Here is a 56,398-nt window from a genome sequence, read left to right as displayed (position 1 = left end):
ACCCGGCCGCGGTGGCCATGGCGACGGCGGCAGGGACAACGCCCAGCACGATAAGGACGCTCGATCGGAAGAGCGCCGACAAGTTCGCAGCGGTCCAGGCGTCGACGAAGTTGTTCCATTGCGGATCCTCGGGCCAGGCGAGCCCGGGCGGGGTGCTGTTCTGCGGTGCGAGCGCCGCGGTCAGCATGCTGAGCAGGGGCAGGACCGCGAACAGCATGAGCGCCACGAGGATGACGGCGCGGGAGATGCCTTGGTGCACGGTCGACGAGCCGGCGCTCATTCGTGCCTCCCGATTCGTTGAATGGGCCAGATGACGAGCAGTACGAGTGCCGCGAGGAATACGGCGAGCGCTGAGGCTTGCCCGATCCGCTGTTCCAGGAAGGTGAGCCGGTAGATCTCCACACCCGGCACCATCGTCTGATAGCCCGGGCCGCCCTGGGTCGCGATCTGGACCACATCGAAGCTGGCCAGGGCCGCTATCGTGGTGATGGTTGCGCAGACGGCGATCTCTTGACGGAGCCCTGGAAGGGTGACCGCGAAGAACTCGGCGATGCGGCCGGCTCCGTCCAGGCGGGCCGCCTCATAGAGCGACGGGTCGATCTTGCCGATGCCGGACAGCAGTAGGACCGTGCAGAATCCGAGCGACAGCCAGAAGCCGATGACGCCGACGGCCGGCAGCGCGAACGTGAAATCTCCGAGCCACGCGCGCGTCAGGGACTCCAGGCCAACCGCTCGGAGGGCCTGGTTTACGAGACCTTCGGTGGAGAACATCCAGGTCCACGCGATGCCGGCCGCCACAGGCGGCAGCACTTGCGGGATGAACAACACGACCCGTGCCGCGGTGTTGAATGTTCCGACCCGGAGCTCTCGGATGAGGCTTGCTGTGACAAGCCCGAGGCTGACCGGAAGGGCGGTGTAGAAGATGATGAGGATGAATGCGTTGATGACCGATCCGAACAGCTCGGGTTCGGTGAAGATTGCCCTCCAGTTGTCCAGTCCCGCAGGCGTCGCGGGCCCGATGCCGTCCCATTTGTAGAACGAGAACTGCACTGACTGGCCCAGTGGGTAAAGCACGAACACGGAATACATGATCAGCGCAGGCGCTACCCACACCAGTCCAATCCACCGATGTGTTGGACGCCGTCGCCGAGCGGGAAGTGGGGGAGGTGGCGGCTCCTCCGAATTGAGGCTCGGCCTCACGGGAATCGACTTCATTGTCATGGTTTCACCTATTGCTCTGCGTCATTCTCGTAGCCGTCCTGGATGGCTGTGGAGAACTCAGCGGGGGTCGTCTTCCCACCCACGAGAAGCTGCGTCTGCGGGACCAGTGTGTTCGCGTGCATCGACGCGGTCGAGTTCGACATGAAGTCGACGAGGCCGTCGCTGTCCAGCAGCGCCTGAAAGGACTCGACGGTGCTGGCGACCAGGGATCCGGGCTCGGAGTCCGGCATGGGCGCGTCGGAGGGCCCGGCGGGTGGGAGGCCGAGAAGGTCCAGGGTGCTTTGGCGGGCGTCGGTATCCGTCTGGATGAAGTTCAGGAATGCGGCCGCCGCATCGCGTTGCTCGGACTTGGCGGGAATGGCCAGGACGCCGGCGGCGGTCATCGCGGTGAATGGGTCGCCGACCTCCTCGGGCGGGAAGAGGAAGAACCCGAACTCATCCTTGCCTGCGCCCTGAAGGGTTGGTGCCTGCCAGTTCCCGCTCGGGAAGAAGACACCCTCGCCTTCGGCGAACCTGGCGGGAGCCTGTGTCTGATCGATGCTGTTCACGTCCTCCGGCAGATATCCGTCCTCGCTCCAGCCCTTGAGCGTCGCGGCGGCGTCTACCAGTGCGGACGTGTCGATGGAGGCGCCCTGCTTGTTGTAGTTCCAGTCCTGGACCACCTGGGTGCTGCCCGCATAGTTCATCTGGAGGTTCTGGAGCGGATACGCCAGTCCTCCGTCCTTGCCGTTGACCATGATCGGCAGGAGACCAGCGTTCTTCGCCTTTTCCAGGCTGCTTTCAAAGGCGCTGAGCGTGGCCGGCGGCTCAGTCATTCCGATCTGAGCCGCGAGCGACTTGTTGTAGTACACGCCCGTCAGCCCGAATCCTGGCCCGGCGCCGTACAAGTGCCCGGTGCCACGCTGCCGTCCGTCATCAGCGACGCGAGTGGATGCGAACTGGGACTGCGGCCACTCGGTCCATCCGTACGCTTCGGCGTACGGATCGAGATTGGTGAGGAGGTGGTCCTTGACCAGGTTTCCGAAGGATGCGAGCCGGACCAGGTCGGGCACCTCGGTGCCGGATATCAGGCGAGGTACGTTCGTCGTCAGGTTGTTGAAGTCTTCGCCGGTCACCTGCACGGTGACATTGGGATGCTTGGTCTGGAAGGCGGCGCCGAGCTCCTCGTAGAGCGGTACATCGGGTGTTGACACAAGCACCTTGAGGGTGACCGGCGCATCACCGATGCTCGTGCTCACGGTTTCTGGCGTGTCGGAAAGGGGGCTCTGTGCGCCCGGGGCACCACAGGATGCCAGCAGGGCAGCAAGGATTGCTGGCAGCGCGATCCGATAGCTCGTTCGCCTGCTTGGCCGGGACGGAGTCTTGCTGGTACGCATGATGTCTCCTCAGGAGTGGTTCTCGGACGGCGTACGCAACGCCGTTCCGTGGTTGGTGAATGCTCGCCGTAATGCCGTGCCGGTCTTGTTCACGGCGTCTATCGCGTCTGCCATGACACCGAGCTTCTCGAAGAATCCGTGGATCTGACCGGCGTAGTCGTGGAGCTCGACGGGAACCTGATCCCGGCGCAGCCGGCTGGCATACTCGATGGCTTCCCCACGAAGAATGTCGTGCTCGGCGGTGATGATGATCGCCGGTGAAACGCTCGACAACGTCTTGGCGCGCGATGGCGAGACTGCGGGGGATCGCCGCATCAGCTCGTCAGGAACGTATGCGCCCCACAAGTACCCGATCCGTTCATGCGTGGTTCTGCCGTAGTCGCCCCACCCTGCGAAGTTCGAATACGACTCGACGAATCGCCGCTTGGCCGTGGTGTCCATGGTGCTGTCCAGTACCGGGTACACCAGTAGTTGCAGCGCCAGATCGACCTGAGAGTCTCTCGCTCTGAGGGCGGCTGCTGCCGCGAGATTGCCACCGGCGCTGTCGCCCCCAACCGCGACCCTGGAAAAGTTCCGTCGGGCCCAGTCGATCGCGCTCCATGTGTCGTCGAATGCCGCCGGAAACGGGTGCTCGGGTGCGAGCCTGTAGTCGATCGCGAGGACGGCGCATCCGGCACGGTTCGCGAGTGCTCGCGCGATGCCTTCGCAACTGTCCAGGTCGCCGAGCATCCAGCCGCCGCCATGGATCCAGACCAGAACGTCCTCTTCGTTGCCGCGCGGTCGGTAGAGCCTCGAGGGAACCCCTCCGGCGTCGACCGTCTCCACCGAGGCCACCTGTTCCAGCGGACCCTGAAATGCCAGTGCGTGCTCGCGGACCTGCTTCCGCAGCGCGGAGAGGTCGCGACCCCAGTAGTTCACCTGGGGTGCGAGGGACTCGATGTACCTGCGCACCTGCGCGCTTGGCACCGGGCCAATCGATGTTGTCGTCATAGAGCTCCTCCTTGAGCTTTTGGCCAGCAGCGTTGCCCGGCATCGGGCACGAGCGAACCACCCCTTCGTGGGCACTTTGGGCATGGCTGCGGAGCCTGCGGTCGTTCCAGCTGGCCGTTGACCAGGCAGCACGTGAGTGACGCGAACCCTTTTGCCATGCGATCGACAGGGTCCGTGCCGAGGTCGCTGGGTGAGCGGGCTGCGGCCGCTTCCGTCCGTTCGGGAGATGTTGCGACCCCAGTAGTTCGTACGGGGCGCGAGGGGCTCGAACTACCCGCGCACTTGCGTGCCGGGCACTGAGCCAATCGGTGTCTTCATGGAGCTCCTCCTTGAGCCCGATGCTGCGGGTTGCAGCACCACCATCAAAACCGACTGAGTGGTCAGTCTGTGCGTTGGAATTTACCTCGCCGCTGGCCAGGTGTCCAAGTCTCAGCGAGTGGTGTAACCGTTTCGTGATCCCGCTGGCTGGTTAGAAGGGGATTTCGCCAGTTCGTGCCAGTTGTCGACGCTCAGGTCGACGACTCCCAGCGGGAGCAGCACGGTGTACACCACGTTGCCTGATGCGATGCGACAGCTCACTGACCCCACCGGAACCAAGACACGGCGGAGCGGGCGCATGGCACAGTAGGCGAATGCCCGCGCCACGCATCGTGATCACCTACTGCACCCAGTGCCGCTGGCAGTTGCGTGCCCAGTGGTACGCCGGGGAACTGTTGCAGACGTTCTCGGACGAGATCGGCGAGGTGGCGATCGTGCCGGCCTCGGGTGGTGTGTTCCGGATCGAGGTCGGGGACGAGCGGGTGTGGAACCGCAAGCGCGACGGCGGGTTTCCTGAGATCACGGAGCTCAAGCGCCGCGTGCGGGACATCATCGCTCCGGGCAGATCCCTGGGGCACTCCGACAAGACGGACTGATCCGGCCGGGCGAGTGCAGCCGCCGAAGGTCCGCGAGATGGAAGCTCGCCTGGCCCAGCAGCGGATGATCACGCCGAGGAGTGGACCCGAACGGTCGGTGGCCGACAGGAAACCCCCTGTTCGGATCACGGTACGGACTTGGTCTCAACCTGCGACGGGTCCGGCGCGTGGATAGGAGCATGGAGACACTCTTGGGAAGACGGGTCGAGGTCCGCGTGGGCGGCCGGTCGCGGGACGAGGAGTTCGTCGAGTTCGTGGAGGCGGACGGCCCGTACCTGTTTCGGACGGCGTTCTTCCTGGTCGGCGAGCGTGCCCTGGCCGAGGACCTGGTCCAGGGCACCTTCGAGCGTGTCTATCGACGCTGGGACACGGCTCGGGCCGGCACCCCTCGCGCGTACGCGCGCAAGGTGCTGGTCAACCTCAGGACAGATGCGTGGCGTCGGACGCGGCTGACGGATGTCCCGGGTGACGACCAGCTTCCGGTTGCTCACGCGGAGGACCACGCCGCACAGGTCGCGCTCCGGGACGAGCTCGCCCGGGCGCTGGGGAGTCTCTCGCCGCAGCAGCGACGGGTCGTGGTGCTGCGGCACGTCCTCGATCTGCCGGAGGAGCAGGTCGCCCGCGAGATCGGGCGATCGGTCGGCACCGTCAAGGCCGCGAGCTCTCGGGGTCTCGAACGGCTTCGCTCGCTCCTGACCGCCGCTGCCCCGGAGACCGCGGACGAGCCGGTCTTCGACGGCCGCGAGACGCTGACCCGCAGCAAGGCCGCGGCAGCACGGCAGGCCCGTCGCAGCGCCGCGCTCAGCGCCGCCGCGGTCGCGGTGTGCGCGTTCATCGCCCTGGTCGTGCACGGTCCGGTCGGTGTCCCGGTGGTGGACGCCGTCACAGGTCCGGCACACCGCTGGCTGGTGGAGACCTTCCGCCTGCCCTCGGTCGACACCAGTCGTGATGACGGCCCGGTCCGGGACGACGACGCGGTGACCGGGCAGGACGACGCCGTCGGGCTGGGCGACCTCGCCATCCCGGAGATGGCGGTCTCCGACGCCGCCGCATGTGCCGGGCACGATCTCCCGACGCCGGACGCGACCAGGACCATCCCGGTCCCTGCGGACGCCCCGACCGGGGACTTCACCATCGTCCAGGCGCTTGACGCCGAAGACGCTCGCCCGGCTGTCGAGTGCGTCGACTACGTCCCCGAGCACAGGGTGAGCCTTGGCAGCCCTCCGGACGTGATGGTGGGGTCCGGGATCGGGTCGGACCCCAACGTTCCGTTCGCCGTCCGTCGCGACGGGACGCTGATCGCCGCACTGGCTCGGCCCGACGTCGGGCCCGGCTCCGCGCCGATCACCGCACTGGCGCGGCCCGCGGCCACCGGGTCGGCCGGCGAGTCCGCACTGGAGCACTGGCAGCTCACAGCAAGCTCGCCCGATTCCGACAGCGAGCCTCGCAGCTACGCCGGCGTCGGCAACCCTGTCCTCACCGACACGCATGCCGCCTGGACCGAGAGCTTCTCCGAGGGCGACCCGATAGTGGTCAAGACGCAGGGACCGGACGGCGAGGTCCGCGCCGTCGCGAGCTACCAGCCGGATCCCGCTCGGCAGGTCTGGAAGATCGCAGCAGGAGGGCGAACCCTGGCGATCTTGCACGTCACGGACGAAAATCTCACGGACCCGGACAGGTGCGCGGGGCGCGTCGACCTGGTCGACCTGGGCGCACCCGACACCGACGTCGTCCGCGACGTGGTCACGGACGTCTGCGCCATCTCAAACGGTGACGACGGAGTCGTCGTGTCTCGCAATCCTGCTGAGGGGCCCAGCACGATCGGACTGCTCTCGGCGGGCTCCGGCCTGCGCGACCTCGTGCGGCTCGACCAGAACACGGCGTGGAACCACTACGCGTACCTGTCCGGAGACACGCTGTTGTTCGAGTCGGGCCAGTGGATCGTGGCGCTCGACACGGACTCGCGCGACGCCACGGTAGTCCGTGAGGATGCCTCGTGGCCGGTCAGCGCGTTCGACGACGGCATCCTGTGGGCCGACGGCGAGAACATCTACTTCCTGCGGCTGGACCCACGAGACGGAGTCGCCGTGCCCGCCCTGACCAGGCTCGGGCCCGGACCAAACGAGGACGGGATCGCCTGGCTGGACGTCGCCGCTGCTGCGAACCGTGTCGTCTGGATCGAGCACGCCAGCGCCGAGCTGGAAGGTTTCCAGGAGCAGGACTCCTGGAGCTACGACGAGCTGCACCAGACGGTGATGTACGTACGGACGTCGTGGTGACGCCGGGAGCGGACACCCCGTCGGGTCAGCGCCGTCCTAACAGTCGTCTCAGGTTCGCTCGGTATGAAGTGAGACATGATCTCTGTGCTCGTGGTGGACGCCCAGCCGCTGCAGCGCTTCGGCTTTCGCATGCTGCTGGAGAGCAATCACGACACGGAGATCGTCGGCGAGGCCGAGAACGGCGCCGAGGCCGTTCGGTGGACCACCGAGCTGCATCCCGACGTGGTGTTGATGGGCATCCGCATGCCGGGCGTCGACGGGATCGAGGCCACCCGGCGCATCGTCGCCGCAGGTGGGCGTTCGCGGATCCTGGTGCTGACGACGTTCGACGTGGACCGGTATGCGCTCGCCGCACTGCGGGCCGGGGCGAACGGTTTCCTGCTGAAGGACACCCGCCCGGAGGAGCTGCTCGCCGGCATCCGGGCCGTCGCTTGGACAAGCGCTCGGCGAGGTGGACTTCGCGGCCGAGATCTACGAGTACTACGCCGACCACGCCGCGGGTCTCCTGGCCGACGAACCCATCGAGCTCTCCACGGGCACCGGGACCGCCGTGATCCGCAAGGCCGGCATCGGCGTACTGCTTGGCGTCATGCCCTGGAACTTTCCCTATTACCAGGTCGCGCGGTTCGCGGGACCGAACATCGTTGCGGGCAACACGATCGTGCTCAAGCACGCCCCGCAATGCCCCGAGTCGGCTGCGGCGATCGCGGAGATCTTCGACCTGGCGGCCGCCGAGTCCGCCGCCCCGGCCGGCATCTACCGCAACATCTACGCCACGAACGAGCAGATCGCGCAGGTGGTCGGTGACTCCCGGATCCAGGGCGTCTCGGTCACCGGCTCGGAGCGCGCCGGGTCGGCCGTGGCCGAGCTGGCGGGGCGCCACCTCAAGAAGGTCGTCCTGGAGCTCGGCGGCTCGGACCCGTTCATCCTGCTCTCGACCGACGACCTCGACGCCGCGGTCGCCGATGCCGTCGCGGCCCGCCTGGACAACAACGGGCAGTCCTGCAACGCCGCCAAGCGCTTCATCGTGATCGACGACCTCTACGACGAGTTCGCGGCACGGATCACGAGCAAGCTGGCCGCCGTCACCGTCGGCAGCCCTCTCGACGAGGCCACCGAGCTGGGTCCGCTCTCGTCCGCCGCGGCAGCCGACCGCCTCGATGCCCAGATCGAGCGCGCCGTCCAGCAGGGCGCGACGGCGTTGCTGCGATCGGGCGCCGCCTGCTCGCGCAGGCAGCCGACACGGTGCTGCGCACCTCGATGGAGCTCGGCGGAAACGCCCCGTTTCTCGTCTTCGACGACGCCGACCTCGACGCGGCAGTCGACGGCGCCATGCTCGCCAAGTTCCGCAACATGGGTCAGGCGTGCACGGCCGCGAACCGCTTCATCGTCCATGAGGACGTGGCCGACGACCTCACGGCCCAGGTCGTCGAACGGGTGCGTTCGCTCACCGTCGGACCCGGCACGGACCCGGAGTCGCGTATCGGGCCGCTCATCGACGAGCGCGCCGTGCTGAGAACGGCAGAACTCGTCACGGATGCGATCGATCGCGGGGCTCGGCTGCTGACGGGCGGATCACGGGTTGAGGGACCTGGCACCTTCTTCCTGCCGACGGTCCTGGCGGATGTGCCGGCCGATGCCCGCCTGTCCCGCGAGGAGATCTTCGCCCCCGTACTCGCCGTCACCACGGTCGCATCGGAACAGGATGCAGTCCGGGCGGCCAACGACACCGAGTACGGCCTGGTCGCCTATGCCTACACACGCGACCTAGACCGGGCCCATCGCCTCATGAAGGCCCTGGACACGGGCATGCTCGGCATCAACACCGGCCTCGTGTCCGATGCTGCCGCGCCGTTCGGCGGAGTCAAGCAGTCGGGTCTCGGCCGCGAGGGCTCGTTCGAGGGCATCTACGAGTACCTGGAGACGCGCTACGCACTCATCTCATGACGCGTTTCTCTACCCAAGCGGCCAGCGGCTACTAAGACCGCGTTATCGGGGCATCCACCTAGGCGCAACCATGAACCCGAACTCGCTTACCGGATAAATGCGTCCGTACCGCACCGGTTACAGGTCAGCGCGCGCCCTATTGGAAGAGTATGGTCGGGCTTGCCACGGAAATCCTTGGAGGAGCCATGAGCATTCTTGTCCGATTCACCCCCACCAACCTGACGAAAGAGAAGTACCAGGAGTCAGTCCGGCTGCTTGAGGAAGCGGGCTTGTGGCCTCATCCGGACGGCCTCGAGATCCACGTCTTCTTCGGATCGGAAGGAAGCCTGCGTGTTAGCGAAATCTGGGACTCCCAGGAACAGTTCGGCGCGTTTGGCGCGCAGCTGCTGCCGATCCTGAATGAGATCGGAATCGAGTTTTCGGGGGATCCGGAGATTTTCGAGGTTCACAATATCTCCAAGCGTTAAACCTCGGTCCCGATGGCCTGTATCACGCGCAACTCATCGAAGCGGAGTACGAATCGAACAGGTAGGTACTGTTCCCCCCGCCAGATCGTTTGGCATCAGCTCACCGACGCCAAGGTGATCAACGATGTGGGACAGTTGAGAACTGACTTGGAGCGCGATCTCCTCTTCGTGAGCCGCGAGATTGTCGAATCCTTCGGCGCCGGCGAGGAACTACGCCAAGGGCGACGGGCGCATGAAGGCCCCGACGTTCTCATACCCCCGCCACTCGCAGTGCGTACACGCGACAGCCTGCGAGATCCAGGAGTTCGTGCCATAAGCCATTAACTCGATTCCGAGCGCCGGATTGCCGCCATGCCACTCGTTGGGATCTGGTGCGTCAGGCTCATGCGAGCCACCGCCTTCTCCGTACGGACGGACCGGTTGTTCTCCCGGCGGTTATCCCTCGGACGCAAGTCGCGCAGAAGTGCGGGACCCGATACGTGCTCTTGAAAACATTCTGTGACCGGAACGTACCGTCCGCATCAAGAAGACGCGGCAGAGAGGGCGAACTCACGTTCCCTGGCACGGCGCGAGTCAGAGGATGTGGGATAGGCCCGGCACCTTCTTGATCAGGAACCAGGCCAGGGCGAACGAGCCGATGACCGATACCCTGTTGGCATGCGCCCGGCGACACAACGGCTCGCCGCGGTCGACGAGGCGAACCTTGTGCTCGACCACGCCGGCCAGGTCAACGTCTTCCTCGTCGCCGGCCTTCTCTCCCAGGGCGGGTTCATCAGTCCCGACGGCACCGCTGACCTTGCGACGCTGCGTTCCGCGCTCGGCAAGCGAATCACCGAGCTGCCACCGCTCCGCAAGGTCCCCGTCGCCACCGGTCGCGGGCATAGCTGGCAGGAGATGTCGCCGGACCTCGAACACCACATTCGGCTGACCGCGACCGTGGATGGCCTCAGGGGCCTCGAACGGCTGTGCGGTGAGCTGATGGGGGTGCCACTACGACTCGACCGTCCGCTCTGGGAGATCTTGGTCGTGCCCGGCGTCGGTCCCGGACAGATCGGGGTCGTGCTCCGCATCCACCACGCGGTTGCGGATGGAATGGCCGCGGTGGCGATCGCGCAGCAGCTTTTCGATGCCTCGGAGCCTGGACCGACCTTCGCGTGGAGGCTTGCGGCTTCACAGTCCGGGCCGAGCGTGGAACCGGGTCCACGCGACCTGCGGCGGTTCTTCCGGATGCTCGGCTACGCTCTGCGCCGCATCCGGAAGGCGCTCACCGGTCGTGAGGTGGGGTCCACGGTGCTGCTCGGCGAGCGCAGTCCGCGCCGCGGCGTCGCCTTCGTGGACGTGGACCTCGCAGCGCTCGAGGCGCGTGTGCGACCGTTCGGCGCGACCGTAAATGACGCGCTGCTCGCGTCGGTCGCTTCAGGCTACCGGGCGACGCTGCCAGCAGCCGGTGAGCAGGTCCCTGCACGTCTGCCCGTGTCGGTGCCGGTCGCGCTGCGGCGCCACGGCACATCGGCCAACCAGGTCGGGGTGATGCTCGTGCGGCTGCCACTCGACGTGTCGGCCCCCGACGATCGCCTTCGGCTGATCGCGGAGCAGACCCGAGCGGAGAAGGTCCAGGCGCGGGAGCAGGGCACGCTCGAGCTCATGCGCGGCCCGGTCGGGGCGCGGATCATGGACCGCATCGCGCGGCGGCAGCACCTCGTCGGCGGGTTCGTCACCAACGTGCCGGGTCCGGCGGGCATACTCCGCCTCGCGGGCGCTCCCGTCGTGGCGATCTGGCCGGTTGCGGTTCTCGCCGCGAACGTCCGGCTGGGCGTCGCGGCGGTCTCGTATGCCGGTCGGCTCTCCTGCAGCGTCCACTTCGACGCGGCGAATGTGCCCGGTGACGTCTTCGCGCGCACCATGAGCGAAGAGCTGGCGCGCCTCAGCGCGTGACGGGTGCGCGCTCGCCCGCTTGCGGATGCACCGCTGCACCTGCGCCGTCATGAGCCAGGCGTACGGAGGCTCATCGCGCCATCGAAGTGGCGCGGCGGCGCAACCCGCGGAGCATGCCGCGAGACATCACGAAGTCGGCGGGGATGATCACGAGGTTCGCGCCGGCCGTGAGCCACCAGGGGTGTGTTCGGGCGCGCCACCGGAACATCAACCGAGTGGCGCGTCCGTCGTCGACCGGCGTGAGCTGGAAGCTCCAGGTCCAGTGCAGCTGTGCCAGTCTGCGCTGTCGCCATGCGAGGGGCAGGTGCGTGGTCGACTCGAGGAGCAGCCGCCGACCTGGCTCGACCTCACGGACCACGAACCCGCACTCGGTCTCCGGCGCGCCGTCTGGGACGAAATCACCGACTTCGAGGGTCTGGTAGCTGTCGAGGATTCGCTGGGCGCTCAGCCAGTTGTCAGGGAACAGGAGCAGGTCGACCCATCGTGGTGTGTACCAGCCGCCACGATGCCACCCAACCTGCACCAACCACGGCCAGATGCTGTGGGGCGCCGCAGGAACGCTGGCCGCATGCGTGGCGCCGACCTGAGGATGTTGCACGAGTTCGTCGCCGGGCATCATCGCCCTGCGCTCCGCCGCGGTCGACCCGTACGTGCGACCGAGCCACTGCAGCGCCAGATAGCCGGCCACCAGCGACATGACGAGCGCCATCGTGCGGGAGCGATGTGCTGACATGCGCCGATCCTCGCTTCTTCCAGGTCGCGATCCAGAACCCTCGGAGCTCATCTCCGTAGCAAACCGCCGTGGCGAGGTCGCCGCAACCGAACGGTTGGGCGTCACACCGTGGGCCCTGGAGAAAGGTTCGGTGGGTGCGAATTGCGGCCACGGAGGGTCAGGGGCGCGCTGTCGAGCCTCGCGCGCCGGAGGGCTGACCTGGCCCGTCACGTCTGGGAAAGAACATGGTCCGGGCGACGCCGGCGGTCAGGGACGCGAAGGTGACGGCCATCAGGATCCCGGCCACGACATAGAGGGCCGCGACCAACGGAATCGGGCTGCGTTCGTCGATGAACGGCGACGGGGCGAATGTCCAGAGGATCGAGACCGCCCATGCACCAGCGTTCACCGGAACCCACCGGAACGTACGTGGCCGAGCGAGCACGAGCCACTGTGCGACCGGGATGCTCGCCAGGAGTGCGATCCCGCCGACCCCTGTCATGATCAGCGCCACGGGTGAGCCGAGGTCGAGGCCAACGGTGCTGGGCAGCATCCCGAGTGCCCAGGCGATCGCGGCTGCAAGCGCGGTAGCGGCAATCCACCGCCACGCGACCGGGCGCCCCTCGCGCATGCCGAGGTACTGCCCGAGCGCGAGTGCCGCGCCCTCGAATGCGCCGCCGACTATCACGAGCGCCAGCTGGCCCGGACCAACGATCCCGCCGACGATCGTGAGGACCGCCACGGTGGTGGCGATCGCGAAGCCGACTCCCTCGCCGGCCGAGACCGCCAAGATCCACCGGCCCCGATCCCATCGCTCCAACCGGCGCTGGTCCGCCCCGGATGGCTCGGCCGGTGCGCGCATGGCTCGCTCAGACCCCGGCCGGCGTCGGGCGCTCGGCGCGCTCCCGGATGCCGCGGAGCATTCGCTTCGACATGAAGAAGCTCACCATCTCGACAGGCTCGGCGAGCGCGGCCGAACGGCCCACGTGGCTGCGATCGCAGCCGCCCCAGCGACAGTGCCGAGCGCCGACCACTGTCCCGCAGTCATGTCGTCTGTCGCTTGATCACGGCCTGGCCGAGCGAGCGGCCCCACTCGCGAGCCCTGTCGAGCTCGCCGTCCACGAGTACGTTCTTCGTGGTCACGAGGAAGCACTCGGAGTCGGCAACCGGACGTGAATGGAGGCGGCGGATCCGCCGCTCGATCCCCGCCGACGCATCGCCGGCGAAGATGCGTGGGATGTCCACGCGTGTGCCGAAGGCGACCCAACCGGCCGGCGCGGTCGAGAGAGACTCGATCCACTCCCGCACCCCGGACTTGGACGCGTCGGGCTCGAGGTCCAGATGCTGTTCCGGATCAGCCGCCCACTTCGCCGCCTCCTCCCGAGAAGACGCCTGTGGCAGGGTGTGCGCGTGGGTGGGCGCACCGATCACCACCAGGTCGACCGCCAGATCGGGCCCCGCCGACGCCGGTTCCACGCGGACATCGGTGAAGTCCGAGAGGCCGTCGCCGATCGCCTGAGCGATCTGGCGGGTGTTCCCGAACATCGATTCATAGAGCACGATCGCAGTCATCACGTATCCCTTCCGATGCAGACCTTTTCACGCCGTTCCCGCCGCCCGGACCGGGTTCAGTCCTCGCTCGAGACGACAACCTTCAGCGCCTCCTCGTCCGCGGCGCGGGAGAAGGTGTCGTAGGCCTGGTCCCACTGGTCGAACGTGAACCGGTGAGTCACGAACTTCTCCGGCGCGATCCGCCCGGCCTGGATGTCCTCGAGCAGCCGCGGCGCGGTCGTGGCGTTCACGAGCCCCGTCGTGATCGTGATGTTGTTGATCCAGTCCCGGTCGATGGGGAGGGTCACCGGCTTGCCGTGCACGCCGACGTTGGCGACCCGCCCGCCGGGACGGATGGCGTCGAGACAGAGAGCGAAGGTCGCGGGGATGCCGACGGCCTCGATCGCTACGTCGACACCCTTCCCGCCTGGGCCGAAGGCCTTGAGCTGGTCGAGCGCGTCGGGGCCGGCCTCCACGGTGTCCGTGGCCCCGAAGTCGCGGGCGGCCATGAGGCGGAACGGGTTGCCGTCGACGGCGATCACTTTCGCGGCGCCGCTGGAGCGAGCGGTCATGACGGCCGCGAGGCCGACCGGCCCGACCCCCACGACGGCGACGATGTCACCGTCCTTGACCTCTCCGTACTGCACGCCGATCTCGAACCCGGTCGGCAGGATGTCGGAGAGCATCGCGCCCTGCTCGGCGGTGACGCCTTCGGGCAGCGGGATGAGCCCGTTGTCGGCGAACGGCACGCGGACGTACTCGGCCTGGGTGCCGTCGATGAGGTGGCCGAAGATCCAGCCGATGCCGCCCAGGGTCTCGCAGTGCGAGGTCAGGCCCCGCCTGCAGTAGTCGCAGTTCATGCACTTGCTGATGCAGGAGATGATCACGCGGTCGCCGACCTTGACCTTGGTACAGGCGTCGCCCACCTCGGTCACGACCCCGACGCCCTCGTGGCCGAGGATCCGGCCGTCGGTGACCGCGGGCACGTCGCCCTTGAGGATGTGCAGGTCGGTGCCGCAGATCGTGGTGGTGTCGACTTTGACGACCGCGTCCGGCGGGTCCCGCAGTGCCGGGTCCGGGACGTCCTCCCAGGACTTCTGGCCGGGTCCGTGGTACACAACAGCCTTCATGGCAGTCCCCTCCGTCATGGCGGCTCGACTGACGCCGGTGGAGGAGTCGGCGCTCAACGTCGTGAACCGCTCGTGATCCCGATTCTAGGCCGCGGCTGTCCCGGAATCAGGAGCTGCGGTAGTTGCGCGGCGAGGCTTGTCCGCGGGCCGAACGGGCCGCAGCCGGGGGCCGTGCACGTGATGGCCTCAGCGATCCGTGTGGTTCACCAAGTGGAGTCGCCGCGGATCATCGCGTCGGAACCGCCGTCGACGAAGATGACCTGGCCGCAGACGTGGGAGTTCTTCTCGCCGACCAGCCAGGCCAGGAGGTGGGCGGGGACCTCTGGTTGCATGAAGCCGTTCAGAGGCATCGGCACCATCGCGGAGATCGCTGCACGCTGGACCTTGGTCCCGATCATGCCCGCCACCATCGGCGTCTCGACGATGCCCGGTGCGATGGCATTGAGAGGGATTCCCGCGTCCGCCCACCGGGGTCCAGTGGCTTCCCGGCGGATCCAGCGGCATAGTGCAACCTTGCTGCTGGCGTAGATCAGGCCCGCCTGGTCTGCCTCTACGAGCTTGGTCACGCGGTCCAGGGCGGCGGGTTCGTCACCGGCCAAGCAGAGGTCGACCAGTTCGGCGTCGGACGGCAGGAGGCTGGCCATGGAGGCGGTAGCCACCGCGCGCGGCGCCTGCGAGCCGGCCAGCAAGGGCTGCAGCCCGTCCAGGGTGGCCACGGTGCCGAAGAAGTTCACCGCGACATCGCGCGGGGTCTGGTGGGCCACGCCGGCGTTGGCGACGACGCCGTCGACGTAGCGGCGACGCGACCGCACCCGGTCCACCATCTCCTCTCGACCACTCGGGGTGGACAGGTCGGCTTCAATCTCCGCGTCGTGGAGGTCCACGCCGATGACGCGATCCCCGCGCTGCTCCAGGAGCCGCAGGGTGGCCAGACCGATTCCGGAGGCGGAGCCGGTGACGACGATGGTGCGCATGATGTCCTCCGTGCCCTGTGTAGGTTGGCGCTCGGCACGATGCCGGGCAATTTCACGCTAGGCAGCGGGAGCGGGCCGGGCCATGTGCCGTCCGTCCTGAGGTGCCGGGGCCTTGGTCCCTGGTGCGGCGGCCCTCAGGAGCGGACGCTGAAAGTCACGCTCTCTACCGGAACCCGCGGGGGAGAGGACCGATCGACAGGAGCACCGCCATGACTCACACGTGGAACGTCACAATCCAGCTCTTCGACGCCGACGACATTGAGCGTGACGGCACGCTGACCGCCGCCCACGCCGTGCTGACCACGTCCAGCGGCACCTCGCTTGAGGGCCACGGGCGCGCCCGTCGCAACCCGAGCGACCCGGAGGTCCCCGAGATCGGTGAAGAGCTCGCCGCGGCCCGGGCACTGCGTGAGCTGGCCGACCGGCTGCTGCGGGCGACGTCGGACGACATAGCGGAGATCGAGCACGGTCCAGTTCACCTGCACCCGTGATTCGTGCGCGTGGCCGCGGTGTGAGACGTTCACCGCGTCTACGACCGGGCCGGGCCAGATCGAGTCCAGCGGGCTGTGCTACACCGACATCAGCCTCGTTCGACCAGGCCCTCGGCTTGCTGCGGCGTGGAGAACGGCGGGTACCGGTCGGTGCCCGCGGCGGAGTACGCGTAGAACGAGACTCGCCAGGTCCAGCGCAGCACGCCGACGTTGAAGTCGAACACAGGCCGCGGGTAGCGGCCGGTAAACAGGATCGCGAAGAACGCGAACACCGTCAGGACACCGAAGGCGGTCCAGAGGAACGCCAGGACGACGTAGTGCGGGATGGCCAGCAGCCACTTGACGAGCCAGAGCCACCTGTTCAGGCCGCTGTCGAGGGCGGCATCCACGCGCAGTGGGTAGGGTTCGTCACTCATAGGTCGAGCCTCACCCGTTCGTGCCGGACGCCGCATGAGGCGTTGGCCCCTATATGCCGGTGACTTCTGGCCCTGTCGAGGAGTGCCACGCGGATGCGAGGCTCGGCGCATGGCACGGAGCAGCGAGCACAGGACCAGCGGGTACACCGGCCGAACGAGGTCGGGGCGGCCGGCGTGGCGTCGCGGCCCGCTCGTGGCGGCCCTGACAGGGCTGGCGGGCGCGGTCGCGTACGTGCGATGGGTCAAGCCGGGTCACGACCGCTGGGGGGCGACCGACGAGGACGTCGCGGCGATGCTGCCCGGTGACGACCTCGTTCCGGAGCCGGCGACACAGGTCACCCGAGCGATCACGATCGATGCGCCACCGCAGGACGTGTGGCCGTGGGTGGTGCAGATCGGCGCGGACCGGGGAGGGTTCTACAGCTACACCTGGCTGGAGAACCTGTTCGGCCTGAAGGTCCGTAACGCTCAGAGGATCGTGCCGGAGTGGCAGGAGCTGCGGGTCGGCGATGTCGTGCGCGCGACCCGGGACCGCGGCGGCGGGTGGTACGTCATGGGCCTCGAGCCCGGCGAGGCGCTCGTGCTGCAGCTCGCCGACCTGGAGGCCGGGCGGCCCGCCCGCCGCGAAGACCCCGCCGGCTGGGAGTTTCTCTGGACCATCGCGCTCCGGGAGACCAAGGATGGACGCACCCGTCTGCTCCTGCGCGAGCGTGTCGCCTTCCGCAACCAGCTCGTGGGGCGCCTGACGGCGCCGGTCGGTGAGGTCAGCTACCTGATGTCGCGACGCATGCTGTTCGGGATCAAGGTCTGCGCCGAGGGCCGGGCCTCCGGTACCGGGGCGGCGCCGACAGAGGGCTCCTAGCGGCGGGTCCCGGCGTCCGCCTCGGGGGTGTCTCGCGCTCGTCACCGGCAGCTACTCGCCGTCGGGCGAGGTCACCAGTGGTGTGGACCTGCGGGGCGTGTGCTTCGGCATCGAGCTGTACCCCAGCCGCATGAGCATCTGCGGTGCCCCGTCCAGCGACAGGGCCCGGCGCAGGTCGTGCCGGGTGGTCGGGTTCTCCAGCACCGTGGTCGCGAACGACGCGTGGACGAAGTACGTCGTGGCGACCAGCAGCACGTGCTCCAGCGCCTCGCCCGCCGCGACCCAGTCGCGCGGGGCGTCACCGGTGGTGGTGAGGACGGCCAGGGTCGAGTGGTGTTCGAACAGCGCGCTGCCCGCGCTGGCCAGTCCGCGCGGGCCGCCGGGTGGCCTGCGCGATCGGCGATCTTTGCCCCGGACTCGCGGGACTTGCGCCCCTACGGACCGGGCGGCGGGGCTTCGAGACTCGAGCCATGAGCGAACGAGTAGTGATTCTCGGTCGGACCGGGGAGGGCCAGCGGCACCCGCCTGGAGTGGTGCGTACCGCTCGACGACGCGTGACGCCGTCCGGTCCGACCGGCGTCGGCAGGCGAGAGGTACTACTCGTGCACCACGATCACCGTGGCGGGCGACCGGCGGAGCACTCCGTCCGAGATCGAGTACCGGATGCGTCCGACCACCGGTGAGTGCGGCTGCCCGCCCACGACCACGAGATCCTCCGGGCCGACGTCGTCCAGGAGCGCTTCGACCGGGTTCGCGGTGCGGAATCTGACCGTGGCGGCGACGGCGGGGTACTTCCCGGACCACCGCGCCACCTGATGCTGAACACCCTCGCGCTCGGCGGTGCCCTGCTGTGGTTCCGGCCCGGTGAGGTCGACGTCCATGAGCGGGTCGGGTTTCAGGACGTGCACGACCTCGAGCGGGCACGACCGCTGCTGCGCCTCCGCGAACGCGACGTCGAGCTGAGGGTCGGCGTTGCCGCGGCTCACGCCGACCACCACACGGCGTGGGTCGCCGGCGCGGGCGCCGGCGGGGACCACGGCCACCGGGCCGTGCGCCGACGCCGCGAGCGCGCCGGACACAGAGCCGAGCACGGTGCGCCCCCGGGCAGCGAGACCGCGCCTGCCGACTACGACGAGGTCGCTCGACGTCGATCTTCGCGCCAGCATGTCCACGGGATCGCCCAGCACGACTCGCTGGTCGACCTGATATCCGCCGGGCCGCGCGCCGTCGAGCCGGGCGACGGCCTGCTCGACGGCGTCGCGCGCGTCCGCTGCCAGGTCCGTGCCGTCGATCCCCACGACCCCGTACCTGCTCGACGGCACGGTGGCGTAGGCGCCCAGCACGGTGAGCCGCGCCGAGTGCCGGTCCGCCGTGAGCGCCGCCCAGTCGACGGCGGCCATGCTCTCGGCGGATCCGTCGACCCCGACGACGATGCCGTCGTACCACTGGCTGCGCATGATGGTCTCCCTCGCTCCGCGGGCCTGAGGACAGCCCGCGATCCCAGCGGACCACGGCGCCCTGAGCGGACGACAGGGCGGGAGGACCTGGGTGATCTGCCGAAAGGCCCGCGCCCCGGGGTACGGAAGTCCCTGGCCTCGTCCCGGCGTTCGAGCGACGCTGGGAGGGATCGGAGGGACCTACGTCCGTCAGGAAGGGCGTATCGGGCTGGGCTCAGCGGGCGATGTAGCCACCGTCAACGTAGAGCTCGGCGCCGGTGACGAAGGACGCGTCGTCGCTCGCGAGATAGGCCACCGCGGCCGCGACCTCCTCCGGCGGGCGGAGCCGCCTCATCGGCGTCAGGTCGATCATGGCCGTCTCGAACTCGGTGCCTCTGGCGACGTCGAGGATCGGCGTGTCGATGATCCCCGGGTGGATCGAGTTGACCCGGACCCCGGCCGTCGCCCAGGCCAGCGCCACGTTCTTGGTGAGCGTGCGGACCGCGCCCTTCGCCGCGTGGTAGGCCGGCGACGTGCCCATCCCGCCGCTGGTGCCGAAGATCGAGCTGATGTTGACCACCGCGCCGTGCCCCGGTCCTTCGGGCCTGGGCCGGACGGCCCCAGCTCGGGGACGACGGGAGCTGCTAGAGCAGGGTGAGGTAGTCCCGCGGCTGACCGAGGTCCACGAGGGCGTGGACCGGATCGTCCGCGGCCGGCGTGCCGTGGCACGCGATGGCTGCCTGCTGCCGTACCCGGTCGCTGTCCACGGCGATCGTCCCGCTGGTCGCGCCGGCGGCGACGGACGGTCGCGTCCAGCCGTACAAGGGGCAGTGCAGGGTCGCGGCGGCGTGCTGGGCCGCCCGCATGGCCTGGACGTGGTCCGGGTGGGCGCCGGGTGCGCCGGCGTCGACGGTCAGCACCGCGTCGACCGGGCCGGCCACGGACCGCAGCTCGGAGGCGAGCGTCTCCGGTGGGTTCGTGTGCAGGTGTCCGGCGCGATGGTCGAGCAGGGTCGCCTCCTGGGCCCCCAGCAGGCGCGCGGCCTGGAGCAGCTCCGTCGCGCGGTCGAGCCGGCGTCGGGTTCCGGGATCGGGCCGCCGGCCGTGGGTCAGGCACACGATCTGGACTGCGGTGCCTGCCGCCGCGAAGGCGGCGATGACGCCACCGAGGGCGAAGGTCACGTCGAAGGGGGTCGAGCACACCACCAGCAGGCGCCGGACCTGAGGAGGTGGCAGCCGCTTCTCGGCCGGGGCTCGCTCCGGTGCCGGGGCGACGTCGATGACGACAGTGGCTCTCATGACCGCTCCTTGGACGCGCGGACCGAGACGATCTCGGTACCTCTCCCAGCCTCGTGCCCGCGAGCGAGGGACGAGGAGGGGCCAAGGTCCCGGCTTCTGCGGTGAACGTCCCGCCGGATCGTGACCCTCGGCCCTGCCCGGCCGGGCCGGCGCCGGGCAGTGCTCAGCGGCGGTTCCGTGCCCCTGGCCCTGACCGTGCTGCAGATCCTCGCCCTGGACATCGGCACCGACCTGCTGCCCGCCCTCGCCCTGGGCGCGGAGCCGCCGCGCGGGACGACGATGCGGCGCCGACCGTCGACCGGCGCCCTGATCGACCGTGCCGTGCTGCGCCGGGCGTTCGGCGTCCTCGGCCCGGCCGAGGCCGTCGTGGCGATGTCCGCCTTCCTGGTCGTGCTCGGTTTGGCCCGATGGACCTTCGGTGCCACTCCCGCCGTGTCGGTCCTCGCCGGTGCGTCGGGCGCGACGTTCGCCGCCGTCGTCCTGGGCCAGCTCGCCAACGCCTTCGCCTGCCGCGGCGAGAGTCGCTGGGCGGGCGCGCTGCCGGTCGGTGACAACCGGCTCCTACTTGGCGCCGTCGCGGTCGAGCTGGTCCTGCTCGGGGTGTTCCTTGCGCCGCCCCTGGCCGGCGTACTCGGCGGCAGCCCGCCGCCCCCGGCCGGCTGGGTCATGGCGGTGCCGGCCGTGCCGATCGTCGTGCTTGCCGACGCCGCGGACAAGGCGTTACGGCACCGAACCTCCGCCATGACCAAGCGCCACTCGACGATTACCGCCCGCGACACGCGACACGGTTCCAGGGGAATTCGGGGCACATCGCCGGGCGTTGTCCCAGGTCAGGAACTCAAAGCGGGTCACGGTCGCGAGTGCGAGGCTGAGGCGCTTGATTGTGTCCCGTTCATGACGCGCATTGGCACGCTGAGGTCCGTCCAGCGACGTCTGGATACGGGAGTCCCGGGAATCCGTCCGGGGCTCTGACCAGCCAGAACCGGTTGGACCTGGCGCGACGCTCCGCACCCGGAAAGTCACACGGAGAAGTACTTCGCCTCCGGGTGATGGAACACGAACGCGTCCGTCGACTGCTCCGGGTGCAGCTGCAGCTCCTCGCTCAGCGTCACCCCGACCCGCTCCGGCCGCAGCAGCTCCACCACCTTGTGCCGGTCGGACATGTCCGGGCACGCGGGATACCCCAGCGAGAACCGCGCCCCCCGGTACTCCAGCTTGAACATCCCCTCGACCCCTGCAGGCTCCTCGGCAGCGAACCCGAGCTCCGACCGCACCCGCGCGTGCCAGAACTCCGCCAGCGCCTCGGTGAGCTGCACCGACAGCCCGTGCAGCTCCATGTACTCCCGGTACTTGTTCGCCTCGAAGAGCTTCGCGGTATGCGCAGAAACAGAATCCCCAACAGTCACCAGCTGCACCGGCAGCACATCGAACCGCCCGGTCTCCTCAACCCAGGACCGCGGTCGAACGAAGTCGGCAAGACACAGATGCCGGTCCCGCCGCTGCCGCGGGAAGTGGAACCGCAGCCGTTCGGTTCCGACCGCACCACCGGACCCGCCGTCGGGCGCGCCGATCCCGGTGAGCTCGCCGTGGTGCGCCACGACGACGTCGTCGCCCTTCGACCACACCGGGAAGTACCCGTACACCACCGTCGGATCCATGATCTGGTCGGTCAGGATCCGGTCCATCCACTCCGCGAGCCTCGGCCGGCCCTCGGTCTCGACCAGCTCCTCATACGAAGCCCCGTCCTCCGAGCGGCCAGGCTTCAGGCCCCACTGCCCCATGAACGTCGCCCGCTCGTCCAGGAACGCCGCATACTCGGAGAGCTGTACGCCCTTGACGATCCGCGTTCCCCAGAACGGCGGCTCGGGCACCGCGTTGTCGGCGGCCACGTCCGAGCGGGCGGGAAGGTCCTCCGGGGCCGTCTGCGTCACCGTCACCACCCCGTGCCGCCGCTTGCGCAGCGCCGGCAGCCCGACGTCGTCCGGCGACGCGCCCCGCGCGACTCGCACGAGCGGCTCCATGAGCCGCAGCCCCTCGAAGGCGTCCTTCGCGTACCGCACCGTCCCCGGGAACATCCCGGCGAGATCGTCCTCCACGTAGGTCCGGGTCAGCGCGGCCCCACCCAGCAGCACCGGCCACCGCTTCTCGTACCCCCGCGAGGCCAGCTCCTCCAGGTTCTCCTTCATCACCACCGTCGACTTCACGAGCAGCCCCGACATCCCGATCACGTCGGCCTCGTGCTCGATAGCGGCGTCGATCATGGCGCTCACCGGCTGCTTGATGCCGATGTTGACCACCTTGTAGCCGTTGTTCGTCAGGATGATGTCCACGAGGTTCTTGCCGATGTCGTGCACGTCGCCGCGCACGGTCGCCAGCACGATGGTGCCCTTGGTCTGCTCCCCGGAGACGCGTTCCATGTGCGGCTCCAGCAGCGCGACGGCGGCCTTCATCACCTCCGCCGACTGGAGTACGAACGGCAGCTGCATCTCGCCCTTGCCGAACAGCTCGCCCACCACCTTCATGCCCTCCAGCAGGTGGTCGTTGACGATGTCCAGCGCCTTCATCCCGGCACCCAGCGCCTCGTCGATATCCGGCTCCAGACCCTTCCGGGCGCCGTCGATGATCCGCCGCGCCAGCCGCTCGCCCACGGGCAAGGCCAGGAGCTCCGCGGCCCGGGCATCCCGGATCGCCCCGGCGTCCACGCCCTCGAACAGGTCCAGCAGCTTGGACAGCGGGTCGTAGGTCAGGTTCCCGTCGCCGTCCCACTCCCGCCGGTCCCACACCAGGTCCAGCGCGGTGGCCCGCTGCTCGTCCGGGATCGAGGACAGCGGCAGGATCTTCGCCGCGTGCACGATCGCCGAGTCCAGCCCCGCCTCGGTCGCCTCGTGCAGGAACACCGAGTTCAGCACCGCACGCGCCGCCGGGTTCAGCCCGAACGACACGTTCGAGACGCCGAGCGTGGTGTGCACGCCGGGGTACTTGCGCGTGATGCGCCGGATCGCGTCGATCGTCTCGATGGCGTCGCGCCGCGTCTCCTCCTGGCCGGTCGCGATGGGGAAGGTCAGGGCGTCGACGATGATGTCGTCCACCCGCATACCCCACTCGCCCACGAGGGTGTCGATCAGCCGCGAGGCAATCGCAACCTTGTGGTCAGCGGTCCGCGCCTGCCCCTCCTCGTCGATCGTCAGCGCGACGACGGCGGCGCCGTGCTCCACCACCGCCGGCATGATCCGCCCGAACCGCGACGTCGGCCCGTCGCCGTCCTCGAAGTTCACCGAGTTCACCACGCCGCGCCCGCCCAGCAGCTCCAGGCCCGCGCGGATCACGGCGGGCTCCGTGGAGTCGATCACCAGCGGCAGGGTCGAGGCGGAGGCCAGCCGCGAGACCACCGCGCGCACGTCCTCGACGCCGTCGCGCCCCACGTAGTCCACGCACACGTCCAGCAGGTGCGCGCCGTCGCGGGTCTGGGCGCGGGCGATGTCGACGACGTCGTCCCAGCGGCTCTCCAGCATCGCCTCCCGGAACGCCTTGGACCCGTTGGCGTTGGTGCGCTCGCCGATCGCGAGGAAGCTCGTCTCCTGCCGCAGGTCAGTCGCGGAGTACAGCGAGGCGACGGCGTTCTCCCGCACCGGCTCCCGCTCGGCCACGGGGAGGCCGCCGATGGCCTCGACCACGAGCCGCATGTGCTCCGGCGTCGTGCCGCAGCAACCGCCCACCAGGCCCAGGCCGAACTCCCGCGCGAACTGCGTGTGCGCCGCGGCCAGCTCCTCCGGCGTCAGCGGGTAGTAGGCGCCGTCCGGGCCCAGCACCGGCAGGCCCGCGTTCGGCATGCACGCCACCGGCATCTCGGCGTGCTGCGACAGGTGCCGCAGGTGCTCGCTCATCTGCTCCGGGCCGGTCGCGCAGTTCATGCCGATCGCGTCGATGCCCAGCGCCTGCAGCGCCACCAGCGCCGCGCCGATCTCCGAGCCCATCAGCATGGTCCCGGTGGTCTCCACGGTCACCGACACGATGATCGCCACCCGCTGCCCGACGTCCGCCATCGCCTGCCGGCAACCCGTCACCGCGGCCTTGGCCTGCAGCAGGTCCTGGCTCGTCTCGATCAGCAGCGCGTCCGCGCCACCCTCGATCAGGCCCGCGGCCTGCTCGGCGAACGTGTCCCGCAGGTGCGCGTACGTGGTGTGCCCCAGCGACGGCAGCTTGGTGCCCGGGCCCATCGAGCCCAGCACCCAGCGGGGCCGGTCCGGCGTCGCGTACGCGTCCGCGCGCCCGCGGGCGATCGCAGCGCCCTCCCGGGCCAGCTCGCGGATCCGGTCGTCGATCCCGTAGTCCGACAGGTTCGACCAGTTGGCCCCGAACGTGTTCGACTCGATGGCGTCGACGCCGACCTCGAGGAACGCGTCGTGCACCCCCGCGATCAGGTCCGGGCGCGAGACAGTGAGGATCTCGTTGCAGCCCTCCAGCCCCTGGTAGTCGTCCAGGGTCGGGTTCGCCGCCTGGATCATGGTGCCCATCGCGCCGTCGGCGACGACCACGCGCGTGCGCATGGCGTCCAGCAGAGCGGCGGAGCGTTCGCCAAGAACGGGCGGAGCGGCGGGAAGAGCGGTCACCTCGGCAGCGTAAGCCTTGGCCGGACGACGGCGCCGTGCGTGCCCGGCTGGCGGTATCGCGGCGGGTATCGTCCCCGGCATGACAACGCGCGACTACCTGGCCGCCCTGTTCTCGCTGGAGGGCCGTACCGCCGTCGTGACCGGCGGGAGCTCAGGCATCGGGCGGGGCATCGCCGAGGCCCTCGCGCAGGCGGGGGCGCGCACCGTGCTCCTGGCCCGCACCGCCGACCGGCTGGACGAGGTCACCGCGGACCTCCGCGACCGCGGCTGCGCCGTCGAGCGAGTCGTCGCCGACCTCTCCACGCGCGACGGCATCCGCGCCGCAGCCGACGGCATCGTCGCCGCGGCCGGCGAGCCCGACATCCTCGTGAACAGCGCAGGCATCAACCTGCGCCCGCACATGGACCAGCTCTCCGATGACGTCTGGGACGCCACCATGACCGTGAACCTCGAGGCGCCGTTCCTGCTCGGGCAGCGCTTCGGGCCCGGTATGGCGCAGCGGGGATTCGGCCGGCTGATCCACATCTCGTCGCAGCAGGCGCACCGGTCGTTCGTCGACAGCGGCGCCTACGGCGTCTCCAAGGGCGGGCTCGAATCGCTCGCCCGCTCCCAGTCCGAGGCCTGGTCGGCCCGCGGCGTCACCGCCAACACCCTCGTGCCCGGGTTCGTCCTGACCCCCCTGAACCAGCGCCTGCAGGACGACGCCGAGAAGGTCACGGCGCTCGCGGCCCGCACCACGGTCGGCCGCAACGGCGTGCCCGAGGATTTCGCGGGCGCCGCCGTCTTCCTGGCGAGCGCGTCCTCGGCCTACGTCACGGGCCACTCGCTGTTCGTCGACGGCGGCTTCTCGGTCCACTGACCTCGGCAGCCCGCTGATGGCCCACGCTGAGGTCGGCAGCTGGCATCGAGATCGGCTCGGGCCTGGACCGATCTCGATGCCAGCTGCCGACTTCGGTCCAGGCGTCCAGGAACCTTGAGCAGGCCTGCGGCGCTCGCACCGTCGCGCTGTACGCTCGCGGCGTGAACGTCGACTTCCCGGGGCTGGGCACTCTTGTCAACGTCGGGACGATCGTCGTCGGGGCGCTGCTCGGCATGGCCGTGGGGCACCGGCTGCCCCAGCGCACCCACGCCGTCGTGACCGACATCCTCGGGCTCGTGACCCTGCTCGTCGCCGCGCTCTCGGCGATGGCGGTCACCGACGCCGCGTTCCTGGCCGCGACCGGCGACGGCGCCCCCGTGCTGATCGTGCTCGGGTCCCTGCTGATCGGCGGCATCGCCGGCTCGCTGCTGCGGATCGAGACCCGCCTGGAGGGGCTGGCCGGCAAGATCCAGGGCTGGCTGGCCAGCCGCTCCGCCGGGACACGCAGGTCTCGACGCCCCGTGCTGATCGACGCGACCGAGACCGGACAGGACTCCGCGGCGCGCGAGCGCTTCATCGAGGGGTGGCTCACCGCGTCGCTGCTGTTCTGCGTCGGGCCGCTCGCCATCCTCGGGTCGCTGTCGGACGGTCTCGGCCGCGGCATCGACCAGCTCCTGCTGAAGTCCGTCCTCGACGGCTTCGCGGCGCTGGCGTTCGCGTCCTCGTTCGGGGTCGGGGTGCTGCTCTCGGCGGTGTCGGTAGCCGTCGTCCAGGGTCTGGTGACGCTGGCCGGCGTGCTGCTCGGGTCGGTGCTGCCGGACGCGCACATCGCCGCGCTCACGGCGACGGGCGGTCTCATGCTGGTCGGTATCGGGCTCCGGCTGCTGCACATCAAGCAGATCCCGGTGGGCGACCTGCTGCCGGCGCTCGTCGTGGCGCCGTTGCTGACCCAGCTCGTGATCGTGCTGCGCTGACCCCGCCGACGGCCAGGATTCAGCCCCGCACGGGCACCGGCAGCCGCACCTGGCGGCCGGGCTCGTCTCGGCCGTCGAGCAGGCGCACCAGGTGGTCCATCGCGGTGCGGCCCAGCTCCTCGCCGTCGACGTCGATCGCCGGCGTGTGCTCCAGGCCGAGGGCCTCGATGACCGTTGGCTCGGTGCTCACCACCAGGTCGCGCGGCACCTCCACGCCCCGTGTGCCGAGCGCGAGCAGCAGGCCCAGGCCGATGGACGTCGCGTACGGCACGACGGCGGTCGCGCCGGTCTCCAGCACGCCCGCCGTCACGCCGACGCCCGCGGCGAAGGTCGCCGGGCAGGGGCCGAGCACGGTGAGCTCGGCCCCCGCCCGGCGGGCGGCGTCCTGCACGGCGGCCGTGCGCTGCCGGTCCTGCCAGGACCCCTCGGGGCCGCCCACGTAGACGATCCGCTCGTGCCCCTCGGCGGCGAGCCGGGCGGTCAGGGTGCCGAAGGCGGTTGCGGTGTCGGCCACTACCGACGTCATGCCGTCGATCTCGCGGTCGACCAGGACTGCGGGCTTGGCCGCGCCCGTGCTCACGACGAACGTGTCGCTGCCGCGCGGTGCGACGACGAGGAAGCCGTCGACCTGGCGGGCGAGGCGCTCGAACGCGCCAGCGGAGTCCAGGGCGTGCACGGCCACGGTGAGCTGGAGGCCCGCCTGCTCGGCCCGCGCCTGGGCGCCCGCGATGATCGGGGTGAAAAACGTGTTGTCCAGCGTCGGGACGACTATGGCGATGATGCCGGTGCGCCCGCGGGCGAGCTCGCGCGCGGCCCGGTTGGGCACGTACCCGAGCCGGGCGGCGGCCGCTATGACCCGCACGGCGGTCTCGGGGGCGACCAGGCCGTTCCCGTTGAGTGCTCGCGACGCGGTCGCCTTGGAGACGCCGGCCACCGCGGCGACGTCGGACAGATCAGGCACCGTTCCTCCTTTGTCGGTGGGCACACTCTAGACGTTGGATGCAACCGTTTCCGCTCAAACGCGCCGCCGTCGTAACAGGAAGTTAACCCGGGATTGCAGGAGCACGGTCGCTGATGCCCTAGGGTCCAATGGAACCGGTTCCATCAACGAAAGACGGCTCGTGCGAGCACGCTCCTCTCTCCTCCTTCTGCTCCTGCCGGGGCTGGCGTTCCTGCTCGTCGGCTTCCTGCTGCCGGCGGTCGCGATGCTGTTCGCGCCGCCCGGCGTGACGTTCCCCCAGGTGCTCGAGCGTCTGGGCGCGATGCTCACCGACCCCTACGACCTGGGGATCATCTGGCGCACGGTGCGCATCGGGCTGATCGTCACGGCCCTGTGCGTGGTGCTCGGGTTCCCGATCGCGTCGCTGCTGGCCCGCTCGCAGTCCCGCTGGGCGGGGGTGCTGCTCGCGCTGGCGATCTTCCCGCTGCTGCTGAGCAACGTGGTGCGCACCTTCGGCTGGCTGGTCGTGCTGGGGTCGAACGGCGTCATCGGGCAGCTGCTGACCGGTCTCGGGATCGTGGAGGAGGCGCCGCAGCTCCTGTACACCGAGCTGGCGATCGTCCTGGGCCTGACCCAGCTCTTCCTGCCGCTGGCGGTCATCACCTGCTACTCCGCCGTCGCGCAGGTGGACCCCGGGCTCGACGAGGCGGCCCGGGGCCTGGGCGCCAGCCGCACCCGCGCCTTCTGGAGCATCCTGGTGCCGCTGTCGCTGCCCGGCATCGTGGTGGCGGCCACGCTCGTCTTCGCCGGGTCCGTCACCGCCTACACGACCCCGTACCTGCTGGGCGGGTCGAGCCAGCGCATGCTCTCCACCCAGCTCTTCTCGTACGCGAGCGTCACCGTGGACTGGGCGGCCGCCTCGGCCACCGCGATCGTCATGACGGTGCTCGTGTTCCTGGTCTCCGGGATCTCGACGCTGGTCGGCCGCAAGGGGGCGACCTCATGAGCCAGACCGTGAAGCAGGGCGCGAGCCCGGCAGCCGGGCACGGGACGAGCCACGGCATGCGGCCGCGCCATCCGGTCGCCGGCACGCTCGCCGTCGCGGGCTATGTGGTGATGATCGTGCCGATCCTGTTCGTCGTGGCCACGGCGTTCACCGCCGGGAGCACGCTGCGCTTCCCGCCCGAGGGGCTGTCCCTCAAGTGGTTCGGCGAGGCGGTGGCCTACACGCCGTTCGTCGAGGCGGTGGTCTCCAGCCTGGAGCTCGCCGTCCTGGCCACCGGGCTGGCGCTGCTGCTGGGCGTGCCGGTCACGCTGGCGATCCACCGCGGCCGGATCCCGGGCAAGGGCCTGCTGGAGGGGCTGTTCCTGTCGCCGCTCGTGGTGCCGGAGCTGGTGGTGGGCCTCGCGCTGTACCAGCAGCTCATGATCGGCCTGCACCTGGACAACTTCACCACCCTGCTGCTCGGCCACACGGCCCTGCTGCTGCCCTACGCCGTGCGCGTCACGGGGGCCTCGCTGGCCCTGACCGACCCGGCGCTGGAGGAGGCCGCGCGCGGCCTGGGCGCCTCGCCGCTGCGCGCGTTCGTCACCGTGACGCTCCCGATGCTGCGCCCGGGCCTCATCTCGGCGGGCCTGCTCGGCTTCGTCACCTCGTTCAACAACGTGCCGCTGTCGCTGCTGCTGCAGACCCGCGACTTCCGGACGCTGCCCGTCACGATGCTCGACTACGTCCAGCAGAGCTACGACCCGATGGTCGCCGCCGCGTCCACGCTCGTGCTCGCCGCGACCGTCGTCGTTGCCGTGATCGCCGAGCGCACGGTCGGCTTCGCCAAGATCTTCGGAGGAATCAACCGATGACCACCCCCGCCGCCGAGCTCGTCGGCGTCTCCCAGCGGTTCGGCGGCTTCACCGCCGTCGACGCCATAGACCTCCAGATCCCGCGCGGGCGGCTGACCACGCTGCTGGGCCCCAGCGGCTGCGGCAAGACGACGACGCTGCGTCTGCTCGCCGGGTACAGCGCGCCGACGTCGGGCCGGATCCTGATCGACGGCGACGACGCGACCCGGACGCCGCCCGAGAAGCGCAACCTCGGCATGGTCTTCCAGTCCTATGCGCTGTTCCCGCACCTGACCGTGGCGGACAACGTGGCCTACGGGCCGAAGATGCGCGGCGTGCCCGCGGCCGAGCGGCGCCGTCGCGCGGACGAGGCGCTCGACCTCGTCGGGCTGGCGCACCTGGGCGACCGCAAGCCCAAGCAGCTCTCGGGCGGCCAGCAGCAGCGGGTCGCGCTGGCCCGCGCCATCGCCATCCGCCCGCGGCTGCTGCTCCTCGACGAGCCGCTGTCCAACCTGGACGCGCGGCTGCGCGTGCAGATGCGCGCCGAGATCCGCCGCATCCAGTCGGAGACCGGGCTGACCGTCGTGCTCGTGACGCACGACCAGGACGAGGCGCTGGAGCTGTCCGACGAGATGGTGCTCATGCGCGCGGGCAAGATCGTGCAGAGCGGCGCGCCCCGCGACGTCTTCCCCGCGCCCGCCGACCGGTTCGTCGCCGAGTTCCTCGGCTACGAGAACTTCCTGACCCTCGCCGACGGCCGCCAGGCCGCCGTCCGCCCCGAGCACCTGCGGATCGTGTCCGCGGACGCGCCCGCGGGCGAGGCGGTGGCGTTCGACGCCGTCGTGCGCGACGTCGCCTACCGCGGCGTCGACCTGCTCGTGACGCTGGAGGCCACCGACCCGGGCGGACATGCCGTGCGCCTGCTGGCCGACCACCGCGCCGACACCGCTACCGGGCCGACGCCGTCGGCCGGCGACCGTGTTCGCCTGCTCGCGCCCGAGGCGCGACTGGCCCTCCTGGAACCCGACCCCACCCCCACCGAAGGAATCTCATGAACCGCACCCCGAAAGCCCGCCGCACCGCGGTGTTCGCCTCCGGCCTCGTGGCCACCTCGCTGCTGGCCGCCGGCTGCTCCGCCGGCGACGACGCGGCGGCCGAGGACACGATCGTCGTCTCCACGTTCCCGTTCGGCGTCGAGGAGTTCCAGGAGGCGGTGATCGACCCCTTCACGGCCGAGACCGGGATCAAGGTCGAGGTGGAGACCGGGTCGAACGCCGACCGGCTCTCGCAGCTCCAGGCCGCGGGCGAGGACTCCGGCATCGACGTCATGCTGATCTCGGACTACTACGCCGCGCTCGGGCAGGAGACCGACCTGTTCCAGGAGGTCGACGCCGCCCAGGTGCCGTCGCTGGAGGACGTCGCCGACTTCGCGCTCGAGGACGGGTACCAGGGCCCGGCCTACAGCTACCAGCTCAACGGGACGCTGTACTCGACCGAGGCGCTCTCGGCCGAGGAGGCGGCGGAGTGGGACCTGTACGGCGACTCCGCCCGCGCGGGCGAGCTCGCGCTGCCGGACATCTCGGTGACGGCCGGGCAGCTCATGGTCTCGGGCGTCGGCGAGACGTACGGCGACGGGCCGTACGACATCGACACCGCTCTCGACACGATCGGGGGCTGGGCGCCGGGGATCCTGCAGTTCTACGCGTCGTCGACCGAGGTGACGAACCTGCTGACGCAGGGCGAGATCGTCGCCGCCGACTCCCTGAGCGGCTTCGCCACCGACCTGGTCGCCTCGGGCGAGCCGTACGCGTGGACGCCGCCCGCCACGGGCCGCTACATGGCCACCAACCGCGCCATGATCCCGGCCGGCGCCCCGAACGCCGACGGCGCGCACCAGTTCATCGACTACCTGCTCTCTGCCGAGGCCCAGACGAAGTCCGCCGAGCTGGTGGGCGACCTGCCCGTCAACCCGGAGGCGACCGTGCCGGACTCGATCGAGGCCGTCGTCGGCGACATCGCGGCCGACCCCGTGGCCGCGGGCTACGCGACGCTCGACCCGGCCGAGCTCGTCCCGACCCGGGCCGACTGGGTGGACCGGTTCGCTCGTGAGGTGACGGCCGGCTGACCGGCACCCCATGAACACTCTCACCACCGACCTGCCCACCGCCGTCGACCGGTTGCCCAAGGTCGACCTGCACTGCCACCTCATCGGCACGGTCCGGGCCAGCACCTTCGCCGAGCTGGCCCGGCGGGAGGGCCTCGACCTGCCGGCCGAGCCCGAGCGGATCTACGCCGACGTCAACTCCCTGCCGCCGGACCCGGACCTCTACCGCGACACGCGCATCCCCGTGCCGCAGGGGCGCAGCGCCGACGAGCCGGCGATCTCGTACTCGCTGTTCCAGGTCTCCCGCTGGGTGACCCAGGTGCTGCGCTCCGCCGACGACCTCACTCGGATCACGTACGAGGCGTTCGAGGCGGCGCACCGCACCAGCGCCACGCGGCACCTCGAGGTGTCCTTCGACTCCGTGCCCGAGCACCTGGCGTCGCTGGGGTACCTCGGGTCGGTGGAGGCGTACGCCGAGGGCATCCGGATGGCCGAGCGCGACTTCGGCATGTCCGGCCGGCTCATCGCCGCGATCGACCGGTCCGGCTCGGGGCAGGACGCGCTGGAGCGGGTGCGCACCGTCGTCGACCACCCGCACGAGTACGTCGCCGGGATCGGCCTGGACAACCTGGAGACGGCGGGCCCGCCGGAGCGGTTCGCGGCGGCCTACCGGCTCGCGGGGGAGGCGGGCCTGGGCCGGACGGCGCACTCGTCCGAGCACGCCCCGGTCGCGGTCAACACCGTCACCTGCCTGGACGTCCTCGGCTGCGACCGCATCGACCACGGCTACTTCGTCCTGCAGGACGACGACGTCGTGGCCCGCTTGCGCGACGAGCAGGTGCCGTTCACGGTCATCTCCACGTCGTCGCGCCGCTCGTGGCGGCCGTGGCGGCGGGCGTCCATCGCGGCGATGCTGGAGGCGGGGCTCAACGTGATCCCGGCCTCGGACGACCCCGGGATGTTCCCCACCACGCTCGCCGACGAGTACCGGATCCTCGCCGACGACCTCGCCGTCCCGGACGAACGGCTGCGCGCCATGGCGCTGGCCGGCGTCGAGGCGTCGTGGCTGCCGCCGGCCGAGAAGGCGGCGCTCCGCACCCGGTTCGTCGAGGAGCTGGCGGCGCTCACCCCGTAGCGGCCGCAAATTCCCGTGCCGACGGTGGGCGGGTCACCTAGCGTGGCTGCATGCTCTCGATCGCCGAGCGCGCAGCCGCGCCCGAGACCCTGCCCACCCCCTCGGCGGGCGGCCTGACCTGGCGCGCCTGGACCCGGCAGGACGTGCCAGCGCTCGCGGAGCTCATGCGCACGGTCCAGGAGGCCGACGGGCGGGACTGGTTCACGTCGCCCGGTGAGGTCGCCGAGACCTTCGACGTCCCGGTGTTCGACGCCGCCACCGACACGATCGTCGGACTGGACGCCGACGGCGCGCTGCGCGCGTACGCCCACGTCGAGCAGTTCCCGACCGACGGCGTCACGACCCTGCGGGTCTTCCTGCACGGCGGCGTGCACCCCACGCACCGCGGTCAGGGCATCGGCACCAACCTGCTCGCCTGGGCCACGGGCCGCGCGCGCCAGGCGCTCGCGGCGTCGGGCACGGACGAGCGGCTGGCCGGCCTGCCCGGGCGGATCTCCGCGCACATCGAGGACAGCGACCCCGCCGAGCGCCACGACCTCCTGCGCGCGGGCGGGTTCGAGCCCGTCCGGTACTTCGCCAACCTGCTGCGCGACCTGAGCGCGCCGCTGCCCGTGATCGGGCTGGAGCCGCCGCTGCGGCTCGTGCAGTGGTCCGAGGCCCTGGACGACGCCGCGCGGCTGGCCCGCAACGACGCGTTCCGGGACCTCTGGGGCAGCCAGCCCCGCACTGCCGAGTCGTGGCGGGCGTACCGCAGCTCGTTCGCGCCGCAGTGGTCGTTCCTCGTGGTCGACGAGTCGGTGCGGTACGAGGGGTCCGAGCAGGAGCATCCGGGGGACCCGTCGGTCCCGCCGGGCACGCCGTACGTCGTCGGGCTGCACATGGCCGGGCGGTACGAGCACGACTGGGAGTCGCAGGGGTACACGGCGGGGGACACCGACCTGGTGGGCGTGCGCCGCGACTACCGCGGGCGCCGCATCGCGGCGGCGCTGCTGTCGCACGCGATGCACGTCTTCGCCGGGGAAGGCATGCAGTACGCGGTGCTCGACGTCGACACGGACAACCCGACGGGCGCGCCCGCCCTGTACGCCCGGCTGGGCTACACCAAGAACGACGGCTCCACCATGTACGCCATCGAGATCTGAGGAACGGCCATGACCGCGGAACCCAACACCCTCGCCCCGATCGCCGAGCGCGCCGCCGCCCCGGCGACCCTGACCATCCCCACCGCGGGCGGCCTGACCTGGCGCGCCGCCACCCGCGAGGACGTCCCCGCCTGGCTGGTGCTGCGCAACCACATCGCCCGCGTCGACGCCGAGCCGTACGTCGAGACCTTCGAGGAGATCGACGAGCTGTTCGACGGCGCATGGCGCGACATGGCCGCGGACTCGCTGCTCGGGTTCTCCACCGAACCGGCCGAGGACGGCGCGCTGGTGGCCTGGGCGCAGGTCGAGTGCCCGCCCGGCGACGTCACCGAGGTCCGCGCGTTCACCTGGGGCGGCGTGCGCCCGGACCACCGGGACAGGGGGATCGGGCGCGAGCTGCTGGCCTGGGAGATCGGGCGCGCCCGGCAGAAGCTGGCGGCGTCGGGCAAGGACGTGCCGGCGCGCATCGCGGTCTACGCGGAGGACGCATCGCCCGCGTCCCGGCACCGGCTCTACGAGCGCGCCGGGTTCCAGGTGCGGCGCTACTACTCCGACCTCGCGCGCCGCGTCTCCGGGCCGGACGCCGAACCGGTTCCCTCCGTCGAGCTGACGGGCTCGCTGCGGCTCGCGCCGTGGTCCGAGGACCTGGACGAGGCCACCCGCCTGGCCCACAACGACGCCTTCCGCGACCACTGGAACAGCCAGCCCCGCACGCGCGAGCAGTACGCCGAGCGCACCGGGTTCGCGCCGCAGTGGTCGTACGTGGTGGTCGACGACGCGCCCGACGTCGCCGCCCTGCTCGCCTCCCCGGAGACCGACGCCGAGACGGCCGCCGCGCTGCGGGCCGGTGAGCCGCTGGTGGTGGGCTACGCAATGGCGGACCTGTACCCCGAGGACTTCGCGGTGCGCGGGTACTCCTTCGGGTACACGGACATCCTCGGCTCGCGTCGCGCCTACCGGGGCCGCAAGGCGGCGCTCGCGGCACTTACCGCGAACATGCGGGCCTTCGCGGCCGACGGCATGGAGTACGCGGTGCTCGACGTCGACACGGCCAACCCGAGCGGCGCCCACGGCCTGTACGCGAGCCTGGGCTACGTCAAGACGTCGGGCTCCCGGATGCTCTCGATCGAGCTCTGATCCTCAGCGTGCCGCGAGGCGCTGGCGGCGGGTCTCGTAGAGGACCACCGTGGCCGCGTTCGCCGCGTTGAGCGAGCTCGCCGAGCCCGTCATCGGGATGCTCAGCGTCACGTCCGCGGCGTCGCGCCACGCCTGGGTCAGGCCCGCGGTCTCGTTGCCGACCAGGAGCAGGACCGGCTGGGTGAGGTCGAAGGCGGAGACGTCGGCGTCACCGCGCTCGTCCGTGGCGACGACGACCACGGGGACGCCGGCGGCGCGGCGCTCCTCCACCCAGGACATGACCGCCGCCGGGGAGGGGCTCCGCACTACTGGCATCGCGAAGAACGATCCGGTCGTGGCCCGCACGGACTTGGGGTCGTAGGCGTCGGCGGAGTGCCCGGTGGTGATCACGCCGTCGGCCCCGAACGCGTCGGCCGACCGGATGACCGCGCCGATGTTGCCCGGCTGGGTGGGCCGGTCGAACACGACCCCGAGGAAGTCCGGGCCCGCCTCGATGCGGTCCAGGATGTCGGGCCGCATGGCGATCACGGCGAGCAGCTCGGCGTCGTCCTTCTCGGCGAGCTCCGCCAGCAGGTCGGGCGCCATCCTCACGTGCTCCACGTGCGGGTGGGCCGCGAGCAGGTCCCGGGCCCATTGCGAGAGCCGGCGCTCGCCGTCGTACAGGAGGGCCTGGACCTCCCAGCCGTGCTCGACGGCCATGGTGATCGGCCGCACGCCCTGCACGACGAACTGGCCGGCGCGATGCCGCTTGTTGCGGTTGGTGAGCAGCGTCTGGAGCTGCTGGAAGCGCGCGTTGCGCTGGGAGATCCGGGTGGCCACGTCCCCATCCAACACCGTTCCGGCGATCGGGCCGCATCCAGCGGTCGGTCCGGTCAGTGGGCCAGCAGCTTCGCGATCGCTGCGCGCGCGGGTTCCGAGCCGAACAGCTTGGCCGAGGTGGTGACGGCGTCGTCCACGTGCGCGTCGAAGCGGGCCAGCGCGTCCGCGTTGAGCAGCTCCTTGGTCGCGGCCAGGCCCTGCGGGTCGCCCGTGGCGAGCCCCGCCAGAACCGCCGTGACCTCCTTGTCGAGGCCGTCGAGCGGGACGGTCCGGGTCACCAGCCCCCAGTCCGCCGCCTCGGTGGCCGTGAACGGCGCCCCCGTGAGGAACGTGCGCGACGCCGCCCGCGGTGTCAGCCGCGGCAGTACCGCGAGCGAGATGACGGCGGGCGCGAGCGCGAGGCGGGCCTCGGTGAACGCGTACGTGATCTGGTCGGCGCTGATCGCGATGTCGCAGGCGGCGACCAGCCCGATCCCGCCGGCCCGCACGGGCCCGTGCACGCGCGCCACGACGGGCTTGGGCAGGGCGAGGATGGCGCGCAGCACGTCCGCGAGCTTGCGCGCGGACACCGTCATGCCGTCGCGGAGCGCCTCGGTGAGGTCGGCGCCGGAGCAGAACGCGGTGCCGCTGGCGGCCAGGACCACAGCGCGGACGTCGTCGTGCGCGGCGCGGTCGAGGGCCGCCTGGAGCTCGTCGAGCAGGGCGAGGGAGAGCGCGTTGCGCCGCCGGGGGGCGTCGAGCGTGATCCGGGCATACGGGGCCGACGGCGCGTCGGGCAGCTCGAGCGCTACGACGTCGTAGGCGACCTGACTCTGGCTGGTCATCAAGATCCTCCTGGCGGGGCCTGGCACACATAGGTTAATGGTTGTTAACCTCTGTGACATGCCTAACATGCATACCTCACCAGAGAACCCGGGGCACACCAAGCTCCGGGACGCGGTACGGAACTTCGCCGACCGCGAGATAGCGCCCCACATCGCCCGATGGGACAGGGAGAAGCACCTGCCCGTCGAAGTGGTGCACCAGATGGGGGAGCTGGGCCTGTTCGGCCTGACTGCCCCGGAGGAATACGGAGGGTCCGACCTCGGGCTCACCGGGCTCACCATCGCCGTCGAGGAGATCGGCCGCGTGGACCAGTCCGTCGGCATCACGCTCGCGGCCGGTGTCGGCCTCGGTGTCGGGACCATCCTCGCCTTCGGGACCGACGACCAGAAGGCCACCTGGCTGCCCGACCTCGTGGCGGGCCGCACGCTGGGCGCGTTCGGCCTCACCGAACCCGGCGCGGGCAGCGACGCCAACGCCATGACCACCACCGCGGAGCTGGTCGACGGCGAATGGGTGGTCAACGGCGCCAAGCAGTTCATCACCAACTCGGGAACGTCGATCACCAGCGTCTGCACCGTCGCGGCGCGCACCGGCACCCGGCCGGACGGCAGCCCGGAGCTCAGCGCCATCATCGTCCCCACCGACACCCCCGGGTTCGTCGTCGAACCCCTGCACGACAAGATGAGCTGGCGCGCCTGCGACACCCACCCGCTGCGCTTCGAGGACGTGCACGTCCCCGAGGCCAACCTGCTGGGGGTGCGCGGCAACGGCTTCAAGCAGCTCATGCTCAGCCTCAACACGGGGCGCGTGGCCGTGGCGGCGCTCGCCACCGGCTGCATCCAGGCCATGCTGGACCTGACGGTGGAGCACGCCGGTGTGCGCCCCACCTTCGGCGGGCCCATCGGCCGCAAGCAGGGCGTCGCCTTCCAGATCGCCGACATCGAGGTAATGCTCCAGGCGAGCCGCGCGCTCACCTACCGGGCCGCCGCGCTGAAGGACGACGGCGCGCCGCTCGACGAGTTCCGGCGGGCGTCGTCGGTCGCCAAGCTCTACGCCACGGAGTCCGCAGTGACGGCCACGCGCGTCGCGGCGCAGGTCTTCGGCGGCTACGGCGTCATGGAGGACGGGCCGATCGCCCGCTTCTACCGGGACGCGAAGGTGCTGGAGATCGGCGAGGGCACCTCGGAGCTCCAGCGCATGCTCATCGCGAGGGGCCTGGGCCTCCCGGTGGAGTAGGTCAGGAGAGCAGGGCCGCGCGCGCCATGCGGGTCAGGAGGGACCGCATGGTGTCGCGGCCGATGCGCGCGCTGTGGGGCGTGGAGTTGAGCAGGCCGAACGCCGCCTGCACGGCGGCGCGTGCCTCGGCCGGGTCCAGGTCGGGGCGCAGGGGGCGCAGCGCGTCGGCCCAGACCTCGATGTAGGCGAGCTGGTGCTTGCGCACCTGCGCGCGGGCCTCGGTGCCCAGCGCGCCCCACTCGCGCTCCTGGATCACGATGAGCGCCGGGTTGTCGAGCGCGAAGTCGGCGTGCCGGGCGATGAGGGCGACCAGCGCCGCGTCGGGGGCGTCGGTTGCGGCCGCCCCGTCGGCCCCGGCGTCCCCCGGCCGTCCGACGGCGGAGCGCGCCCCGCCGTCGGACAGCAGCTCCCGCGCGCCCGCGAGGAGCTGGTCGGAGGCGTGCAGGAGGCACTGCCCGAGGATGTCCTCCTTGCCGGCGAAGTGCTTGTAGAGCGCGGGTCCGGAGACGCCGACCGCCGCGCCGATGTCCCCCATGGAGACGCCATGGAAGCCACGGGCGGCGAACAGGTCGGCGGCCGTGCTCAGGATCTGCTGCCTGCGCGGAGTCACCGGGGCAGTCTAAGAGCGGGCCGGCGCAGCGGGGCGCAGCGCGGCGGGCAGCAGCGCCGCGTGCGCGTCGAGCAGCTCGTCGGTCATCGCCCGGATCTGCTCCAGGGTGCAGTGCGCGGAGGTGAGCGGGTCCATGGCCACGGCGTGGTGCACGTGCTCGACGTCGCCCGTGAGTGCCGCGCGGACCGCGAGCGTCTGCACGTTGACGTTGGTGCGGTTGATCGCCGCGAGCTGGGGCGGCAGGTCGCCGGACGACGTCGGCTGCACGCCGTTCGCGTCGACCAGGCACGCCACCTCGACGCACGCGTCGTCGGGCAGGTTGGTGACGACCCGCCCGGCGTTCGGCACGTTGCCGTACACGACGGCGGGCACGCCGGTGACGACGGCGTTGACTATCGACGCCCCGTACTCGACGGACGGGCTGAGGTCGGCCTTGAGGCGTTCGAGCTGCTCGTCGACGTCGCCCTGCTCGTCGTGCGCGGCGCAGATCTCGTAGTAGTCCCAGCGCTCCGGGATGTACTCCAGGGTCGTGGCGGCGTCCTTGCGGAAGTACGGCACGTACTCCGACGCGTGGTGGCTGGACTCCGTCTCGAAGTACCCGAAGTGGTTCATCAGGGCGGTGCGCACCTGCTCGTTGCCGCCCTCGTAGTTGCTGGCCGCCAGCGCCTCCGCGGAGTGGTCGCCGCCGTCGGCCAGGAGGTCGGCCGCGGCGCGGCCCCGCTGGTGCCGCTCCTTCATCACCTCGCGCAGCCTCGGGTAGAGGTCCTCCGTGCCGTGCCGGAACTCCAGGACCCACGCCTGGTGGTTGATGCCCGCGCAGCGGAAGGACACCTCGTCGTACGGGACGCCGAGCGTGCGCGCCAGCATCCGGGTGGTGCCCTGCACGCTGTGGCACAGGCCCACGGTGCGCAGGCCGAGCGCGTTCAGGTAGGCGGTGGCCATGGCCATCGGGTTGGCGTAGTTGATGAACTGGGCGTCAGGGCACACCTCCAGGGCGTCGGCGGCGATGTCCTGGTAGGCGGTCACGGAGCGCAGGAAGCGGAACACGCCGCCCGGGCCCACGGTGTCGCCCACGGTCTGGTCGACGCCGTACCGGCGCGGGATCTCGACGTCGTGCCGGTAGGACTCCACGCCGCCGACCTGGAACGTGATGATCACGAAGTCCGCGTCCCGCAGGGCCGCGCGCCGGTCCGTCGTCTGCTCCACGACCGTTGGCAGGCCGTGGTGCGCCACCAGCTCCCGCGTGGCGCTCGCGACCCGGTCCAGGCGTCCGGCGTCGAGGTCCATGAGGCTGAGCGTGGCCCCCTGCAGGGCCGGGAAGCTGAGCAGGTCGCCGACGAGGCGGAACGGGAAGACGAAGCCGCCGGCGCCGATGATGGTGATCTTCGGGGAGTGAGCCATACGGCGACGCTAGGTCCGAGGATGCCGGTGAGACCTCCGGCTGCGTGCCCCGACTCTCCGGGATCCTTCGATCGGCGCCCCGGCCGCGCAGCCCCTATGCTCCCGCCCATGGTGCTCTTCGACGACGAGGTCGAGCTGGACGAACCCGCCCTGTGGGTGCGCCACGGCGCGCCGCCGGTGATGAAGCGGCCGCACCGGCACGACGACCTGGAGCTCAACCTCGTGCACGCCGGGCGGCTCGAGTACCTTTTCGGCGGGTCGTCCCTGCGGGTCGAGGCGGGCGAGGTCGCGCTGTTCTGGGGCGGGACCCCGCACCAGCTCGTGGACCCCGGCGCGACGCCGACCGACGTGTCCTGGGTGCACATCCCGCTCCCGCGGGTGCTGAGCTGGGCGCTGCCCACCGAGCACGTGGCGGTGCTGCTGCACGCGCGGCCCGTCGTCGTGCCGGCGACGGCGCTGGTGCGGGACGTCGCTGCCCTGTTCGCCGCCTGGCACCACGACGTCCTGGACGGCGGGTACGACGCGGTGGTCATGCTCGAGGCCCACGCGTTCGTGCGGCGGGTCCTGGCGGACGTCACGCCCGACGGCCCGGAGCACGGCCCGACGACGGCGCCCGCGCCGGTCCCGCAGACCGGGGCGGCCGGCCGCGCGACGGCGATGGCGCAGTTCGTGGCGGAGCACTACCGCTCGCCGATCACCGCGACGGACGTGGCCCGCGCCGTCCACCTGAGCCCCAGCCACGCGATGACCCTCTTCAAGCGGGTCGTCGGCACCACCGTCGGCACGTACATCGCGCGGTGCCGCGTCGCGGAGGCGCAGCGCCTGCTCATCACGTCGGACCGCACCACCGCCGAGATCGCGCACGCCGCGGGGTTCACTGCGCAGAGCAGCTTCTACGAGACGTTCCGGCAGGTGTGCGGCATCGCGCCGGGCGACTACCGCCGCAGCTTCCGCTGAGGCCCGCGTCGACCATCGGACAAGCACCGGATGAGGGAGCAGCACATGTCCTACAACTTTCCCGCCGTCACCACGCGGCCCCAGGCCGCGCCGAAGACGGCGTACCTCGTGGCCAGCGGCGACCTGCGCGAGTCGGCGAACCGGGCCGGCTGGCCCACGCAGGCCGCGATGGAGGCCGAGGTCACGGCGGCCTTCGCCGATCTCGGCTGGACCGTCGTCCGGGCCAACGACGTCGACCCCGCCACGGGGCACGGGTTCATCAGCTCCCAGCGGATGGGGCTCGACGTGTTCCGGTCGATCCCGCCGGAGGCGCCGCTGATCGTGGCCGAGGCGGTCTGGCAGTACAGCCACCACGTGCTCGCGGGCCTGCGCACCCACCAGGGCCCGATCCTGACCGTCGCGAACTTCGTCGGGGACTGGCCGGGCCTGGTGGGCCTGCTCGGTCTCAACGCCGGGCTGACCAAGATGGGCAAGCCCTACTCGACGATCTGGAGCGTCGACTTCACGGACCAGTGGTTCCGGGACGGGATCCGGCAGTGGCTGGAGACGGGCACTATCGAGCACGACGCCTCGCACGTGACCGACTCGCCGGTGCTGCCCGCCGGCCCGCAGGCCGACCTCGGGCGCGCGCTGGCCGCCCAGCTGCTGCGCGACAAGGCGATCGTCGGCGTCTTCGACGAGGGCTGCATGGGGATGTACAACGCGATCATCGACGACGAGCTGCTCAACGCGATAGGCATCTACAAGGAGCGCCTGAGCCAGTCGGCGCTGTGGGCCGAGATGCAGCGGGTGTCCGACGCCGAGGCCGCCGCCGTCCAGAGCTGGCTCGAGGCCGCAGGCATGACGTTCCGCCTCGGCGAGGACGAGGCCACCGACCTCACGCCCGCGCAGCTGGCCTGGCAGCACAAGATGTACGTCGCCGCGCTGCGTATCGCCGACGACTTCGGGCTGGACGCCGTCGGCATCCAGTACCAGCAGGGCCTCAAGGACCTCAGCCCGGCCTCGGACCTGGCCGAGGGCCTCCTGAACAACGTGGTCCGGCCCCCGGTCACCTCGCGCGACGGCGCGCGCGTGCTGTGGGAGGGCAAGGCCCTGCCGCACTTCAACGAGGCCGACGAGGGCGTGGCCGTGGACGCGCTGGTCACCAACCGGCTGTGGACCGCGATGGGCCTGGACCCGGCCACGACGCTGCACGACGTGCGCTGGGGTGAGGAGCTCGACGGCCGGTTCGTCTGGGTCTTCGAGATCTCGGGCTCCGTGCCGCCGTCGCACCTTCAGGGCGGGTACGCCGGCGCGCAGGGATGGCGGCAGAATCCCGTGTACTTCCCGCTCGGCGGCTCCACCATCAAGGGGGTCTCCCGGCCGGGCGAGATCGTCTGGTCCCGCGTCTACATCGCCGGCGGCCGGCTGCACGTCGACCTCGGGCGCGCCTCCGCCGTCGCCCTGCCGCAGGAGGAGACGGAGCGCCGCTGGCAGGCGACCAACCCGGAGTGGCCGATCATGCACGCCGTGCTGCACGGCATCAGCCGCGACCAGTTCATGGCCCGGCACCGGGCCAACCACCTCAGCGTGGCCTACGCGCCGGACGCCGCGACCGCCGACGACGCGCTCGTCGCCAAGGCCGCGTTCTTCGCGGGGCTGGGCGTCGAGGTGCACGTGTGCGGGGAGGTGGCGGCGCTCGCCTGACGCGCCGGGGTTAACGATCATTAACCAACGGACTATGCTGCGCACGTGACCATCAACGTCGGCGTTGGACCGGATCTGCGCACCCTCACCGCGCAGCTGAGGGAGCGGATGGCGCGCGTGCGCCAGGGCGGGTCGCCCGAGGCGCGCGCCCGCCATATCGGCCGCGGCAAGCTGTTGGCCCGTGACCGCGTGGACCGGCTGCTCGACCCGGGCAGCGCCTTCCTGGAGATCGGCGCCCTGGCGGCCTACGACATGTACGGCGGCGAGTGGGCGGTGCCCAGCGCGGGCATCGTCACGGGGATCGGCCGGATCGCGGGTCGCGAGTGCGTGGTCGTCGCCAACGACGCCACGGTCAAGGGCGGCACCTACTACCCGATGACGGTGAAGAAGCACCTGCGCGCGCAGCAGGTCGCCGCCGAGAACCACCTGCCGTGCGTCTACCTCGTGGACTCCGGCGGCGCGTACCTGCCGATGCAGGACGAGGTGTTCCCCGACCGGGAGCACTTCGGGCGCATCTTCTACAACCAGGCGAACCTGTCCGCGCGGGGGATCCCGCAGGTCGCGGCGGTCATGGGGTCCTGCACCGCCGGCGGCGCGTACGTGCCCGCGATGAGCGACGAGGCGGTCATCGTACGGGACGAGGGCACGATCTTCCTCGGCGGTCCGCCCCTGGTCCAGGCCGCAACGGGCGAGATCGTAACGGCCGAGGAGCTGGGCGGCGGCCTGGTGCACACCACGACGTCGGGCGTCGCGGACCACCTGGCCGACGACGACGCGCACGCCCTGCGCATAGTGCGCGAGATCATCGGCACCACCCCGGCCGCACCGCGGACCCTGGACCGGGCGGAGCCCGAGGAACCCGAGCTGGACCCCGACGGGCTCTACGACGTCCCCGCCGACCCGCGCACCCCCTACGACGTGCGCGACGTGATCCGGCGGATCGTCGACGGCTCCCAGCTGCAGGAGTTCAAGGCCCGGTACGGCGAGACCCTGGTGTGCGCCTTCGCGCGGATCGACGGCTACCAGGTCGGCATCGTGGCGAACAACGGGATCCTGTTCTCGGAGTCGGCGCTCAAGGGCGCGCACTTCGTGCAGCTCTGCGACCAGCGGCGCATTCCCCTGGTGTTCCTGCAGAACATCGCGGGCTTCATGGTCGGCAAGGAGTACGAGCACCGCGGCATCGCCAAGGACGGCGCCAAGCTGGTCACCGCCGTGGCCTGCACCTCCGTCCCGCGGTTCACGGTGGTGCTCGGCGGCTCGTTCGGCGCCGGGAACTACGGGATGAGCGGCCGCGCCTACGACCCCCGGTTCCTCTGGATGTGGCCGGGTGCCCGCATCTCCGTCATGGGCGGCGAGCAGGCGGCGTCGGTCCTCGCGACCGTGCAGCGTGACCTGGCGCCCGAGGACGTCGAGGCGTTCAAGGACCCGATCCGCGCCCGGTACGAGGCCCAGGGCAACCCCTACTACGCCACGGCGCGCCTGTGGGACGACGGCGTGATCGACCCCGCCGACACCCGCCGCGTCCTCGCCCTCGGCCTGGCTGCGGCCGCCCACGCCCCGATCCCTGAGCCGTCCTACGGCATCTTCCGGATGTGATAACGATGCCCACCCCGATACACACCCTGCTGATCGCCAACCGCGGCGAGATCGCCCTGCGGATCATCCGCACCGCACGCCGCCTCGGGCTGCGCACCGTCGCCGTCTACTCCGACGCCGACCGCGCCGCCCCGCACACCCGCGCCGCCGACGTCGCCGTACGCATCGGGCCGACGCCGGCCGCCGAGTCGTACCTGTCGATCCCCGCGCTGCTCGCGGCCGCGAAGGAGACCGGCGCCGACGCCGTCCACCCCGGCTACGGGTTCCTGTCCGAGCAGGCCGAGTTCGCCCGCGCCGTCATCGGCGCCGGACTGACCTGGGTGGGGCCGCCGCCCGAGGCGATGGACGCCATGGGGCGCAAGGACACGGCGCGCAGGATCGCGGAGGCTGCGGGCGTGCCCGTGCTGCCGTCGTTCGGGAAGGTCCAGGGCACGTCGTTCGCCATGGTGGGGGGCCTCTCCTTCCCGATCCTGGTCAAGGCCGCGGCGGGTGGCGGCGGCAAGGGCATGCGCGTCGTCCGCTCCCAGGAAGAGCTCGCTCCCGCGATCGCCGCCGCCGGACGCGAGGCCGCCGCCGGGTTCGGCGACGACACCCTGGTGCTGGAGCCGTTCGTCGAGCGCGGCAGGCACGTCGAGGTGCAGATCCTCGGCGACGAGCACGGCAACGTGCTGCACCTGCACGAGCGCGACTGCTCCGCCCAGCGCCGCCATCAGAAGGTCCTGGAGGAGGCGCCCGCCCCCGACCTGGACCCGGCCCTGCGCGAGCACCTGCACACCTGGGCCGTCAGCCTGGCCCGCGAGGTCGGGTACACCGGCGCCGGGACCGCCGAGTTCCTGGTCGACGTCGGCGCCTCGGCCGACTCGCCCAGCGGCGCGGCCTGGGCCGGCGAGCGTGTGGGCGCCTGGTTCCTCGAGATGAACACCCGCCTCCAGGTCGAGCACCCCGTCACCGAGGAGGTCGTCACCGTGCGCGGCGAACGGATCGACCTCGTCGAGCAGCAGCTCCGCGTAGCGGCCGGCGAGGAGCTGGGCTTCACGCAGGACGACGTCGCCGTCGTCGGCCACGCGATCGAGGCGCGGATCTATGCCGAGGACGCGTTCGGCGGGTTCCTGCCGCAGGCGGGGACCGCCACGCGGGTGCGGTGGCCCGGGCCGGAGGGCTCGGAGGCCTCGGCAGGATCGACCAGCGGGGCGTCGACCGGCGTGCGGGTGGAGGCCGGCATCGAGGACGGCACGGTAGTGCCGGCCGCCTACGACCCCATGGTCGGCAAGGTGATCGCACGCGGCGCCGACCGCGAGGCAGCCCGGCACGCCCTCGTCGACGCGCTCGACGCGACCGCGATCGGCGGCCTGGTCACCAACACCGGGTTCGTACGGGCGCTCGCGGACTCCGCCGCGTTCCGCGACGGCGAGGTGCACACCGCGTGGCTGGACTCCCACGAGCTGCCGCCGCCGGATCCCGGCCCCGCGCTCGTGGCGGCCGCGTGGACCGTCGCTGCCGCTGCGGCGTCCGACGGCGGTGACGGGTGGCGGCTGGGCGGCCCGCCTGCGGACACCTGGGTCGAACTCGACGACGGGGTGCTCCGGGTGAGCACCACCCGGGGCGAGGTGCGTCGCGACGGCGAGCCGCCGACGTCCTGCCGCGCGGTGGGCGGCCTGGTGGGTGTCTCTGCGGGTGACGGGGACGGCGTCGTGCTTCTCGCGCTGGACGGCGTGACCGCGCGGTTCGCCGTCGACGTGGGGCCGCGGTCCGTGGAGGTGAGCACCCGCGGGCAGACGTTCCGGTTCGTCCGGCCGGGTGCCGCGAGCGTCGCGGCGGCCGAGCTGTCCGACGGCGTCGTGCTCGCCGCGATGCCCGGGGCACTGGCCCGCGTCGAGGTGCGCGACGGCGAGGTGGTGACCGCCGGGCAGGCGCTCGGCGTGCTGGAGGCGATGAAGATGGAGGTGGCGCTCGTGGCGCCGTCGGACGGTGTGGTGCGCGTGCGCGCGGCGGCGGGGGAGCAGGTCGCGGCGCGGCAGGTGCTCTTCGAGGTCGAGCCAGGCGAGCCGGCCATTGACGGGCAGGAGGCGACCGATGCCTGACCAGCTCGACTGGGTGGTCCGGGGACCCCAGGTGGTGCCAGACCCGAGCCTGCCCGACCGCGTGACCATCTACGAGGTGGGCCCGCGCGACGGGCTGCAGAACGAGGACGCGGTGGTCCCGACCGCGGTGAAGGTCGACCTGGTCGAGCGGCTGCTCGACGCCGGCCTGCCGTACGTCGAGGCCACGAGCCTCGTGCACCCGCGTTGGGTGCCCCAGCTCGCCGACGCCGAGGAGGTGCTGGCTGCCCTCGTTGGCCGCATCGGCGACCGCGCCCGCGACCTGCCGGTGCTGGTCCCGAACGAGCGCGGCCTGGAGCGCGCCTACGACCTGGGGCTGCGGCACATCGCCGTCTTCGCCAGCGCCACGGACTCGTTCGCGCGCCGGAACCTGAACCGTTCCCTGGACGAGCAGTACACGATGTTCGAGCCCGTCATGACGCGGGCGCGCGCGGCCGGGATGCGGGTGCGGGCGTACGTCTCGATGTGCTTCGGCGACCCGTGGGAGGGCGACGTACCGCTGGACCAGGTGGTCGCGGCGGGCAAGCGGCTCATGGACCTGGGGGCGGAGCAGCTCTCGCTCGGGGACACGATCGGCGTCGGGACGCCGGGGCACGTCGTCGCGCTCCTGGACGCGCTGAACGACGCCGGCCTGCCCGACGACGTGCTCGCGCTGCACGCCCACGACACCTACGGGCAGGCGCTCGGCAACGTCGCCGCCGCGCTGCGGCACGGGGTGACGACGTTCGACACGTCGGCGGGCGGGCTCGGCGGCTGCCCGTACGCGGAGTCGGCCACCGGGAACCTCGCCACGGAGGACCTGCTGTGGATGCTGGAGGGGCTCGGGATCACCACCGGCGTGTCCATGCCGCGCCTGGTGGAGACCGGGACCTGGCTGGAGGGGCACCTGGGCCGCCCGTCGCCGAGCCGGGTGCTGCAGGCGCTCCGGCCCTAGTCCGCCGCGTTCCTAGGCGGGTGCGTCCGCCGTCAGCCGGTGCAGCAGGGCCAGCGCCGCCTCGACCGGGCGCGTGGTGCGGGGCCGTGTGACGGACTGGAGCGAGAAGCCCAGCGGGGTGTTCAGGGGGCGGGTCACGGCGCCCCGCGCGGGGTGCAGCACGAAGGTGGGCACCACGGCGACGCCGAGCCCGGCGGCGACGAATCGCGAGACGAGCCCCATGTCCGGGCTCTCGACGACGACGGTCCGGCGCAGCCCGCGCGCGGCCAGCACCCGTTCGAGGACCACCCGGTGGCCGAACCCGGGCGGGCCGTCGACGAACGGCTCGGCGACCAGCTCGTCGAGCGGGAGCACGTCGCGCCGCGCCAGCTCGTGGGTCTCCGGGACCACCGCCACGAACTCGTCCACCAGGATCTCGTGCGTGCGCAGGCCCTTGAGGTCGGCGAGCGGGAGCCCGGTGATCGCGACGTCGAGGCGGCCGGCGCGGACGTCGTCCGCCAGGCCGGTGGAGCCGGTGGGCGAGGCCACCACGCTCAGGGCGACGCCCGGATAGAGCTCGTGGAACCGCCCGGCGAAGGTGGGGGCGTCGACCACGTCGGAGTTGGCGAAGACGCCGAGGCGCAGACGCCCGCGCAGGCCGCTCTCGGTGGCGGCCACCACGTCGAAGACGCGGTCGACCGACTCGATCGCGGCGCGTGCCTCAGGCAGGAGGGCGCGCCCGGCGTCGGACAGCTCGACGCGGCGGGTGGAGCGCACGAAGAGCGTGGCGTGGACCTCACGTTCGAGCGTGCGCACGCCCGCCGACACCGCTGACTGGACCGTCTGCAGCCGGTGGGCGGCGCGCGTGAAGCTGCCCTCCTCCGCGACGGCGATGAAGTACTCCAGGTGCCGGGTGTCCACGAGCCAATTATCACTTATCGCGATAATCGTGATCGATATATGTCGCTTGTTCTGATGAATGGTCCACGCGCAGACTGCTGGGGTGACGAACACGCAAGCCACCTCCGCACCTGCCGCACCCACCCGGACGGCGCCTGCCGGCCCGCGCCGCCACGGCATCGGGTTCTGGGTCACCGGTCTGACGTTCCTGCTGCTCATGGCCTTCTCGACGGTGCCGACCCCGCTCTACACGCTCTACGTGGCCCGGGACGGTTACGGCCCGTTCACGGTCACCGTGATCTTCGCGGCGTACGCGGTGGGCGTTGTCGCCAGCCTGTTCTTCGTGGGACACCTGAGTGACCGGGTCGGCCGCCGCCCGCTGATCCTGCTCGCGGCGGCGCTGGAGATCCTGGCCGCCGTGGGCTTCCTGGTCCGGGATGACCTGGCCGGCCTGCTCGTGGCCCGTCTGGTCTCGGGCGTCGGGATCGGCGCGCTGACCGCCACGGCCACCGCCTATCTCGCGGAGCTGGACGGCGCCCGGTCCCGGCCGGCGCCGGGGCGGGCGGCCGTGGTGGCGACCGTCGCGAACCTGGGCGGCCTCGGGCTCGGCCCGATCCTGTCGGGGCTGCTCGCGGCGCAGTCGGCCCACCCGCTGGTGCTGCCGTACGCGCTGTTCGCGGTGGTGATGGTCGGGCTCCTGGTCGCCACGCTGTTCGTGCCGGAGACCGTGCTGCACCGGCCGGGGCTGCGGCCCTACCGGCCGCAGCGGGCGGCGATCGGCAGCGAGGTGCGCGGCCGGTTCGTGGGCGGCGCCATCGGCGCTTTCACGGGGTTCGCCGTCCTCGGCCTCTTCAGCTCGGTGGCGGCGTCGTTCGTCCGCGACGAGCTGGGGCAGCCGTCCCTGATCGTCGCGGGCGCCGTCGCGGCGACGCCGTTCCTGGCCGGCGCGCTCGGCCAGTCCCTCCTGGCCGCCAGCACGCAGGAGGTCCAGCTCCGCTGGGCGTCGGTCCTCATCGTCGCGGGCCCGGCCGCGCTGTTCGGCGGTGTCGTGCTGGCCTCCACGTGGCTCTTCGTGGCGGGCGGCCTGCTGGCCGGCGGAGGTGCGGGGCTGCTGTTCAAGGCGGCGCTCGGCCGGACGGCGGCCCTGGTGCCGCCGGAGGCACGGGCGGAGGCGCTGGCGCTCGTCTTCCTCGTCGCCTACACGGGCCTGGTGGTCCCGGTGCTCGCGGTCGGCGTCGGCCTGGTGTACCTGCCCGCCGCGGCGGTCCTCGGCGTCTTCGTGGTGCTGGTGGCGCTCGCCGGCGGGTGGGCGGCGTCAGCGATGAGGCGTGGCCGATCGGGTGGTTGACCAGGACGGATGTGATGTGCGCGACGACGGGGTTCGAGGATCGGCGATCGAGCGTAAGGTCTCAGATGTGACTCTGAAGATCGGTTACAAGGCGTCCGCCGAGCAGTTCGGGCCGCGCGAGCTGGTTGAGCTCGCAGTACGCGCCGAGGAGGTGGGACTGGACAGCGCGATGGTCTCCGACCACTTCCTGCCGTGGCGGCACGAGGGGGGCCATGCGCCGTCGGCCCTCGCCTGGCTGGCGGCGGCGGGGGAGCGCACCTCCCGCATCCAGCTCGGCACGAGCGTGCTGACCCCCACGTTCCGCTACAACCCCGCGGTGATCGCGCAGCAGTTCGCCACCCTCGCCCTCCTCACTTCAGACCGCGTGATCCTCGGCGTCGGGACGGGCGAGGCACTGAACGAGATAGCGGTCTCGGGCCGGGAGTGGCCCGAGTTCAAGGAGCGGTTCGCGCGCCTGCGTGAGGCCGTGCAGCTCATGCGGGCCCTCTGGACCGAGGGCTCCGTGGACTTCGACGGCGACTACTACAAGCTGGTCGGCGCCAACATCTACGACCGGCCGGAGAACCCCGTGCCCGTCTACATCGCGGCGGGCGGCCCGCTCGTGGCCAGGTATGCGGGGCGCGCGGGCGACGGCTTCATCTGCACGTCCGGCAAGGGTATGGACCTGTACACGGAGAAGCTGCTGCCGGCCGTCGCCGAGGGCGCGGCCAAGGCGGAGCGACCCGTCGCCGACGTCGACAAGATGATCGAGATCAAGATCTCCTACGACCGCGACGCCGCCGCCGCGCTGGAGAACACCCGGTTCTGGGCGCCGCTGTCGCTGACGCCGGAGCAGAAGCACAGCGTCACCTCGGCCACCGAGATGGAGCAGCTGGCGGACGAGCTGCCGATCGACCAGGTCGCGAAGCGCTGGATCGTCGCGTCCGACCCGGACGAGGCCGTCGCGATGATCAAGCCCTACGTGGACGCCGGCCTGAACCACCTCGTGGTGCACGGCCCCGGCCACGACCAGGAGCGGTTCCTCACGCAGTTCAGCGAGGACGTGCTGCCGCGCCTGCGCGCGCTCGGCTAGGGCCGCACCAGCCCCGTCTCGTAGGCGAGGATCACCAGCGCCGCGCGGTCGCGCGCACCGAGCTTGGCCAGCAGCCGGCTCACGTAGGTGCGTGCGGTGGCCGGGCTGAGGTACAGCTCACGGGCGATCTCGTCGTTCGTCAGCCCCCGGCCCAGCTGCTGCAGCACCTCGCGCTCACGCTCGGTGAGCCCTGCGAGCCGGTCGACGCCGGGCCGGGGCGCCGGGCTCGCGGCGACGGCCCGGAGAACGGTGGCGGTGACCGCCGGGTCGAGCAGCGCGTCGCCCGCCGCGACGACCCGGACGGCCCGGCGCAGCTCGGCAGGCGCGACGTCCTTGAGCAGGTAGCCGGACGCGCCCGACCGGACGGCCTCGAAGACGTGCTCGTCCTCGTCGAACGTGGTCAGGACCAGCACCCGGACGCCGGCCAGCGCGGGGTCGGCGACGATCTCCCGGGTGGCGGCCAGGCCGTCCAGGCGCGGCATGCGGATGTCCATGAGCACGACGTCGGGCCGCAGCTCCCGCACGCGGGAGACGCCGGCGCGCCCGTCGGCGGCCTCGGCGACGACGGCGATGTCGCCCTCGCTCTCCGCGAGGGCACGCAGGCCCGCGCGCACGAGCTCCTGGTCGTCGACCAGCACGATCCGGATCATGGGCGTCACTCTTCCAGCCGGAGGGGCAGGTCGGCGGTCACGACGAACCCGCCGTCCGGCGCGTCGGCGGCGGTAAGGCCGCCGCCGAGGAGGGCCACCCGCTCGCGCATCCCCGAGATGCCCGAGCCGGGTTCGAGGTCCGGGCCGGCACCGCGGCCGTCGTCGGCCACGCGCAGGGCGAGGCGACCGCCGGTGACCCGCGCGGAGACCGTCACGCGCGTGGCCGCGGCGTGCCGCAGCACGTTCGTCAGGGACTCCTGCGTTATCCGGTAGGCGGCGGCGTCGATCGCGCCGTCGAGCGCCCCGGCCGGCACGTCGACAGCGACGTCGACGGCGAGCCCCGCCGCGCGGGCCGACCGCGCCAGGGCGTCGATGCCGGCCAGGCCGGTCGGGGCGGGGGCCTTCGGCGCGGCTGCGTCGTGCGAGGCTGCGTCGGGCTCGGCGGCGTCGGATGCCGCCGTCCCATGCGCCGTCGTCTCCTGCGACGCCGTCCCTGGCGCGGTGCCGACGGGCCCACGTAGCACCCGCACCGTCGACCGCAGCTCGCGCAGCGTGCCCGACGTCGCCTCACGGACGTGCTCCAGCGCGCGCCGGGCCGCGTCGTCGTTCCGGCCCACCGCCTCCGCCGCGACCCCGGAGTGCAGGGCGATCACCGACAGGTTGTGCCCGACGACGTCGTGCAGGTCCCGGGCGATGCGCAGGCGCTCCGCCTGGAGCCGCTGGCCGGCGGCGCGGGCCTCGTGCCCGCGCGCCTCCCTGGACAGGCGGACCGCCACGCCGAGCGCCACGGCCGCCGCGACCAGCGCCACGTTGGTGACCAGGTCGTACGGTGCCAGGTATTCCTCGGGGGTGTTGCCCACCGTCCGGTAGTACGTCGAGACGGCGATCAGCACGAGGCCCCCGCCGATCGCCCAGCCGGTGTGCCGCATCTCCGCCGCCGAGTAGAGCGCCGCGACCGCGGGCAGCGCCATCCCGATCGGGGAGAGCTCGAGGATGTAGTAGGCGAACACGCCTAGCACGGTGACCACGACCACGGTGCGCGGCACCTTGCGCCGCAGGAGCACCAGCGCCCCGAAGCCCGCCGCGAACAGGTACGCCCCGGTACCGGTGCGCCGGACGGTGTCGGTGTCCGCGGCGATGACGACGGCGACCACCAGCGCCATGGCGAGCGCCAGGACGACGTCGGTGACGCGGGGGTCGACGGTGCGTGGTTGGACGACGTGCGGTCGCGGGGCGGCTCCGTGCTCGGGCTGTTCTGGCACACCGCCACCCTACGGAGGGGGTGCCCCTGAGGCATCAGCCCGTGGGAGTCAGGGTGATGTCGCCTCCGGGCGACATCACGAGACGATCCCGGGCCGATGTGGGGACCGGCCCGCGCGAGGCACCGTCGGGGCATGACATCACCAGACCTTCCGGCCCAGCCCGCGCCGGGCCCCGCCGTCCCGTGGGCGGTGGTCGCCGGCCTCTCCACCATGGCCCTGCTCTGGCCGCTGACCGGGCTCACCGGCGTCGTCGGCACCGGCGCGCCCCGGGCGTTTGCCATCATCGGCATCACCGCCGTCGTGTGGATCGGGGTGGTCGGCCTCGGCCGGGTGCCCCGGCCCGTGCTCACCCTCACGCTCACCGGGGTGGCCTACGGGCTGGTCGCGACCGCGATCAGCCTGCTGGTCCCGGTGCTCGCGGGCTTCGGCGGCCCCGGCGGCGGGCCGGCGTGGACCATCGTCCCGGCGCTGCTCTACAACGCGATGTGCGGCGCCCTGGCGGGCGTGGCCGCGGCCGGCGTGCAGCGGCTGCGCGGGGCGGACCGATGAGGCGGGGCGGGCCGATGAGGCGGGGCGGGCGCGCGAGCGGCGTCGGCTCGCTCGTCGGGGGATCGCTCGCGGGAGGCTCGCTCGGGAGAGGCTCGCTCGTCGCGGGCGTCGCCGCGCTCGTCGTCGCCCTCGCGGGCTGCGGCGCGATCCCGGGCTCGGTCACCCCGGTGGACGAGGCCGAGTTCACGAACGAGCTCGCCATCCCGCCGCTGGCGCCGTCGCGGGTGGTGGACGGCACGCGCGTCTTCTCCCTCACCGCGCAGGAGGGCGTCACGGAGTTCCGGCCCGGCGTCGAGACGCGGACCTGGGGCTACGACGGCTCCTACCTCGGGCCGACCCTGCGCGCCGAGCGCGGGGAGCGCGTCGCCGTCGAGGTCACGAACGATCTCGGCGAGCCGACCAGCGTGCACTGGCACGGCATGCACCTGCCCGCCGCGATGGACGGCGGGCCGCACCAGGAGGTAGCCCCCGGCGCCACGTGGCGCCCGACCTGGGAGATCGACCAGCCCGCCGCCACCCTCTGGTACCACCCGCACCCGCACGGCAAGACCGAGCAGCACGTCTACCGCGGCCTGGCGGGCATGTTCCTCCTGGACGACGACGCTTCGCGTACCGCGGCGCTGCCGCACACCTACGGCGTCGACGACGTCCCCGTGATCGTGCAGGACAAGATCCTCGACTCCGACGGGCAGCTCGAGCTCAAGGACGACGGCAGCGAGCCGGGCACGCTGGGCGACGTCGTCATGACGAACGGCACGGTGGGCGCCTACCAGGAGGTGACCACCGAGCGGGTGCGGCTGCGCCTGCTCAACGGCTCGACGGCGCGCACCTTCCAGCTCGGCTTCGAGGACCGGGACATGGACCTCGTGGCGACCGACGGCGGCCTGCTCGACGCCCCGGTCCGGCTCGACGAGGTGCGCCTAGCGCCGGGCGAGCGGGCCGAGGTAGTCGTGAAGATGAAGCCGGGGGAGACCACCCGGCTGCACTCCGCCGAGGCCGACCTCGGCAACCTGGTGGTGCCGTTCGCGATGGGGGCCAACGACGCGTTCGACGTGCTCGAGCTGCGCGCCGCCGACGAGCTGGCGCCCTCGCCCGAGCCCGCATGGGCCGCCTCCGAGCACGCCGCCGCCGACGAGCTGCACGAGGCCGACGTCTCCATGACCCGGACGTTCGAGCTCGACGACAGCAGGATCAATCGCCGGCGGATGGACATGGGCCGCATCGACGAGGTGGCGACGGTGGGCAGCACCGAGGTGTGGGAGGTGCACAGCACCGTCCCGATGCCGCACAGCTTCCACGTGCACGACGTGCAGTTCCGCGTCCTGAGCATCGACGGCGAAGCGCCGCCGCCCGAGCTGGCGGGCCGCAAGGACACGATCTACCTGGAGCCGGGCCGGGAGTACCGGCTCCTGATGCGGTTCGACGACTACGCCGACCCAGACATGCCGTACATGTACCACTGCCACATGCTGATGCACGAGGACGCCGGGATGATGGGGCAGTTCGTCGTCGTCGAGCCGGGGCAGGAGGCGGGAACGGTGCCTGAGCACGGTGCGGGCACGGGGACGGACGGCGGTGCGGGCACGGACGGCCACGAGGGGCACCACTGAACGTGTGGCACGCTCACCTGGTGACTCTCTCGCTTCCCGACCGCATCACGCACGTCCTGCTCGACCTCGACGGCACTCTCACCGACTCCGCGCCCGGCATCATCGGATCCCTGCGCTCCGGCTTCGCCTCGGCCGGCTTCGACGTCCCCTCCGACGAGGTCCTGCGGACCTTCGTCGGCCCGCCCCTGGGGGCGAGCCTGGCCCGCATCGGCCTGTCCGACGCCGACGCCGCCGCCACCATCGCCGCCTACCGGCGCGACTTCGAGGTGCGCGGCATGTTCGACAACTCGGTGTTCCCCGGCATCCCGGAGGCGCTCGCCGAGCTGCGCGAGGCCGGGGTGACGCTCCTGGTCGCCACGGCCAAGCCGGAACGCTACGCCCGGCAGATCGTCGAGCACTTCGGGCTCGACGGCCACCTCGCGGGCGGGCTCGACGGCGTCCACGGCGCGACCGACTATGCGGCCGGGGAGGCACAGGGCAAGGAGGTGGTGGTCGAGCGTGCGGTCGCCCACGCGGTGGCCCTCGGGGCCGACGTCGGGCAGGTCGTCATGGTGGGCGACCGCGAGCACGACGTGCACGCCGCCGCGCACAACGACGTCCCGACCGTGGGCGTGACCTGGGGTTATGCGTCTCCCGGCGAGCTGGAGGCCGCGGGCGCCGTGGCTGTCGCGACGACGCCGGACGAGCTGCGCAAGCTGCTCACGAGCTGATTCCGCCAGCGGGCCGGGGGCCGCCCAGGGCTCGCTGGTGGCGTCGTCTGCTGTCGGCCGACGTCGTCTGTTGTCGGACGGCGGATCAAGCCGCGCGTAGAACGGCGTCGAACGCGTCCCGGATGCGCTCGTCGACCACGACGAACCGCACCTGCTGGATACTCGCCTCGTGGTGCTGGGCGAGCCAGCCCCGGGTGGTCATGACGGCGATGCGGGCGACGTCGGGCACCGGCCAGCCGTATGCGCCCGCGCTCACCGCCGGGAAGGCGACCGACCGCACGTCGAGCTCAGCGGCGACGTCGAGCGACCGGGCGAAGCACGAGGCGAGCAGCGCGGGGTCGTCCTGGCCGCGGTGCAGGTTCGGCCCGACGGTGTGGATCACCCAGGACGCCGGCAGGTTGAACGCCGGGGTGGCGACGGCGTCGCCGATGTCCAGGCCGCCCGGGTGCGTGGTGTTCCGGAGCCGTCGGCAGGCCTCCAGCAGGCGGGGCCCGGCGGCCGCGTGGATGGCGCCGTCGACCCCGCCGCCGCCCAGGAGCGTGGAGTTCGCCGCGTTGACGACGGCGTCGGCCTCGACACGGGTGAGGTCACCGATCTCGACGGACGTGCTGCTCATGTGGCCCCTCCTGGTGCGCTCGCCGGGGCGCCCACTGGTGTGCTCGCTCCGCGGCCGGGCCGTTCCATCCATTTGTACCTCTCGGTCACCGGTACCCAGCCGAACTGCTCGTAGAGGCCGTGCGCGTCGGCGGTCGCGAGGAGCGTGCGGCGCAGACCGAGCGGCTCGATGTCGGCGACCACGCCGGCGATCAGGAGCTTGCCGACGCCCTGCCCGCGCAGCCCCGGGTCGACGACGACGTCGGCGAGCCAAGCGAACGTCACACCGTCGGTCACGACGCGCGCGAAGGCGACCTGCTCGCCCGTGTCCCGGCGGTAGACGCCATAGGGCCGGGACCCCGCGATCGCCGCGTCCATCACGCCGCGCGGGCGGTCCTTCGCCCAGTATGTGTGGGCGATCAGCTCGTGCACGCGGGCACCGTCGATGCGGGTCGGGTCGGTGGAGAACTCGAAGGGCGAGTCATCGTTCATGGTCCGGAGTCAATCACTGGACGGTGACACTGTCCGAGCGAATATGGCCCAGCGTCCTCCTTGCGCCGGGTTCTTACGCGGCTGGCAGAAGGGCGGGCGGGTGTGGGTGGCTCGCCATAGGATCGAACAAGCGTCCGCAGCAATGGGACCGATCCATAGACTTTACGACGTGAGAGAGGAGCGTGTCGGTATGCGTGAAGGACAGCTCGACGGCGGTACGGGCAGCGGGCCCGCTGCCGGTGCGTTCCTGGACGACGGACTCGCGCAGCAGGGCGGTCCGGGTGAGGCGTTCGTGCGTGACGAGACACTCGTGCGCCTAGTGCCGGACGA

Annotated in this window: 52 protein-coding genes and 3 pseudogenes (1 of these 55 cut by a window edge); 30 read left to right on the top strand and 25 right to left on the bottom strand. The window is 71.4% G+C overall.

Annotated features, from left to right (window positions below):
• The 4 genes from C8K30_RS24665 to C8K30_RS24650 form a co-directional block, all read right to left on the bottom strand.
• Positions 1–280, bottom strand: partial view of a carbohydrate ABC transporter permease gene (locus C8K30_RS24665; protein WP_108495553.1) — the 5' portion only. It extends 551 nt beyond the left edge of the window; 280 of the gene's 831 nt are visible here — the first part of the coding sequence; its start codon is at positions 278–280; its stop codon lies beyond the left edge, outside the window.
• The gene (locus tag C8K30_RS24660) at positions 277–1,089 is read right to left on the bottom strand and encodes a carbohydrate ABC transporter permease (RefSeq protein ID WP_233257451.1); all 813 of its coding nucleotides are present in this window, start codon (positions 1,087–1,089) and stop codon (positions 277–279) included. The genes C8K30_RS24665 and C8K30_RS24660 overlap by 4 nt, the downstream gene beginning before the upstream one ends.
• 140 nt (positions 1,090–1,229) lie before the next feature.
• Positions 1,230–2,597 carry an ABC transporter substrate-binding protein gene (locus tag C8K30_RS24655; RefSeq protein WP_108495551.1) on the bottom strand — a complete coding sequence of 456 codons (1,368 nt, stop codon included), beginning with the start codon at positions 2,595–2,597 and terminating at the stop codon, positions 1,230–1,232.
• Positions 2,598–2,606: 9 nt separating this feature from the next.
• Positions 2,607–3,587, bottom strand: a complete 981-nt coding sequence (locus tag C8K30_RS24650) for an alpha/beta hydrolase (RefSeq protein WP_158281118.1) — start codon at positions 3,585–3,587, stop codon at positions 2,607–2,609.
• Positions 3,588–4,219: 632 nt separating this feature from the next.
• On the opposite strand from C8K30_RS24650, the gene C8K30_RS24645 reads away from it, so the two are divergent.
• The 7 genes and pseudogenes from C8K30_RS24645 to C8K30_RS24620 all read left to right on the top strand — a co-directional run bounded on the left by C8K30_RS24645 (position 4,220) and on the right by C8K30_RS24620 (position 11,129).
• A complete protein-coding gene (locus C8K30_RS24645; RefSeq protein WP_108495549.1) occupies positions 4,220–4,501 on the top strand; it encodes a SelT/SelW/SelH family protein in 282 nt (93 codons plus the stop codon).
• A 179-nt stretch (positions 4,502–4,680) separates the two neighbouring features.
• Positions 4,681–6,780 (top strand): SigE family RNA polymerase sigma factor, encoded by a 2,100-nt coding sequence (locus tag C8K30_RS30495; protein ID WP_146197589.1) that lies wholly within the window; start codon positions 4,681–4,683, stop codon positions 6,778–6,780.
• Between the two features lie 75 nt (positions 6,781–6,855).
• Positions 6,856–7,188: pseudogene (locus tag C8K30_RS24635) on the top strand (response regulator transcription factor); the annotation flags it as partial.
• 13 nt (positions 7,189–7,201) lie between these two features.
• Positions 7,202–7,984: pseudogene (locus C8K30_RS24630) on the top strand (aldehyde dehydrogenase family protein); the annotation flags it as partial.
• Positions 7,936–8,727, top strand: a pseudogene (locus tag C8K30_RS31405) (aldehyde dehydrogenase family protein); the annotation flags it as partial. The pseudogenes C8K30_RS24630 and C8K30_RS31405, both read left to right, overlap by 49 nt.
• 185 nt (positions 8,728–8,912) lie before the next feature.
• Entirely contained in the window at positions 8,913–9,194 is a 282-nt protein-coding gene (locus tag C8K30_RS24625; RefSeq protein ID WP_132238452.1) for a hypothetical protein, read from the top strand.
• A 657-nt stretch (positions 9,195–9,851) separates the two neighbouring features.
• Entirely contained in the window at positions 9,852–11,129 is a 1,278-nt protein-coding gene (locus C8K30_RS24620) for a wax ester/triacylglycerol synthase domain-containing protein (RefSeq protein WP_233257423.1), read from the top strand.
• A gap of 70 nt (positions 11,130–11,199) precedes the next feature.
• Here C8K30_RS24620 and C8K30_RS24615 read toward each other — a convergent pair whose 3' ends face one another.
• The 5 genes from C8K30_RS24615 to C8K30_RS24595 form a co-directional block, all read right to left on the bottom strand.
• Positions 11,200–11,862 carry a hypothetical protein gene (locus tag C8K30_RS24615; protein ID WP_146197587.1) on the bottom strand — a complete coding sequence of 221 codons (663 nt, stop codon included), beginning with the start codon at positions 11,860–11,862 and terminating at the stop codon, positions 11,200–11,202.
• Between the two features lie 157 nt (positions 11,863–12,019).
• Positions 12,020–12,631 carry a hypothetical protein gene (locus tag C8K30_RS24610; protein ID WP_108495545.1) on the bottom strand — a complete coding sequence of 204 codons (612 nt, stop codon included), beginning with the start codon at positions 12,629–12,631 and terminating at the stop codon, positions 12,020–12,022.
• A 254-nt stretch (positions 12,632–12,885) separates the two neighbouring features.
• Entirely contained in the window at positions 12,886–13,413 is a 528-nt protein-coding gene (locus C8K30_RS24605; protein ID WP_108495544.1) for a flavodoxin domain-containing protein, read from the bottom strand.
• 56 nt (positions 13,414–13,469) lie between these two features.
• The gene (locus C8K30_RS24600; protein WP_108495718.1) at positions 13,470–14,522 is read right to left on the bottom strand and encodes an alcohol dehydrogenase catalytic domain-containing protein; all 1,053 of its coding nucleotides are present in this window, start codon (positions 14,520–14,522) and stop codon (positions 13,470–13,472) included.
• Positions 14,523–14,725: 203 nt separating this feature from the next.
• Positions 14,726–15,496 (bottom strand): SDR family oxidoreductase, encoded by a 771-nt coding sequence (locus C8K30_RS24595; RefSeq protein ID WP_108495543.1) that lies wholly within the window; start codon positions 15,494–15,496, stop codon positions 14,726–14,728.
• Between the two features lie 209 nt (positions 15,497–15,705).
• Between C8K30_RS24595 and C8K30_RS24590 the strand changes: the two genes are divergently transcribed.
• The gene (locus C8K30_RS24590) at positions 15,706–15,987 is read left to right on the top strand and encodes a dsRBD fold-containing protein (RefSeq protein WP_108495542.1); all 282 of its coding nucleotides are present in this window, start codon (positions 15,706–15,708) and stop codon (positions 15,985–15,987) included.
• Between the two features lie 89 nt (positions 15,988–16,076).
• Here C8K30_RS24590 and C8K30_RS31400 read toward each other — a convergent pair whose 3' ends face one another.
• Positions 16,077–16,403, bottom strand: a complete 327-nt coding sequence (locus C8K30_RS31400; protein ID WP_108495541.1) for a DUF4389 domain-containing protein — start codon at positions 16,401–16,403, stop codon at positions 16,077–16,079.
• Positions 16,404–16,512: 109 nt separating this feature from the next.
• Between C8K30_RS31400 and C8K30_RS24580 the strand changes: the two genes are divergently transcribed.
• Complete coding sequence (locus tag C8K30_RS24580) at positions 16,513–17,265, top strand: SRPBCC family protein (protein ID WP_146197586.1); 753 nt, start codon at positions 16,513–16,515, stop codon at positions 17,263–17,265.
• A gap of 51 nt (positions 17,266–17,316) precedes the next feature.
• Here the strand turns inward: C8K30_RS24580 and C8K30_RS24575 are convergent, their stop codons facing one another.
• The 4 genes from C8K30_RS24575 to C8K30_RS24560 form a co-directional block, all read right to left on the bottom strand.
• Positions 17,317–17,520, bottom strand: a complete 204-nt coding sequence (locus tag C8K30_RS24575) for a hypothetical protein (protein ID WP_233257422.1) — start codon at positions 17,518–17,520, stop codon at positions 17,317–17,319.
• 341 nt (positions 17,521–17,861) lie between these two features.
• Positions 17,862–18,722 (bottom strand): universal stress protein, encoded by an 861-nt coding sequence (locus tag C8K30_RS24570; protein ID WP_108495539.1) that lies wholly within the window; start codon positions 18,720–18,722, stop codon positions 17,862–17,864.
• A 214-nt stretch (positions 18,723–18,936) separates the two neighbouring features.
• A complete protein-coding gene (locus C8K30_RS24565; protein WP_233257421.1) occupies positions 18,937–19,281 on the bottom strand; it encodes an SDR family NAD(P)-dependent oxidoreductase in 345 nt (114 codons plus the stop codon).
• A gap of 64 nt (positions 19,282–19,345) precedes the next feature.
• A complete protein-coding gene (locus C8K30_RS24560; RefSeq protein ID WP_108495537.1) occupies positions 19,346–19,999 on the bottom strand; it encodes a PIG-L deacetylase family protein in 654 nt (217 codons plus the stop codon).
• Positions 20,000–20,119: 120 nt separating this feature from the next.
• Here C8K30_RS24560 and C8K30_RS24555 point away from each other — a divergent pair, with 120 nt between their 5' ends.
• On the top strand, positions 20,120–20,971 hold the full coding sequence (locus C8K30_RS24555) for a cation-translocating P-type ATPase C-terminal domain-containing protein (RefSeq protein ID WP_199230687.1): 852 nt from the start codon (positions 20,120–20,122) through the stop codon (positions 20,969–20,971).
• Positions 20,972–21,018: 47 nt separating this feature from the next.
• Here the strand turns inward: C8K30_RS24555 and metH are convergent, their stop codons facing one another.
• Positions 21,019–24,546 (bottom strand): methionine synthase, encoded by a 3,528-nt coding sequence (metH, locus tag C8K30_RS24550; protein WP_233257449.1) that lies wholly within the window; start codon positions 24,544–24,546, stop codon positions 21,019–21,021.
• A gap of 142 nt (positions 24,547–24,688) precedes the next feature.
• On the opposite strand from metH, the gene C8K30_RS24545 reads away from it, so the two are divergent.
• Both C8K30_RS24545 and C8K30_RS24540 read left to right on the top strand, forming a co-directional pair.
• Positions 24,689–25,468 carry an SDR family NAD(P)-dependent oxidoreductase gene (locus tag C8K30_RS24545; RefSeq protein ID WP_108495534.1) on the top strand — a complete coding sequence of 260 codons (780 nt, stop codon included), beginning with the start codon at positions 24,689–24,691 and terminating at the stop codon, positions 25,466–25,468.
• A 161-nt stretch (positions 25,469–25,629) separates the two neighbouring features.
• Entirely contained in the window at positions 25,630–26,442 is an 813-nt protein-coding gene (locus C8K30_RS24540) for a DUF554 domain-containing protein (protein WP_108495533.1), read from the top strand.
• 19 nt (positions 26,443–26,461) lie between these two features.
• Here the strand turns inward: C8K30_RS24540 and C8K30_RS24535 are convergent, their stop codons facing one another.
• Positions 26,462–27,403, bottom strand: a complete 942-nt coding sequence (locus C8K30_RS24535) for a LacI family DNA-binding transcriptional regulator (protein ID WP_108495532.1) — start codon at positions 27,401–27,403, stop codon at positions 26,462–26,464.
• A gap of 160 nt (positions 27,404–27,563) precedes the next feature.
• Between C8K30_RS24535 and C8K30_RS24530 the strand changes: the two genes are divergently transcribed.
• Genes C8K30_RS24530 through C8K30_RS24500 form a run of 7 tightly spaced genes read left to right on the top strand, consistent with a single transcriptional unit; the run spans position 27,564 to position 34,739 of the window.
• Entirely contained in the window at positions 27,564–28,388 is an 825-nt protein-coding gene (locus C8K30_RS24530) for an ABC transporter permease (RefSeq protein ID WP_108495531.1), read from the top strand.
• Complete coding sequence (locus tag C8K30_RS24525) at positions 28,385–29,242, top strand: ABC transporter permease (RefSeq protein ID WP_199230686.1); 858 nt, start codon at positions 28,385–28,387, stop codon at positions 29,240–29,242. The genes C8K30_RS24530 and C8K30_RS24525 overlap by 4 nt, the downstream gene beginning before the upstream one ends.
• On the top strand, positions 29,239–30,276 hold the full coding sequence (locus tag C8K30_RS24520; RefSeq protein ID WP_108495530.1) for an ABC transporter ATP-binding protein: 1,038 nt from the start codon (positions 29,239–29,241) through the stop codon (positions 30,274–30,276). Before C8K30_RS24525 ends, C8K30_RS24520 begins: the two co-directional genes overlap by 4 nt.
• On the top strand, positions 30,273–31,346 hold the full coding sequence (locus tag C8K30_RS24515) for an extracellular solute-binding protein (protein WP_108495529.1): 1,074 nt from the start codon (positions 30,273–30,275) through the stop codon (positions 31,344–31,346). The genes C8K30_RS24520 and C8K30_RS24515 overlap by 4 nt, the downstream gene beginning before the upstream one ends.
• 10 nt (positions 31,347–31,356) lie before the next feature.
• Positions 31,357–32,460 (top strand): hypothetical protein, encoded by a 1,104-nt coding sequence (locus C8K30_RS24510; protein WP_233257420.1) that lies wholly within the window; start codon positions 31,357–31,359, stop codon positions 32,458–32,460.
• Between the two features lie 50 nt (positions 32,461–32,510).
• Complete coding sequence (locus C8K30_RS24505; RefSeq protein ID WP_108495528.1) at positions 32,511–33,602, top strand: GNAT family N-acetyltransferase; 1,092 nt, start codon at positions 32,511–32,513, stop codon at positions 33,600–33,602.
• Positions 33,603–33,611: 9 nt separating this feature from the next.
• Positions 33,612–34,739 (top strand): GNAT family N-acetyltransferase, encoded by a 1,128-nt coding sequence (locus tag C8K30_RS24500; RefSeq protein ID WP_108495527.1) that lies wholly within the window; start codon positions 33,612–33,614, stop codon positions 34,737–34,739.
• A 3-nt stretch (positions 34,740–34,742) separates the two neighbouring features.
• Here C8K30_RS24500 and C8K30_RS24495 read toward each other — a convergent pair whose 3' ends face one another.
• Both C8K30_RS24495 and C8K30_RS24490 read right to left on the bottom strand, forming a co-directional pair.
• Positions 34,743–35,558, bottom strand: coding sequence for a TrmH family RNA methyltransferase (locus tag C8K30_RS24495; RefSeq protein WP_108495526.1), 816 nt, complete (start codon positions 35,556–35,558; stop codon positions 34,743–34,745).
• A 53-nt stretch (positions 35,559–35,611) separates the two neighbouring features.
• A complete protein-coding gene (locus C8K30_RS24490; RefSeq protein WP_108495525.1) occupies positions 35,612–36,382 on the bottom strand; it encodes an enoyl-CoA hydratase-related protein in 771 nt (256 codons plus the stop codon).
• Between the two features lie 67 nt (positions 36,383–36,449).
• Between C8K30_RS24490 and C8K30_RS24485 the strand changes: the two genes are divergently transcribed.
• On the top strand, positions 36,450–37,619 hold the full coding sequence (locus tag C8K30_RS24485; protein ID WP_108495524.1) for an acyl-CoA dehydrogenase family protein: 1,170 nt from the start codon (positions 36,450–36,452) through the stop codon (positions 37,617–37,619).
• Between the two features lies 1 nt (position 37,620).
• On the opposite strand, the gene C8K30_RS24480 is transcribed toward C8K30_RS24485, so the two are convergent.
• Entirely contained in the window at positions 37,621–38,229 is a 609-nt protein-coding gene (locus C8K30_RS24480; RefSeq protein ID WP_108495523.1) for a TetR/AcrR family transcriptional regulator, read from the bottom strand.
• Positions 38,230–38,238: 9 nt separating this feature from the next.
• Positions 38,239–39,630, bottom strand: a complete 1,392-nt coding sequence (gene melA / locus C8K30_RS24475; RefSeq protein ID WP_108495522.1) for an alpha-galactosidase — start codon at positions 39,628–39,630, stop codon at positions 38,239–38,241.
• A gap of 108 nt (positions 39,631–39,738) precedes the next feature.
• Between melA and C8K30_RS24470 the strand changes: the two genes are divergently transcribed.
• From C8K30_RS24470 to C8K30_RS24450, 5 genes are all read left to right on the top strand, one after another.
• Entirely contained in the window at positions 39,739–40,587 is an 849-nt protein-coding gene (locus C8K30_RS24470) for a helix-turn-helix domain-containing protein (protein WP_158281116.1), read from the top strand.
• A 45-nt stretch (positions 40,588–40,632) separates the two neighbouring features.
• Entirely contained in the window at positions 40,633–42,273 is a 1,641-nt protein-coding gene (locus C8K30_RS24465; protein ID WP_108495520.1) for a fucose isomerase, read from the top strand.
• A 108-nt stretch (positions 42,274–42,381) separates the two neighbouring features.
• Complete coding sequence (locus C8K30_RS24460) at positions 42,382–43,869, top strand: carboxyl transferase domain-containing protein (RefSeq protein WP_233257448.1); 1,488 nt, start codon at positions 42,382–42,384, stop codon at positions 43,867–43,869.
• A gap of 5 nt (positions 43,870–43,874) precedes the next feature.
• Complete coding sequence (locus tag C8K30_RS24455; RefSeq protein WP_108495519.1) at positions 43,875–45,950, top strand: biotin carboxylase N-terminal domain-containing protein; 2,076 nt, start codon at positions 43,875–43,877, stop codon at positions 45,948–45,950.
• Positions 45,943–46,902 (top strand): hydroxymethylglutaryl-CoA lyase, encoded by a 960-nt coding sequence (locus C8K30_RS24450; protein ID WP_108495518.1) that lies wholly within the window; start codon positions 45,943–45,945, stop codon positions 46,900–46,902. The genes C8K30_RS24455 and C8K30_RS24450 overlap by 8 nt, the downstream gene beginning before the upstream one ends.
• 12 nt (positions 46,903–46,914) lie before the next feature.
• On the opposite strand, the gene C8K30_RS24445 is transcribed toward C8K30_RS24450, so the two are convergent.
• Positions 46,915–47,802: a LysR family transcriptional regulator gene (locus C8K30_RS24445; protein ID WP_108495517.1), complete on the bottom strand. Its 888-nt coding sequence runs from the start codon at positions 47,800–47,802 to the stop codon at positions 46,915–46,917.
• A gap of 82 nt (positions 47,803–47,884) precedes the next feature.
• On the opposite strand from C8K30_RS24445, the gene C8K30_RS24440 reads away from it, so the two are divergent.
• Together C8K30_RS24440 and fgd are read left to right on the top strand one after the other, a co-directional pair.
• Complete coding sequence (locus tag C8K30_RS24440) at positions 47,885–49,129, top strand: MFS transporter (protein ID WP_158281115.1); 1,245 nt, start codon at positions 47,885–47,887, stop codon at positions 49,127–49,129.
• 67 nt (positions 49,130–49,196) lie between these two features.
• Complete coding sequence (gene fgd / locus C8K30_RS24435; protein ID WP_108495515.1) at positions 49,197–50,201, top strand: glucose-6-phosphate dehydrogenase (coenzyme-F420); 1,005 nt, start codon at positions 49,197–49,199, stop codon at positions 50,199–50,201.
• Here the strand turns inward: fgd and C8K30_RS24430 are convergent.
• Entirely contained in the window at positions 50,198–50,851 is a 654-nt protein-coding gene (locus C8K30_RS24430; protein WP_108495514.1) for a response regulator transcription factor, read from the bottom strand. The genes fgd and C8K30_RS24430 overlap by 4 nt on opposite strands.
• A 5-nt stretch (positions 50,852–50,856) precedes the next feature.
• Positions 50,857–52,113, bottom strand: a complete 1,257-nt coding sequence (locus C8K30_RS24425) for a sensor histidine kinase (protein ID WP_233257419.1) — start codon at positions 52,111–52,113, stop codon at positions 50,857–50,859.
• Between the two features lie 132 nt (positions 52,114–52,245).
• Here C8K30_RS24425 and C8K30_RS24420 point away from each other — a divergent pair, with 132 nt between their 5' ends.
• The 3 genes from C8K30_RS24420 to C8K30_RS24410 are packed head-to-tail and all read left to right on the top strand — an operon-like array spanning position 52,246 to position 54,982.
• Positions 52,246–52,662, top strand: a complete 417-nt coding sequence (locus C8K30_RS24420) for a hypothetical protein (RefSeq protein ID WP_146197585.1) — start codon at positions 52,246–52,248, stop codon at positions 52,660–52,662.
• Between the two features lie 14 nt (positions 52,663–52,676).
• Entirely contained in the window at positions 52,677–54,272 is a 1,596-nt protein-coding gene (locus tag C8K30_RS24415; RefSeq protein WP_199230684.1) for a multicopper oxidase family protein, read from the top strand.
• A 20-nt stretch (positions 54,273–54,292) separates the two neighbouring features.
• Positions 54,293–54,982, top strand: coding sequence for an HAD hydrolase-like protein (locus C8K30_RS24410; protein ID WP_233257418.1), 690 nt, complete (start codon positions 54,293–54,295; stop codon positions 54,980–54,982).
• Positions 54,983–55,067: 85 nt separating this feature from the next.
• Here the strand turns inward: C8K30_RS24410 and C8K30_RS24405 are convergent, their stop codons facing one another.
• A complete protein-coding gene (locus tag C8K30_RS24405) occupies positions 55,068–55,598 on the bottom strand; it encodes an O-acetyl-ADP-ribose deacetylase (RefSeq protein ID WP_108495511.1) in 531 nt (176 codons plus the stop codon).
• Positions 55,595–56,068 carry a GNAT family N-acetyltransferase gene (locus tag C8K30_RS24400; protein WP_108495510.1) on the bottom strand — a complete coding sequence of 158 codons (474 nt, stop codon included), beginning with the start codon at positions 56,066–56,068 and terminating at the stop codon, positions 55,595–55,597. Before C8K30_RS24400 ends, C8K30_RS24405 begins: the two co-directional genes overlap by 4 nt.
• Between the last annotated feature and the right edge of the window lie 330 nt (positions 56,069–56,398).

The sequence above is a fragment of the Promicromonospora sp. AC04 genome, assembly GCF_003058225.1.
Taxonomy (GTDB): Bacteria; Actinomycetota; Actinomycetes; order Actinomycetales; family Cellulomonadaceae; genus Promicromonospora.
The sequence above is the reverse complement of the archived record's forward strand: the minus strand, read 5'-3'. Positions and strand labels throughout refer to the sequence as shown.

Coding starts and splice junctions, on each gene's coding strand:
- C8K30_RS24645 (WP_108495549.1), top strand. CDS start 4,220: ATGCCCGCGCCACGCATCGTGATCACCTACTGCACCCAGTGCCGCTGG.
- C8K30_RS24420 (WP_146197585.1), top strand. CDS start 52,246: ATGACATCACCAGACCTTCCGGCCCAGCCCGCGCCGGGCCCCGCCGTC.
- C8K30_RS24485 (WP_108495524.1), top strand. CDS start 36,450: ATGCATACCTCACCAGAGAACCCGGGGCACACCAAGCTCCGGGACGCG.
- C8K30_RS24560 (WP_108495537.1), bottom strand. CDS start 19,999: ATGAGAGCCACTGTCGTCATCGACGTCGCCCCGGCACCGGAGCGAGCC.
- C8K30_RS24520 (WP_108495530.1), top strand. CDS start 29,239: ATGACCACCCCCGCCGCCGAGCTCGTCGGCGTCTCCCAGCGGTTCGGC.
- C8K30_RS24515 (WP_108495529.1), top strand. CDS start 30,273: ATGAACCGCACCCCGAAAGCCCGCCGCACCGCGGTGTTCGCCTCCGGC.
- C8K30_RS24500 (WP_108495527.1), top strand. CDS start 33,612: ATGACCGCGGAACCCAACACCCTCGCCCCGATCGCCGAGCGCGCCGCC.
- C8K30_RS24510 (WP_233257420.1), top strand. CDS start 31,357: ATGAACACTCTCACCACCGACCTGCCCACCGCCGTCGACCGGTTGCCC.
- C8K30_RS24465 (WP_108495520.1), top strand. CDS start 40,633: ATGTCCTACAACTTTCCCGCCGTCACCACGCGGCCCCAGGCCGCGCCG.
- C8K30_RS24525 (WP_199230686.1), top strand. CDS start 28,385: ATGAGCCAGACCGTGAAGCAGGGCGCGAGCCCGGCAGCCGGGCACGGG.
- C8K30_RS30495 (WP_146197589.1), top strand. CDS start 4,681: ATGGAGACACTCTTGGGAAGACGGGTCGAGGTCCGCGTGGGCGGCCGG.
- C8K30_RS24660 (WP_233257451.1), bottom strand. CDS start 1,089: ATGTATTCCGTGTTCGTGCTTTACCCACTGGGCCAGTCAGTGCAGTTC.
- C8K30_RS24405 (WP_108495511.1), bottom strand. CDS start 55,598: ATGAGCAGCACGTCCGTCGAGATCGGTGACCTCACCCGTGTCGAGGCC.
- C8K30_RS24620 (WP_233257423.1), top strand. CDS start 9,852: ATGCGCCCGGCGACACAACGGCTCGCCGCGGTCGACGAGGCGAACCTT.
- C8K30_RS24400 (WP_108495510.1), bottom strand. CDS start 56,068: ATGAACGATGACTCGCCCTTCGAGTTCTCCACCGACCCGACCCGCATC.
- C8K30_RS24450 (WP_108495518.1), top strand. CDS start 45,943: ATGCCTGACCAGCTCGACTGGGTGGTCCGGGGACCCCAGGTGGTGCCA.
- C8K30_RS24615 (WP_146197587.1), bottom strand. CDS start 11,862: ATGTCAGCACATCGCTCCCGCACGATGGCGCTCGTCATGTCGCTGGTG.
- C8K30_RS24545 (WP_108495534.1), top strand. CDS start 24,689: ATGACAACGCGCGACTACCTGGCCGCCCTGTTCTCGCTGGAGGGCCGT.
- C8K30_RS24430 (WP_108495514.1), bottom strand. CDS start 50,851: ATGATCCGGATCGTGCTGGTCGACGACCAGGAGCTCGTGCGCGCGGGC.
- C8K30_RS24605 (WP_108495544.1), bottom strand. CDS start 13,413: ATGACTGCGATCGTGCTCTATGAATCGATGTTCGGGAACACCCGCCAG.
- C8K30_RS24655 (WP_108495551.1), bottom strand. CDS start 2,597: ATGCGTACCAGCAAGACTCCGTCCCGGCCAAGCAGGCGAACGAGCTAT.
- C8K30_RS24625 (WP_132238452.1), top strand. CDS start 8,913: ATGAGCATTCTTGTCCGATTCACCCCCACCAACCTGACGAAAGAGAAG.
- C8K30_RS24650 (WP_158281118.1), bottom strand. CDS start 3,587: ATGACGACAACATCGATTGGCCCGGTGCCAAGCGCGCAGGTGCGCAGG.
- C8K30_RS24600 (WP_108495718.1), bottom strand. CDS start 14,522: ATGAAGGCTGTTGTGTACCACGGACCCGGCCAGAAGTCCTGGGAGGAC.
- C8K30_RS24490 (WP_108495525.1), bottom strand. CDS start 36,382: ATGACCAGCCAGAGTCAGGTCGCCTACGACGTCGTAGCGCTCGAGCTG.
- C8K30_RS24460 (WP_233257448.1), top strand. CDS start 42,382: ATGGCGCGCGTGCGCCAGGGCGGGTCGCCCGAGGCGCGCGCCCGCCAT.
- C8K30_RS31400 (WP_108495541.1), bottom strand. CDS start 16,403: ATGAGTGACGAACCCTACCCACTGCGCGTGGATGCCGCCCTCGACAGC.
- C8K30_RS24590 (WP_108495542.1), top strand. CDS start 15,706: ATGACTCACACGTGGAACGTCACAATCCAGCTCTTCGACGCCGACGAC.
- C8K30_RS24505 (WP_108495528.1), top strand. CDS start 32,511: ATGCTCTCGATCGCCGAGCGCGCAGCCGCGCCCGAGACCCTGCCCACC.
- C8K30_RS24415 (WP_199230684.1), top strand. CDS start 52,677: ATGAGGCGGGGCGGGCGCGCGAGCGGCGTCGGCTCGCTCGTCGGGGGA.
- C8K30_RS24570 (WP_108495539.1), bottom strand. CDS start 18,722: ATGCGCAGCCAGTGGTACGACGGCATCGTCGTCGGGGTCGACGGATCC.
- C8K30_RS24595 (WP_108495543.1), bottom strand. CDS start 15,496: ATGCGCACCATCGTCGTCACCGGCTCCGCCTCCGGAATCGGTCTGGCC.
- C8K30_RS24580 (WP_146197586.1), top strand. CDS start 16,513: ATGGCACGGAGCAGCGAGCACAGGACCAGCGGGTACACCGGCCGAACG.
- C8K30_RS24470 (WP_158281116.1), top strand. CDS start 39,739: ATGGTGCTCTTCGACGACGAGGTCGAGCTGGACGAACCCGCCCTGTGG.
- metH (WP_233257449.1), bottom strand. CDS start 24,546: ATGCGCACGCGCGTGGTCGTCGCCGACGGCGCGATGGGCACCATGATC.
- C8K30_RS24455 (WP_108495519.1), top strand. CDS start 43,875: ATGCCCACCCCGATACACACCCTGCTGATCGCCAACCGCGGCGAGATC.
- melA (WP_108495522.1), bottom strand. CDS start 39,630: ATGGCTCACTCCCCGAAGATCACCATCATCGGCGCCGGCGGCTTCGTC.